Below are 57,671 nucleotides of genomic sequence, written 5' to 3'. Positions count from 1 at the left end.
CGATCAAGTCGGTACCCACACCAACAGTGGTCCAAGTTCCCGTGGGGCCCGCGGCTTCCAGTAACACGCGTACGGTGGCATCCGAGCCATGGTCCTCATCTAAGATGCGGACCTTAAAGTCAATGAGTTTTAGCTTTTGCACCGTGGGGTAGAACTGGGCTAGTGCCCCCGAAAAAGCATGATCAAGCGCGTTTACCGGGCCATTTCCGGCGCAACTACGAATCACCTGCGCGCCACCAGCAGTCAATGAGACTTCCGCTTTAGCGCGCGTTCTGCCTCCCGGGGTAGCGGTATTGGGAGCAAGTGCCAGCACCTGCGCATGCCAAGATTCGACCTCGAAATAGTGGGGGAGGTTTCCCTGCAAATACCGCACGAGAAGTGCAAAGGAGGCGTCGGCGGCATCGTAGGTGTATCCGCGGGCTTCACGTTCCTTGACAGCGTTCGTAACTTTTCTGAGCAAGGTCGGGTCCGTAGCAGGGATTCCCAGTTCGGCAGCCTTCATCTCGACTAGTGCCCGTCCAGACATTTCAGAGACCAGCATCCTTCTACTATTACCGACCTGTTCCGGATTAACGTGCTGGTAGAGGGCGGGATCAACCTTCATTGCCGAAGCGTGTAGACCACCCTTGTGAGCGAACGCTGAAGCCCCCACGTAGGGGTCGCGCGCGAAAGGAGAAATATTGGTGATCTCCGAAATGCGATGCGAGAGATGAGTCAGGTCCGCGAGCCTTGTAGGGTCAGCAAGGGTCTTGCATCCCATCTTCAACTCTAGGTTCGCAATGGTGGTGAATAAGTTTGAATTTCCCGTTCGTTCGCCATACCCATTGGCGGTTACCTGCACCTGCCTTGCTCCGGCCTCGACAGCCACCACCGCGTTCGCATTTGCGCAGCCAGAATCGTTATGAGCATGAATTCCAACCGCATCGCCGAAGCGTTCCACTAGCGCCTTGGTGTGGGCGAAGATTTGCCCCGGCAGGGTACCTCCATTGGTGTCGCACGCAATGACTGTGTGAGCGCCATTTCTAAGAGCAGTATCGGCAACCCTGAGGGCGTAGTCGCTACGGTGCAGGGAATCAAAACAATGCTCCAGGTCAACCATTACCTGTTTGCCTTGACTGCAAAGAAAGGCAACCGTGTCAGCCACCATCCGCAAATTTTCGGAAAGATCTGTGTGAAGAGCTTTTTGCACATGTGTCTCGTCAGCCTTCGCCACCAACGTCACCTGGGGAGCGCAGCACCCGGCAAGCGCCGCTACCTGCGGATCGCTAGCAGCCGGAACGTGCGGTTTGGCGGTAGCGCCAAAAGCGCAAAGCTGGGCGTTTACGAGTGATAATTCACCCGCTTTGGTAAAAAACTCGCTATCCTTGGGGCCCATTCCGGGCCATCCGCCCTCGACATAAGCGATCCCAATCTTGTCGAGTGCCTTCACAATGCGAAGCTTATCTGCGACAGAAAGGGAGATACCTTCCTGTTGGGCACCATCGCGAAGGGTGGTGTCGTATATAGCTATCCGTGTGCGCTCCATGTACCTAAATGTATACGCAATAGTCTAAAAGGCATCATTAATACGCCGCGAGAGGCATATTTCCAAAGGAATAATTTGCGATATTCCTTCCAAAATAGCCGAAGTGTTCACTAACTGGCCTAAAAATGCCCTTTCATTTGAAGCTCCCTAAACTAGTTGAAAAATAACGGAAAAGGAGAGGACATGGCATACCCACTTCGTTCGCGAACTTCCACGCACGGTCGGAATATGGCAGGAGCTCGTTCGCTATGGCGAGCAACAGGCATGACGGACGAAGATTTTGGAAAACCGATTATTGCCATCGCAAATTCCTTTACGCAGTTTGTTCCCGGACACGTTCATCTAAAAGATATGGGCCAGTTGGTAGCAAAATCCGTGGCAGCCGCTGGGGGAGTAGCAAAGGAATTTAATACGATCGCGATCGACGATGGTATTGCCATGGGTCATACCGGAATGCTGTACTCGCTCCCGTCGCGCGAATTGATCGCTGATTCTGTCGAATTCATGGTTAATGCGCACTGTGCAGATGCCCTAGTTTGTATCTCGAATTGCGACAAAATAACGCCGGGAATGCTGCTAGCTGCGATGCGACTGAACATTCCCACAATCTTTGTCTCTGGTGGGCCAATGGAAGCGGGGAAGAACATTCCTCCCGAAGCGATTGTAGGGACAACCCACACCGGTAAAGGCAGCTTGATCACTGTAATGGCTGCTACCGCAGACGACGTGCTTGACGATGACACCCTGCTGCGGGTTGAAAAGCTTGCCTGTCCTACCTGCGGGTCATGTTCCGGAATGTTTACTGCCAATTCCATGAACTGTCTGACGGAGGCACTGGGGCTGTCTCTGCCTGGAAATGGCTCCACACTAGCTACCCACGCCTTTAGGAAAACTCTGTTTGAAAAGGCCGGAAACCTCATTGTGGAATTGGCAAACCGCTACTACGAGGGCGAGGACGAATCCGTGTTGCCGCGTTCTATCGCCTCCAGAGATGCGTTCTTCAACGCGATGAGCTTGGACATGGCTATGGGCGGTTCTTCGAACACTGTCTTGCACCTGTTGGCTGTAGCCCGAGAGGCGGGCACAGACTTCGACCTCGAGGACATTGCAACGCTGGGTAGGACAGTACCGTGTCTGGCAAAGGTGGCTCCGAACCACGTTGACTACCACATGGAGGACGTGCACCGGGCAGGAGGCGTCCCGGCAATCTTGGGAGAACTAGACCGGGCGGGGCTACTGCGCCATACCGTTCACACTGTCCATTCCGACAGCTTGGATTCATGGCTGCGGAAGTGGGATGTGCGCGGCGCAGACGCCAGCGAGGAAGCAAAAGAACTATTCAGTGCCGCTCCCGGCGGAGTGCGCACCACCGTTCCTTTCTCGACCACCAATCAGTGGAAACAGTTGGACACCGATTCTGAAAATGGATGCATCAGAGCAGTCACAAACGCCTACACGAAGAATGGTGGGCTGACAGTGCTCCGAGGCAACCTCGCGCCAGAAGGGGCGATCGTGAAGGCTGCCGGCATTGATCCGGAACTCTTCCATTTCGAAGGGGAAGCCATCGTAATGGAGTCTCAAGAGGAAGCCATCCAAAAGATCCTAGACAAAACAGTACATGCCGGCCACGTCGTAGTAATACGCTACGAAGGCCCCTCAGGAGGCCCCGGAATGCAAGAAATGTTGTATCCGACCTCGTTCCTGAAAGGACGCGGGCTGGGCAAGAAGTGCGCGCTGATCACTGACGGGCGCTTCTCGGGCGGAACCTCAGGGATTTCCATCGGGCACATCTCGCCGGAAGCAGCCGATGGCGGACTTATTGGCCTGATCGAGGACGGCGACCGCATCGTGATCGACGTGAACACGGAAGAGCTAACCCTGAAAGTAGACGAAGAAGAGCTGGAACGCAGACGGCAAAAAATGGAGCAGCGAGAAAAACCATGGACGCCGCTAGCCCGCGACCGGAAAATATCGGCCGCACTTCAGCTATACGCTGCAACCGCCAGCTCAGCATCACAGGGGGCGAGCCGCGACATCTCGAGGGTGCTATAAAACTTTAGGGGGTGGGAAAATCCACCCCCTAATCACTAGTCTCGCTTGCCGAAGACTGCTGTGCCGACGCGCACCCGTGTGGCTCCGTGTGCCACGGCAATTTCAAGATCCTGCGTCATTCCCATAGACAGATCTTTTGCTTGCGCGGTGCCTTCTTCACCGGAGGCGAGGACGGTGTCGCGAATTTCGCGCAAAGCCTCGAAGGACGCAACAATCTTCGCTTCCTCGCTTGTATGAGCCCCGATCGTCATGAAGCCGCGCAGGTTTAGCCCTTCAGCAGCTGCGGCAGCGTACGCCAGCTCGACGGCCTCTTCAGGCTTACACCCGGACTTGGTTTCCTCGCCGGAGGTATTTACCTGTACCCACACGTCGAATCCCTCGGGGAACCTATCAGCAAAGCGTCCGCCTGGTCGGACCCGTTCGGAAATCTTATTGATTAGTTTGCCCCGATCGATGGTTTCGATACCGGTGACGCAACCCAGGGCGTTATTCAACTTGTTCGATTGCAGGTTGCCAATCATGTTCACCTTTGATTCGACCATCGTGGCGCTAATGGCATCAAAAGTAGCCTGTGCCTCTTGCACCTTATTTTGCCCGAGCAATACGGGCAGTGACAGTTCGTGCAGGGCTACTGCGGCTGCTGCGCAAGTTGCCGGAGTCTGCGTTTTTATGGCTAGTTCTAGATCTACCTCGGAGCCGTTTCGGCCCGCCTTTTCAGCAGCGTCATCAATCCGCCGCCTGATCGTCGAAATAGACTTCTTTAGATCTTCCACAGTTAGCTTTGTCTCAGACATACTTCAATCATACTGATTTCAGTCGGCGCTCACGGAAATAGTGTGCACCACGGCCCGCCGCTTACCGGCTAATGCGGCCTCATCAGAGGCATCGAGATCAGCAAGGGCCCAAATCCGCCACGGTAGGTCGCCCTCGGGATCCAAAATGGTTTGCCGCGCCAGCCAGATGCGTCCTTCCAATGCCCGTCCTGCTAGAGGGGAGTCCAGATCTATCCCAATTGTTGCTAGGTCAGCCTCGGTGGGGGCGGAGATGACTTTGAATAGTCCAGCCGAACGAGCATCCTGATCGGTGCCAATCCAGTCGTACTCGTTGTAGTAACGATCTAAAACGTTATTCCACCGGTCTTCATCCCACCCTGGATCCTGCAAATCCAGGAGGCCGTCGACGTCCTCTCGTGCCATCAACTCAACGCGTCTGAAGAGCTCTTTGCGAATCGCGGTGGTGAAGGCATGTTTGTTGGCAGAAAAAGCAACATTGCCGTTCTCGTCTGCCCCGAAAGCAACTTCGGTACCTACTGTTTCGGGCTGGGCAGACACGGCCTGGTTGCCCATCATCTCCCATTCAGCCAGCAACGAGGAATCGACCGCTCTAACCAGGTCTCCTAGCCAGGTGACAATAGCGTCGAACTCTTCGTTTCGGGCATCCTGCGGAACGATCTGGTGCAGCGAGCGATAGGCGTCGGACAGATATCGCAGGATCACGCCCTCGGAACGAGCCAGATCGTAGCGAGAGATGAGTGAGGAGAAAGTGTCAGCGTTTTCGACCATTTCGCGGACTACAGATTTGGGAGACGGTTCATTTCCTGCCACCCAGGGGTTGGTTTGGCGGAAGGTCGAGAAAGCGCCATGTAGCTCTTCTGCAAGCGGGGTGGGCCAGGATATTTCATCGAGGGCGTCCATCCGCTGATCGTAGTCCAGGCCCTCTGCTTTCATCGCTGCCATGGCCTGATCGCGTGCAAGTCGCCTTTGGGCGAAGAGGAGGGGGCGCGGATCTTCCAGAATCGATTCGACGACCGAAACAACGTCGAGGGCGTAGGTCGGCGAATCCGGATCTAGCAGTTCTACTGCGGCTAGGGCAAAAGGTGACAGTGCCTGGTTTAGTGCGAAGGATTCTGGCAGTTCGCGCTGTAGCACGAGCTTTCCTTCTTCCCACGCCACGACTTCGGCGGTGCGAAGTGAGGAATAGATTTGCCCGAGAGTGCGCAGATGACGGTTGCGCTCGCGGGGTTTGTCGTGGTTGTTGCGAGCCAGACACACTAGGTGAGAGGCCGCATCGCGGTTGCCCGACAGCACGTTTAGCACCATGGAGTGAGTCATTGTGAACTGCGAGGAGAGGGCTTCCGGCTGTGCCTGAGTTAGTCGCTCGAAGGTAGCCTCGGTCCAGGAGACGAAGCCTTCTGGGGCCTGCTTCAACTTGGCTCGTCCGCCCGTCTTTTTGCCATTTACTACCGCCTGCGCGCGCGCTTTGATTTTGGCGTTTTCAATTTCGTGTTCGGGGGCTTGCACTTCTACAAAGCCAATGGTGTCGAATCCGGCTCTGCCTGCCCTGCCAGCGATCTGGTGGAATTCGCGGGCCGAAAGGTGGCGGGAGCGTCTGCCGTCGAACTTGGTTAGGGAGGCTAGTACTACGGTGCGGATGGGAACGTTGATGCCGACTCCTAGTGTGTCTGTACCGCATATAGCAACTAGAAGTCCCTCTTGGGTGAGCCGCTCTACTAGGCGGCGGTATCGGGGCAACATCCCGGCGTGATGGACGCCGATCCCGGCGCGAAGTAGCGTTTTCAGGGTCTTGCCGAACCCGCCGCCGAAGGAAAAGCCTTTGATAGCTTCGGCAACCTTGTCCCTTTGGCTGCGCGAGACTTTCGAGGTCGCCGCTAGAGCACTCGCTCTCTCGATGGCGTCGCGCTGGGCAAAATGTACCAGGTAGATTGGCCAGCGGCCCTGTTTCATCAGCCTTTCGATCAACTCTGAGGTTTCTTCGTACGTGTAGTTGAATTCCAGGGGGACAGGGCGTTTGGCATTGTCGATTACTGAGACGGTGCGAGAGGTGCGGTTGTATAGGTCTTCTTTGAAGAAGTCGATGTTGCCTAGCGTGGCTGACATCAGCACCATCTGGGTTTTTGTCATTTCGAGTAGCGGCACTTGCCAGGCCCACCCGCGCTGGTGATCGCCGTAGAAGTGGAATTCATCCATAATGGCTATGCCGCAGTCGGTCTCGGCACCGTCTGCCAGGGCCTGGTTGGCAAGGATTTCGGCGGTGCAGCAGATTATGGGCGCATCCGCGTTTAGGGACACGTCACCGGTTACCATTCCCACGTTCTCGGTACCGAAAAGTCCGGCCAGATCGAAGAATTTTTCGGAGACTAACGCTTTCAGGGGAGCGGTGTAGTAGCTGCGTTCGCCTCTGGACAGTGCCACCATGTGTGCTGCTAGGGCGATCATGGACTTGCCCGAGCCAGTAGGCGTTGCGGCAATTACGTGCTCCCCAGCTGCGATGGCGAGGGCGGCGTCGAGCTGGTGCGGGTAAAGTTCGCGTCCGCCCTCCTTCGCCCAGGCGGCAAAGGCTTCAATGACGGCGGTGGGATCTGCGATCTTGCCGCTGTCTTCTAGATCGTCGAGCAGTAGGTTTAGCGCGGGTTTCATAGCCATGTTGGTGCCTCTTCTTAGCGGTATTCGTGTGCCAGAACCTGCTCGATTAGTTCCTTCTCTTCTGGGATGAGGGTGGTAAGTAGCAGTTCGAAGAAGCCTCTGGTATTGACGTTGGTGCAGATATGTCCGTTTTGCGGCAGGGACGGGAAGCGCTTCTTTCGGGCGACTTGTGAGCGCCCTCGGCAGATGCCATCCAGCGCGATCTCGATGCTGGCACTTTCGGTTTCTACGAGGGAATCGTCAATGAGTTTGGCGATTGCTAGGACATCGCATAGTTCGGCGCCTAGCGCCTTTTGCGTATCCCAATAGAAATCAGCGTATTGCTGGGTAATTTGATAAAGGAATTGGGCGTTCTTGGAATCTGAAAGGCGGCGAAGTAACTCGCGCGTGCCCGCTGTTATGAAGGCTTGTTCGGTTGCGTCCAGCCCGACCAGGGTGATTTTCTTGAAGCCGGCGTTCATAACCGCAGCTGCGGCCTCTGGATCGAACCAGAAGTTGAATTCTGCAGACGGAGTGACGTTGCCGGGGCCCTCTGCGCCGCCCATAAGCAGTACTTCTGGTACCCGCTCTGGCAAGGTCGGGTCTATCTCTAGAGCCTTGGCAATGTTAGTTAGGGGGCCGATGGGAACGAGCGTTATTTCGCCAGGGTGGGCCTTTGTGTGATCCACGATGAATTGTGGGGCGTCGGTTCCGGCAATTTTTCTGTCTGCCGGGTCTAGGTGCACCTGTCCGGTACCGGATTCGCCGTGAGTGTCGTCAGCGTACTGCTCTGCAGCTCCTGCTAGCGGATGAGCCGCACCTTGATAAACAGGAATGTCGCCTGCCTTTGCGAAATTCAGTATTCCGAGGGCGTTGGCCGTCGTCTTTTCCAGGGGAACGTTGCCGCCCACGGTGGTTAGCGCATCGATGCATACTTCCGGATGTGTAGAAGCAAGAAGAATGGCAATAGAATCGTCAATGCCGGGGTCGGTGTCAATAATTACGTGGCGCATGTGCATTCCTTTCGACTCCCCACAAGTGTACGTAGTAGCAGGCTAATTATTCTGGTGTAGTGGTCGAGATGTGGCCGATTCGGAAGCGGTGGGGAAAATCTGCCAGTATAAATACCAGTGTATGTTTTCGCCCCGGAGGTTTTTATGGGCTCTCTAGCTGACGGCATTTTGGCAGTTGCTGACTGGGTTACGTTGCACATCACGATGTGGGTGTTGCTGGGCGTGGGGATATTCCTAACGATCATTTCCAGGGGCATGCAGTTCCGCCATCTGGGGGCCATGTTCAAGGCGGTGTTGTCCTCTCGTACCGATGCGAAGGGGGGAATTTCTTCCTTCCAGGCCTTCACGATCTCTCTTGCGGCTCGCGTTGGTGTTGGCAACGTTTTCGGCGTTGCAGCAGCCCTGTTGATGGGAGGGCCGGGAGCCGTCTTCTGGATGTGGGTAGTGGCTCTTGTCGGCATGGCTACTTCCTTTTTTGAATCGACGTTGGCGCAGATTTATAAGGTGCGCCAGGCAGATGGAACGTTCCGTGGGGGGCCGGCCTACTACATGTGGAAGGGCGTTGGCTCTAGAGCCTATGGGGCTGTTTTTGCGATCATCGCGATTGTCACCTGCGGTGTAGTAATCACTTCCGTGCAGTCGAACGCGATTGCCTCCACAATCATGTGGACGATTCCGGGCGCTAACAAGTGGATTATTGCCGCTTTGATCTTCGCGTTCGCAGGGCCGATAATCCTGGGGGGAATTCGTTCCGTGGCCCGGGTTACCGAGTGGATGGCGCCGATCATGGCAACGGTTTACGTAGTTATCGCCTTCATTATCTGCTTGATTAACCTGCCGCAGATCCCTGCCTTGATTGGCCAGATTGTAGAGTCTGCTTTCAATGGGGCGGCACTGGGTGGCGGTGTCGGCGGCGGCATCATGGCTGCAATTATCAACGGTACAAAGAGGGGCTTGTTCTCGAATGAGGCAGGGCAGGGTACCGCGCCGAATGCGGCTGCTACAGCTACTGTGTCTCATCCGGTAAAGCAGGGATTCATTCAGGCTCTCGGTGTGTTTGTTGACACCGTGATTGTGTGTTCCGCTACCGCTTTCATTATTCTTTTGGCCGGCCCGAAGGTGTGGAGCAAAGAGGGCGTCGATCCGTCTAATCTGACGGCGTACGCGGTGGCAGATCAGATCGGCCAGTGGGCGATGGTGCCGATGGCGTTGATGATTTTCGTCCTGGCCTTTAGCTCTGTAATTGCAGCTTATGTTTACTCAGAAGTGAATATGTCTTTTGTCACCGACGCGAAGTGGGCTAGGAATCTGGTTCGCGTGGTGTGTGTGGCCTCTGCCTGTCTGGGAGCGGTGGTTTCGTTGCCCGTCCTGTGGAACTCGGTAGATATCGCCATGGCTGTTATGACGGTGACGAACCTAGTGGCGATTGCGCTGCTGTGGAAGTGGGTCGCCGGCGCACTGCGGGATTATGAAGCACAGACACGCGCAGATAAGGATCCGGTATTTGTTGCTACCGACAACAAGTTCTTGCCGGATGTTCTCAAGGGAGATGTGTGGGTGCGTAGAGAGGATTAGTTAGCTTTCTAATCTGATTCTCATAGGTGCAGTTGACAGCCAAAAGGTAAAGATTTCTTCTCTATTTTGTAAAAGTAAATTTCACTCTGGCCTATTCTTGGAGTTACCTTTAACCAGTATTGACACGACTAATAGTTAAGTAACACCGAGAGGACTTAGCGTGGACGATTCCGCCAAACCCGGCAGCTTCTATGACAGCTTCACAAAGATCAACGAGTCGATCTCAGGATTTTTGGACAACGTCTACGGACACTCCATTGTCTGGGTCCTGATCGTGTTACTGCTGGGGGCGGGTGTTATCTTCACTATCCGCTCCCGCTTCATGCAGATTCGCATGTTCCCGCACATGGTCAAGGTGATCTTGGGCTCTCGAGACGGAGCTAAGGGAGGCATCTCTTCCTTCCAAGCTTTCGCAATCGGGCTTGCCGACAGGGTAGGGACCGGATCCATTGCGGGGGTGGCCCTTGCAGTAGTGGCTGGTGGCCCGGGAGCGGTGTTCTGGATGTGGGTAGTTGCCGCTGTTGGTATGGTGACTGCTTTCATCGAAGCAACGCTCGCGCAGCTTTACAAGGTACGCAATGGGGACGGGACGTTCCGAGGCGGACCGGCTTACTACATTCAGCGTGGCTTGGGAAGTCGTGGTTGGGGGATCGTCTTCGCAATACTGCTGATATTCGCATATGGCTTCAGTTTCGAGATGATTCAATCCAATTCGATTAGCCAGCTCGCGCACACTTCCTTTGGTATTCCGCCGTGGGCCAGCGCGTTGGTGCTAATTTTGATGACCTTGCCGCTGGTACTTGGCGGAGTCAAGCCGATCGCACGCTTTTCCGAATTGTTGGCACCCGCAATGGCCCTGCTGTACGTGCTGATGGGCATCATGGTGATGGCGTTGAATTACCAGCGTATTCCGTCCGTGTTCAGCGAGATCTTTGCCGGTGCATTTGGACAGGGCACCTACGTTCCTCCAGCAGTTGCTGGCGCCACCGGTGCTTTTGTTGCCGCAATTACTACCGGTATTAAGCGTGGCCTGTTCACTAACGAGGCAGGCATGGGGTCTGCGCCAAACGCTGCAGCTACCGCGACTGTGTCGCACCCCGTTACCCAGGGCATGGTGCAGTCTCTAGGCGTTTTTGTGGACACCATGCTGGTGTGTACCTCGACCGGATTCATAATCCTCATGTCTGAACCTTTCTGGAATCCCGATCGCAGCGCAGACCTAGACGGAACGGCGCTAACATCGACTTCTCTAGTTACCTCCTTGGGAGGAGCAGGCCACGTTGAAGGAATCGTGGCAATCCTGGTCATGGCAATGATGATTTGTTTCGGGTATTCCACAATCTTGGGTAACTACACCTACGCAGAGACGAACTACAGGTTCATTGTCGGCCTAAAGAGGTCGACGCTACCTCTGAAAATTCTGGTTATTTTTGCCACTGCGCTTGGCGCCGTGCTTCCGCTAGTTGCGGTCTGGTCCATCGCGGACTGGGCAACAGCGCTAATGACCATCGTGAACTTGGTCGCAATCCTCCTTCTGGGCAAGTGGGCCTTGGGGGCACTGCGCGACTACCAGGCGCAGCTAAAGGAGGGGAAGATCCCTGAGTTCCAATCTCTAGACAACCCGCATATGCCTGGTGAACTTCCAACTTCTGTGTGGCATGTTAAAGGTGGCCACGAGGAATCGTGGGCCGAGATGGAAGCAGAGAGCCACGACTTGAATGAGGCAAAATGAAGGTTGCACGTTTTTCTACCGGAGATTCCCCGATGTTCGGAGTTTTCGAGGACGACGCTAAGCAGATAGTGGCACTTAAGAACGACCCGCTCTTTTCCAAGGTGGAACCGTCCGGGCTCCTAGTGCCTTTTGAAGAGGCAAGGTTTCTTTCGCCGGTAATCCCACGGTCAAAGGTAGTAGGGGTCATCGGAAACTATCCGTTAAGTGGAGCCGAAGAGGCCGGGCAGCCTGCAGAACAGCCGCCGCTGTTCTTGAAGCCGAACACCTCGGTGATCGGCCCGGATGATCCGATCGTGCTGCCAAAATTCTCTGCAGAAGTAGAGCAAGAGGCGCAGCTCGCTGTCGTGATCAAGACTTTGGCGAAAGATATCCCTGTCGAGCAGGTCGACCAGGTAATTATGGGCTACACCATTGCTAACGATGCAACTGCCCGAGACACGCAGCGGCAGGATGGGCAGCTTACCCGGGCAAAAGGATGGGATACCTCCTGCCCGGTAGGTCCTTGGATTGTTGTAGATCCGAAGCTGGACCCGGATAACTTGCATATTGAATGCAGGGTAAATGGCTCGGTGCGGCAGTCGGCCAGCACAGCCGACATGAAACACTCGGTGCGGGAGCTGGTCTCCTATGTCTCTAGCGTTTTCACACTACTGCCAGGGGATATAGTCCTGACTGGCACGCCAGCGGGCGCCGGCCCAATGGATGCTGGGGACACTGTCGAGTGCGAGATAGAAAATATCGGCACGTTGAGAAATCAGGTGCTTCGCCGATAACTCCGATGCAGGGGAGCAGAACGGTAAGTCCCCTAAAGCGTTAGCTGTCAATGGAAAAGGGGGATGGGCTCGGCCAAGGCCGGGCCCATCCCCCTAAAACTATTCTTGGTCCCCTAGTTAGCGAAGGCTGCGAGTATACGAGAGACCATATCTTCCAATACCGGCGTGGGTGAGGCCAGATTTAGTCTGAAGAAGCGCGAGTAATCTTCTCCCAGCTCGTGGCCGGCATTTACCGCCACCGCCGCTTTGGAAGCGATGAGTTCAGCGGGATTGTTGACCTCGTAAGCGCTCGCATCCCACCACGTCAGATAGGTTGCCTGTGGGCTGGTGCAGCGGAGCCGGGAGCCGGAATCCGCAAGTAGCTCCTGTACGCGCACAGAATTCTTCACTATGTAGGCATTGAAGTCATCCAGCCAGTCACGCCCATCCCGGTAGGCGACGCATGCTCCTAGAGCTCCGAGTGGGCTAGCCCCACTAGCTAACAACTCCGATCCGCGGGCAAAACGCTCTTTAAGAGTGCTGCCAGCGATGTACCACTGCGCACAATTGAGCCCCGGAATGTTCCACCCCTTTGATGCCGCGGTTGCAGTTACCGTCCGAGAAGCCGTCTGCTCACTTAGAGAAGCAAAAGGAATATGGGTACGGTCTGCATGTACCAGAGGGGAGTGGATCTCGTCGCTGAAAACAATTGCCTGCGGGTGTTTGTGCACCACGCTAGCTAGCTCAACCAATTCTTCGCGAGTGAAAGTCTGGCCGGTCGGATTCCAGGGATTGCACAGGATCAACAACTGTGCGCCCTCGGAAAAAGCACGGTCGATCCGCTCCAGGTCGAGCTTGTAACGGCCATTTGCATCAACGTGTGACGGAACTTGAATAGTGGCCCGGAAATGGGAGCCGGGAATGGTCAGGAAGGGCATATATGCAGGAGTAGGAACAATAACCGGGGTGCCTTTGTCGGTTAATTGTTCAATTACTTGATGCAGTACAGAAAGGACGTCGGGGGCAATGCCATAACAGTCCTCGGCTAGCGTTACGCCAAAACGGTCTGCTTGGAACTGCCTACATTCATAGAGCGTGCGCTCGACTAGCCAGGTAGGCATGTAGCCCAGAAAGTTGTTCGAGATCGCCTCGTGGAGTGCGGCCTCCACCTGCGGGGCAGTACCAAAGTCTGCTTCGGCGATCCACGCCCCGTCCAACAGGGATTCGCCCATACGCATGGACCACTTCCTTGTTGCCCTACCACGTAACTGCTCAATAGAAAGCGAATCCGCTTTTCGCGAGAAATCTGCGAGCGACACTTGCCCCTCCAGCGACTAGTTCTTCATTTTTCCCTATTATGAACTACTCGCGAATATTCCATGTTGGTTAGAGGCCGCGGTTCGAAGATCTGGCCGGCACGCGGTACGCTATAGGCATTATGAGCACTGAAAAAACGCCAGCGACAGGCAGTGATGTTCGCGTTCGTTTTTGTCCGTCTCCGACCGGCACCCCTCACGTAGGGATGGTACGCACATGCCTGTTCAACTGGGCATATGCGCGCCACACGGGCGGCACTTTCATATTCCGTATCGAAGACACGGATGCGGCCCGCGACAGCCAGGAATCATTCGACCAGATCATTGAGTCTTTGAAGTGGATGGGTCTGGACTGGGACGAAGGGATCGGTGTGGGAGGTCCCCACGAGCCCTACCGGCAGTCCGAAAGAATGGACATCTACAAAGATGTAGCCAAGAAGCTTATTGATGCGGGTTATGCCTACGAATCCTATTCGACTCCGCAGGAAATCGAGGAGCGACACAAGGCCGCTGGTCGTCCTCCGAAGCTGGGCTACGACGGTTATGACCGCAACCTGACTGCTGAACAGATCGCGGCTTTCAAAGCCGAGGGGCGCAAGCCTGTTTACCGTATGCGCATGCCAGATGAAGACGTTACTTTCACTGACCTGGTGCGCGGCGAGATCACATTCAAGGCAGGAACTGTACCGGATTACGTGATTCTGCGGGCGAATGGGGATCCACTTTATCCTCTGGTAAATCCCATCGACGATGCTCTTATGGACGTGACGCACATTCTGCGCGGGGAAGACATTCTGTCTTCTACTCCCCGCCAGATTGTCATGTACCGGGCGCTAATGGAGCTCGGTATCGCAAAGCGAATCCCCGAATTTGGGCACTTGCCGTATGTCATGGGAGAGGGGAATAAGAAGCTATCTAAACGAGATCCGAAGTCCAACCTTCTGCTCCATCGCGAAAACGGGATGCTCCCAGAAGGGCTACTGAACTACTTGGCATTGCTCGGTTGGTCTATCGCGCCAGACCGGGACATCTTCGACAAAGAAGAGATGATCAAGGCCTTCGATATTCACGACGTGAACCCCAATCCGGCTCGCTTTGACCAGAAGAAGTGCGTCGCGATAAATGCGGAGCATATCCGCAGGCTAGACGTTGAAGATTTCCGTGCCCGCCTAGTCCCGTACCTGCATGAAGGCAAGGTCGTCTCCGCTCCTTCCTGGGATGACCTGACTGAACAGGAACAGTACTTGCTTGGCGAAGCTGCCCCTCTTGCGCAAACTCGTATCCAGCTGCTGGGCGAGGCTGTCGATCTACTGCGGTTCCTCTTCATTGATGGCGAGGAACTCACGTATAACGAGAAGGCAGTTCGAAAACTGAAGGACTCTGCTCCGCAGGTTCTTGCCCAGGCAGCTAAGACTGTTGAGGCCCTGCCTGAAAGCCAGTACACGGTGGATGGTATTCATGAAGCTCTAACAGAGTCCATAATCGAGGGCCTGGAATTGAAGCCTAGGGTTGCGTTTGGGCCACTATTCGTGGCAATGACCGGGACCAATGCTTCGATCCCTGTTTTCAATTCGATGGTTATCTTGGGCCGTGAAGAGACACTGAAGCGGCTGAATGCTGCTGCACAGATGTTGCAGAAATAGCCGATAAACAAATAGCTGGGGAGCAGGCATCGCCTGCTCCCCAGCTTTTTGGGCCCAAATTCCCTTACCAGCTTTTCTGAATGTGCCCAAGAGGGGGCAAATCGGCATAAATAACGCAGTTCGTAGGTGCGCGGGGGGTTCTGGTTTTTCGTAACACTTAAGTCCTTTTAATGTTTCCCCACCTTCTACCGCATAATCCTTCTACCTGGGCAAACAGGGGTAAATGATGAGGTGAAGCGCGGTTGGGGTAGCTTGCAGTGTAAGACTTACGGCCTAACGGCCATGCAACAGGATGGTTCTAATTTGGTAGCGACTGCAACGTATACCGCCCCGGACGCCCCGGTTATTGGTTCACTCTTCCTATCTGCAATAGTGGGACTCATTCCCTTGGCGGTATTTTTCATCCTCCTAGGAGCTTTCAAGGTCAAGACGCATTGGTGCGCACTTATTTCCTTGGTGGCTTCACTACTGGTAGCTTGGCTGAGTTTCAAGATGCCGCTTTCCCTTGCTCTGCTATCTGCTAGCCAGGGGTTGGCCTTTGGATTCATGCCAATTTTGTACATTATTATTGCCGCGGTCTGGCTGTACAACCTGACCGTGGAATCGGGTCGCGGAGACGACGTACGTGCGACCTTCAACCTTGTCGGACGTGGCGATCGCCGTGTCCAAGCACTTATCATTTCGTTTAGTTTCTGCGGGCTGCTAGAAGGGCTGGCTGGTTTTGGCGCCCCCGTGGCAATTGTTGCTGCGATGCTAGTGGCAATTGGAATTAAGCCGATTAAGGCGGCTCTTGTCACCATTGCTGGTAACGCGATCAGTGTTGGCTACGGCGCTATGGCAATTCCGGTGACTACCGCCGGGCGACTGGGGGGAGTAAAGGCTACTGAGGTAGCCAGCCAGATGAGTCACCTCACTCCAATAATTGCGTGCTTCATCCCGGTCCTGCTGCTGTTTATGCTAGACGGGATACGCGGTCTGAAGCAGCTGTGGCCAGCGGCGCTCGTAGCTGGAGCGGTCACTGCGCTGGGACACTTCTGGTGCGCTGGATTCTTCTCTTATGAGCTCACTTCTGTGCTTGCTTCACTGCTTGGCTTTGGCGCAGTTACTGCACTTATGCAGGTGTGGCATCCGCATACCCCGGAAGAGGAATGTACTGAGGGGACGTCCGAGCTGACCGCTTCTAGGGCAGCACTGGCTCTAATGCCGTACTGGTTGGTCGTACTGGTCTTTGCCGTGGCTAAGCTGTGGACGGTCGGTGTTGACATCCCAGGTCTACTTGCTTCCACGGATATCAAATTCGGGTGGCCCGGGCTAGATGGAAACCTGGTCAACAAGGCCGGAGAACCGCTCGCAGGAACTACGTTCAACCTGCAGTGGCTATCCTCTCCTGGCACCCTAATCGCGATCACCGCTTTAGTAGTAGCGGCGGTCTACAGTGCCACCTCTTCGGAGGGCGCTTTCCCGCTTACCTTCAAACAGGGAATTGCCACGCTCTTCAAGACGATCTATTCGTTGCGGATCTCGATCCTGACCATCGCCACGGTAATGGCTTTGGCCTATGTGATGAACTTCTCTGGCCAGACAGCGGTTATCGGTGCGTGGATGGCGGGTACAGGTGCGGCGTTCGCGTTCATCTCGCCGGTCCTTGGTTGGCTGGGCACTGCCGTGACCGGTTCGGCTACTTCTGCCAACGCCCTGTTCGCAGACCTGCAGTCAACCGCGGCGCACTCTGTTGGCGCAGATCCGTCATTGTTGCTCGGTGCCAACACTGTGGGTGGCGGACTCGGCAAGATCATCTCGCCGCAGAACTTGACTATCGCAGCCGGAGCTGTGGGGCAGCCCAACTCCGAGCCGCAGCTCCTCCGCAAAGCGCTGCCGATCTCACTCGTACTGCTGGTAGCCCTGGCGCTACTCGTAGGTTTTAGCTCGTTGTTGGGCTAGCACAGTAAAGAAAGGAAAACTGGTGAAAATAGCACTATTTGCCACGTGCATTTCGGATGTTATGTTTCCGCAAGCATCGCAGGCCACAGTGCATTTGCTTCAGCGTCTAGGGCACGAGGTCATTTTCCCCGAGTCACAGGGGTGCTGCGGCCAGATGCATATCAATACTGGCTACTACAACGAAGCGATGCCTCTAATCAGAAACCACGTAAAGACCTTCCAGCCCGTCCTGGACGGGGAATGGGATGCAATCGTGGTTCCGTCGGGGTCCTGCACGGGTTCTCTTAGGCACCAACAGCAGACGGTTGCGTCCTCGCTAGACGATTCCGCCCTCGCTAAGAAGGCGCAGCAGATTGCGTCGCACACCTACGAACTGTCTGAACTGTTAGTAGACGTTCTAGGACTCGAGGACGTGGGTGCCTACTTCCCGCACAAGGTTACCTACCACCCGACTTGCCACTCCCTGCGCATTGCGAAGGTGGGGGATAAACCTTACAAGCTTCTGCAAAATGTAGAAGGCCTTGAATTCGTTCGTCTGCCAGACGAAAAATCTTGCTGCGGTTTCGGTGGTACCTTCTCGCTCAAGAATCCCGACGTCTCGGCAGCGATGCTCTCGAAGAAGATGGCAAACGCAATGGCTACTGGAGCAGAGGTGCTCGTAGCCGGTGACTACTCCTGTCTGATGCATATTGGCGGTGGTCTCTCGCGCAACCAGTCGGGACTGCGCGTGATGCACCTAGCTGAAGTGCTAGCCCCAACCGCTGACGACCCGTGGACCCCGCCCTCGACTACCAATAAGGTTGGTGCGTAATGCTACAAGAGATGCTGAAAAAGAAGAAGCAAGAAGAAGCCAAGCCCCAACACAACTGGAGCCCGGGTGCAGAGATCCCAGAAGATGCGCTTCGGTGGGGAAACTACTTCGAGGATTCTGCGAAGAAGCAGCTTGCTAACTCTCAGCTGCGTCGCAATATTCGGCACGCGACTACTGCTATCCGCAACAAGCGGCAGACTCGCGTTGACGAGATGCCTGACTGGGAACAACTACGTCTAGCGGCTTCTGCAGTAAAGCAGAACACGCAGGAGAATTTGCCGGAGCTGCTCGAGGAATTCGAAAAGAATTTCACCGCCCGGGGCGGAATCGTGCACTGGGCCCGCGATGGCAAAGAAGCATGTGAAATCGTAAAGGAACTCATTGAGCAGAAGGGACTTGACGACATAGTCAAGGTCAAGTCCATGGCCACTCAAGAGATCAACCTGAATGAATACCTGGAAGCCAATGGCATTACCGCATGGGAGACCGACCTCGCTGAAATGATCGTTCAGCTAGGCGAAGATATGCCTTCCCACGTGGTGGTTCCTGCGTTGCACAGGAACCGTTCGGAAGTGCGCGAAATCTTCAAAGAGAAGATGGACAATATCCCGGCCGATATTTCTACCGAGCCTCGCGAACTTACCATGGCCGCTCGCGCCCACCTGCGCGAAAAATTCCTCTCTTCCACCCTTGCCGTGTCCGGATCGAACATGGCAATTGCCGAGACGGGAACCTTGTCGGTCTATGAATCCGAAGGTAACGGCAGGATGTGCCTTACCCTTCCCGACACTCTGATTTCGATCGTAGGCATCGAAAAGATCGTGCCTACGTTCCAAGATGCTGAAATATTTAGCCAGCTACTTCCCAGGTCGGCCACTGGGGAGCGCATGAACCCCTACACCTCAATGTGGACCGGGGTCAGCCCCGACGATGGTCCGCAGGAAGTGCACGTCATCCTTATGGACAACGGCCGTACCAAGGTGCTAGCCGACGAGGTCGCTCACGAAGCACTGTCCTGCATCCGCTGCGGTGCCTGTCTAAATATTTGTCCCGTGTACGAACAGGTTGGCGGTCACGCCTACAACTCGGTCTATCCGGGCCCAATTGGTATCTGTCTCACTCCGCAGCTCAAGAGTGCATTCAACCACTCGGATCCCGATTCGACCCTGCCCTTCGCCTGTTCGCTATGTAACGCCTGCGCAGAAGCATGTCCGGTACACATTGATCTGCCTGGCATCATTGTCGAAAATAGGCGGAAATATCAGGATGCGCACCGGAAGTCCATCCCGAATGGCTGGGACCTGTCGATGAAAGCTATGTCGAAGGTGATGTCCTCTGGAAAGAACATGGAGATGGCTGGCAAGTTGGCTACCATGGGACGTTTCCTTGGCGGTAAATCCGGCAAAATTGGGGCCGTCCCGCTTCCGGTAGCAGCCTCGTGGACGCGTATCCACGATGTGCCCGCACCGCCTAAGCAGACATTTAGAGGCTGGTGGAAAGAAACCCAGGAAGGTGAGGAGTAGCAGTGAATCGCGTAGAGAAAGATAAGGCTGCAAAAGCCGAGATCATGCGCCGCATCCGCGCAGCGCTGCAGACTAGCCAGATCCAGCCGATCGAGGTGCCCAGAGACTACCGGCGTACCGGTGAAGACGAGCCCGGCTCGCAGCCGGTAATTGAAACCTTCGTCGAAGCTTTGGAAGACTACAATGCGATCGTCGATGTAGTTACCGAGGACGAGGTTTCTGCCGCAATTGGAAAGGCCCTAGAGGGCGATGCCACAGTGGTTGTTCCCGAGGGACTAGATTCGTCTTGGCTATCGGCGGTTAGCGGCGAGGTAAAGGTAGACAAGCCGGGCGCGCAGCTGAGCCACAGGGAACTTAGTAACGTCGCTGCGGTACTTACATCCTCGCGTTGCGCTGTTTCCCATACCGGAACCATTTTGCTCGATGGGGACAAAGACCAGGGAAGGCGCGCAATCACCCTAGTGCCAGACAAGCACGTAGTATTGGTTGCAGCGAAGAATGTGTTTCCGACGGTACCTCAAGCAGTAGACCTGTTGGGGGAGCATCCCCAGCGTCCAATAACTTGGATCGCTGGTCCATCTGCTACCTCTGACATTGAGCTCGTTAGAGTGGATGGAGTCCACGGTCCGCGTACTTTGCACGTAATAATCGTGAAGTAGAAAAAGAGGCGCTCCCTTTGGAGCGCCTCTTTTTCTTAGTTATCTGCTGGTCTAGTTGTCTGTTGGCCAGTCGTCCTGCTCGTCTACATCGGAAAAGTCAGCTGGCTTAGAGACGTGTTCATCCCCGCCTCCCAATACTTCTGTCAGAGGATCGACTTGGTCGTCTCCGGTAGGAGCGTCCTTCGCGATGGAGCGAAGCTTTTCCTGTAGCTTGTTCAGCTGGGTAACCGAATCTTCTAGTTCAGTGTTTTCTACTCCCACAGTGGTCTCCTTGTTGTAGTAATGGCCACATCCAACATAGTGGAAAGGTGGCGGCTGGCACTAGCGGAGCGAAGAAAAAATTGCCGTTACCGCAAAATACCCCTGATAACTGCTGTTTACCTGCGGAAATAAATTCGTGATTAGCTGCACACTGTTTTGGTTTGGATTTCTTGGGTCTGTTGTGTAAAGTTTTGGGAGTGCCGCGGGAAACCGTTGGAAACACCGTATTGGGGTATGGTGTAATTGGCAACACAGGTGATTCTGGTTCATCCGTTCTAGGTTCGAGTCCTGGTACCCCAGCGAAGCGACCACTTAGTGGTCGTCTTAGGCCCCCGTCGTCTAGCGGCCTAGGACACCGCCCTCTCACGGCGGTAACACGGGTTCAAATCCCGTCGGGGGTACCAATAATGCTCACCACGCGGTGAGCATTTTTTATGCCGTCGGACAGGGCGGGTAGGTTTTCTTTTCGCCATTACTAGTAAACTCCTATGCGGAGTATTTGTTTTTCACGGAGGAGTATATGGCTAACATTTCCCCGGACTTGTCTTCGCGGCGTGACACGATCGCCAACTATGTGATTATGCACGGAGATATATCGGTTGAGGAGCTGGCCGATACTTGCGGGGTGTCAGTGATGACTATCTACCGTGACATATCAGTGCTAGAGAAAGCGGGGATTGTCCACCGCGAACATGGCCGGATAAGGGCTACGGCTTCCGGCTTGCACGAAGCCACCGCGCAATACCGCATGGCACAGGGGGTAGAAGAGAAGAAGCAGATGGGTAAGGCTGCAGCCGCGCTCATCCCGGCTTCAGCCTCGGTGATTATTGACGATTCCACCTCGGCTATTTGGGCTATTAGGCAGCTCGAACAAACAAGTGGCCTGTCTGTGGTCACTAACTCCCTGCTGGTGGCTCAGGAGCTGCGTGAGCGTCCGAAGAACTCCCTGTTCTTCCTTGGTGGCGAATATCAGAGCTGGGCAGAGGCTACGTTAGGGCCGCATACCATCTCCGCCCTTGAAAAGGTAGATGCGGATCTATGTCTAATTTCGGCCTCTGGTATTCGCGGAGACCAACTGTTCCACCCCTATGCGGACGTAGCGGCCGTGAAGGCGAAGATGATGCAGGCCGCGGCAAAAACGATACTTTTGCTGGATCACTCCAAGTTTGCTCGGCGGGCCCTACATAGATTTGGCTCCATAAGTGAAGTAGACACTGTGGTAGTGGATGCTGACGCTCCCGCTCAGAAGGTCGCGCAGCTCCGGGAAAATGGGGCGAAAGTGGTAGTGGCGGAACGTTAGTCCCGTCCCTTGATGTGCCTGGTGAAGTCCCTTTTCAAAAAATCACACTAAATCTGGTGTTTTTCTCAGGGGATTTGATACAGTTCCGTTGTAGTGCTTATCGCCACATCCAAAGGAGGATTCAATGGGACTACGCATCGTTGTCGCTGCCGATAGCGCCGGAGTGGACTACAAGGACGTACTAAAGAAGGATCTGGAAGCAGACGATCGAGTAGACGAAGTAATCGACGTAGGTGTAAACGGCGACGAGGACGTAGATTACCCTCACGTCGCGGTAAAAGGGGCGCGCCTAATCGCCGCGGGCAAGGCAGATCGTGGCCTATTCGTGTGTGGTACCGGTATGGGGGTTGCGATGGCTGCAAATAAGGTTCGCGGCATTCGTGCTTCCGTTGCTCATGATTCGTTCTCGGTAGAGCGGCTAATCATGTCCAACAACGCCCAGGTGCTGACGTTTGGCGAACGAGTAATTGGTCTAGAGCTCGCTCGCAGGCTAGCCAAGGAATGGTTGGGATACGAATTCGATCCGTCCTCGCACTCTGCCCCGAAGGTCGCTGCAATTGACGAGTACGACAATCAGAAAGATGCAGGCGAAGATACTGTTGCAGGATGTTAAAACGGCACCTGAAACACGCTAATATCGAATAGCGCTAGCTTGGCATGCTGAGGCATCGATGCTGATGCCTCAGCATGCCAGCTGAAATAAGGCGCACACAATAAATCTCGATCGGTCCGCCAACGAGGACGGGCCCCTAAGTTAGGTAACCAAATGACTCCAGACTTAGCTGCACAATTTGTAGAAAATATAACCATTTTTGGTGCAATTGCAGCAATCGCCGGCGGTTTTTTCGGAGCCGCAATCGGAGGTAACAACGCTTTCGGATTCACCGGAGTGTTGATCTTTTTCGCTTTCCCCATTGCTCTTGCGACTGGTTCTGCCATTGGCTTCGAATACATGGCATTCGGGCCGCTCTTCGGCCCACACGTAGCGTTTGCCGGAGGTGTGGCTGCCTCTGCCTACGCCTCGAAGAAGGGGCTACTAGATAAGACCGGATACGGCAAGGACGTAAACCAGCCACTCGCAGGACTCGGCAGGACGGACGTGCTGCTGGTCGGTGCTGCGTTCGGTTTGGGCGGTTACATCTTCCAGAAGCTGGTTGCAATGATCCCGTGGTTCGGTACTCACACTGACTCGGTTGCTTTCACCGTCTTCTGCTCGGGTATTTTGGCGCGGCTCCTATTTTCCAAGAAGTCTCCATTTGAATGGGTATCGAACCTAGGCGAGAATCGCCGCTGGCTGGAATGGCAGGAAAAGCCCAGCCAATACCTACCGCTCGGAGCCTTCTCCGGTCTACTCGGAGCCGGTGCGGTACTGGCAATGATTCACTACGTTTACGATGCCAAGCCGGAAGTAATAGACGTGATCATGGCTAATGCGCAAGGGCTTCCCTTCGCAATCTCGGCGCTATGCATTTTCCTCGTAGCCATGGGGATCAAGATGCCGGTAACTCACCACATGACGATCGTCGGGGCTCTTGCAGCAGTGAAGTTCCTGCCCGTGGTCGGATACAACCCATTCATTTGCCTGCTGGTAGGTGTCGTCTTCGGTGTACTCGCCGCATTTGTTGCTGAGGTAATGGCTCGGCTCTCTTACGACGCTGGCGACACGCACATTGACCCCCCAGCAGCTGCTATTTGGCCTTGCACCACCCTGGTTCTTGGCCTGAGCTCGTTACTTGCATAGCTGACGAGCGTACTACCCGAATATTCGAACAGGAGACACATGAGCGAGCACGAGGGCGCACCCCTTTCCTTCCCGACGGAGTTCTACGATGCCTACATCTTCGATATGGACGGCACAATCTACCTTGGTGATGAGTTACTTCCAGGTGTAGAGCGCATGATTAATGAACTGCGCCGGAGGAATATTCCGGTTCGCTTTTTGTCAAACAATCCCACCAAGGATCCTCACCAGTACGTGGAAAAGCTTGAGCGGCTTGGACTACCTACAGATATCTCAGATATAGCCAACACCGTAGTGACTATGACCAAGTGGCTGAAGAACCATCACCCTGATGCGGTGGTGTTCCCAATAGCTGAAGAACCATTGATCAAGGCTTTCAAAAAGGCCGGGATCAAGATTAGTGAGGATCCAGCCGAGATTGACTTCGTCATAGCCTCCTATGACCGCACATTCGAATATCGGAAACTGCAAATCGCATTTGACGCAATCTGGTTCCATAAGCGAGCGAAACTAATCGCCACTAACCCTGACCGTTACTGCCCATTCCCAGGTGGCCGGGGGGAACCAGATTGCGCCGCGATCATTGCGGCAATCGAAGCTTGCACCCAAACAAAATGCGAGATGGTGATCGGCAAGCCAAACCCAGAGATGCTAGTAGAGGCCATTGCGGGATTAGACGTAGATCCCAAACACTGCATCATGGTAGGCGACCGGCTAGGAACTGACATCCAGATGGCAGTGCGCACGGGCATGGTCTCTGCCATGCCTTTAACCGGGGACTCTACCTGGCAAGAAGCGCTCGCCCTCGACAAGAAAGATCAGCCGACATTCCTGATTGATCGCGCAGACCGGCTAATTCCCCAGACTACGTGGGATGATCTGGGCTGGACTGAAGACAACTGGAAATAACAAAAGTAGCTAAGGAAGGTAACAACGTGGTTGCTCCGGGTTATGAAGGCCCATACCTATTGGGAATTGATTTCGGCACTGAATCGTGCCGTGCCGCAATATTTGATTTGCGTGGTAACCCGCTAGGGTTCGCAGGCACTCCGTACAAGACTAATTTCCCCTCTCCGGGCAGGGCAGAGCAATCGCCCACCGACTGGTGGGAGGCTCTCCAAGCATCCGTGCACAGGGTCTTCGACAAGACAGGTATTCCCGCACGGCATATTGCCGGCATCTCCTATGACGCCACCACCATGACAGTCGTAGCCATGGACAAAGATGGCAACGCGTTGCGCGATGCGATCATGTGGATGGACGTGCGGGCAACAAAGCAGGCAGCCCGTGCAGACGAGATAGACCATTGGGCAAAGCTTTATAACGGCGGTGGCACTATGCCAGCAACCGCAGAATGGTATCCATTCAAAGCCGCCTGGCTCAAAGAAAACGAGCCGGACAATTACAACAGTGCCTACCGGCTAGTTGATGCGCCGGACTGGCTGACCTTCAGACTTACCGGAGAATGGACGGTAAACCAAAACACCGCCTCCATCCGTTCGTACTACAACTCCGACAAGGGCGGCTGGCCTGTCGACTTTTACGAAAAGCTAGGGGTAGGCGACGTTTTTGAGAAATTACCAGAGCGCGTTGCCGCCCTCGGCGATCCAATCGGGGGACTGTCGGTATCTGCAGCGTCTGACCTTGGACTTACCCCGGGAATTCCCGTGGTACAGGGTGGTGGCGATGCCTGGCATGGGCAGATCGGATTGGGCGCAGTAGAACCCGGTTCGCTTGCCATTATTACCGGTTCCTCTCAGGTAATGACGGGGCAGAGCGCAAAACCACTCTATGGCAAGGGATTCATGGGCGCCTACACCGATGCCGTCGTCGAAGGGCAGTACACAGTGGAAGGCTCTTCGGTATCTTCCGGCTCGGTACTGAAGTGGTTCAAGGACGGCTTTGCTCGCGACGTCGTAAATGCTACGGAGAGAATTGGTCTCAACGCGTATGAGGTACTGGACCGAGCTTGCGCCGATATTCCGCCAGGATCAGACGGAGTTATCGTCAATGAGTACTTCCAGGGCAACCGCACCCCGTACACAGACTCACGCGCTCGTGGCATGATCTGGGGGCTTTCGCTGTCTCACACGCCGGAGCACCTGTACCACGCGATCTTGGAGTCGGTGGCTTACGATACCGCGCACAACCTAAAGGTTATGGAAGAGGGCGGATTCAAGCCCGACAAGCTCGTTTATTGCGGTGGGGCAACCAAATCCAAGGTGTGGATGCAAATGTATGCCGACGTGACCGGTATTCCCGCAACTCTGACACAGGTAGGCGATGCGGTGGTGCTCGGTTCGTGCATGCTTGCCGCGGTTGGCGCCGGACTGTATCAGTCATTGCCGGACGCAGCACGCAACATGGTTCACGAGGCCGAAGTCATTGAACCGAACAAAGACAAGCACGAGCAGTACCAGTTCTACTTGCAGCAGTACATGGACGCATGGCCGCAAATGGCAGAACTAACCCACAAGACTGTTGACCACATCAGTTAGGAGAGATGGTGTCAGAACTAATAGAGACCGCCCTTAAGACGGCAACTGAGACTAGGGATATCGCCTTCGGAGAAGACGTAAACCAAAAGACCGGCGAGCTATTTGCCAAGAATTTCCCGGGCAAGAAAGTGTTCGTTGTTGCTGACCAGAATACCTACGGCGCCTGTGGTGACCAGGTGGTGCAATCCCTTCGTGAAGCAGGGGTGCCCTTTGCGGCAGAGCCGTATATCTTCCCCGGCAAGCCGACTCTGTACGCAGGCTATGAAAACGTCGAAAAGCTACGCGAGATTATTCGACCTCTGGGCGAGGAGACGGTAGTTTGTTCCATCGCCTCCGGCACGTTGAACGACCTGGCAAAGCTCTCCTCCGGAGAACTGAAGCGCGAGTACATGAACGTCTGCACGGCGCCGTCTGTAGACGGATATGCCGCCTTTGGCGCTTCCATTGCCAAGGATGGATTCAAGTCGACGCACTCATGCCCAGCTCCGGCCGCACTCGTAGCCGATCTGCAGACCATGGCGGATTCGCCGAAACGTCTTATTGCTACTGGATACGGCGATCTAATAGAGAAGATTCCCGCTGGAGCGGACTGGATTGTTGCCGACGCCCTAGGTATCGAACCAATTGACGAATACGTGTGGTCGCTAGCGCAGTCGACTTTGCGCGATGCTCTGGCAGACCCTGAGGCGGTTGCCCAGGGGGAGCTGGAATCGATTGCCAAGCTAGCAGAGGCCAACATCATTTCCGGTCTGGCGATGCAAGCGGCGCAGTCTTCTCGGCCAGCATCTGGAGCGGGCCACCAGTTCTCGCACGTATGGGAGATGGAAGGACACGGAACCGACTGGGATCCGCCACTATCTCACGGCATGAAGGTGGGCATCGGCACCGTTGCTTCCTGCGCTATCTGGGAAGAATTGCTGAATGTTGACATCGAAAATCTTGATGTTGACGAAATCGTCCAGAACGCTCCGAGCGCGGAGCAGGTAGAAGAGCGTGTTCGTTCGATGCACACAGACCGCATCGTTGAGGACGCCGTGAAGCACACGCTTGCAAAGCATCTGGAAGGCGATGAATTGCGCGAGCGCGTAATAAAGATCAAGGAAGTTTGGCCAGAGGTATCTAAGAAGGCGAAGGAACAGTTGTATTCGCCCTCCAAGGTGTGGCAGATGCTGAAGAAGGCGGGAGCGCCGTACCACCCAGAGATGATCAAGATCGACTGGGACCGGTTCGTCGAAACCCACTACAAGGCACAGAACATCAGGCCGCGATACACGGTACTAGACGTCATTGCTGATCTGGGGCTTACCGACCAGATTGTGCAGAAGCTGTTCAGTGAGGACGGTTTCTGGGGTAGGCACCGGCATCCAGACGCTGATTAGTTAGTAGGGAGGGCGCAGCTCATGGGGGCTGCGCCCTTTCTTTGCAGTGACTGCGATGCGTTATCCCGGATCGGCTGCGGCGGCGCGGATGCAACGATATGATTCTTGCGGTCCCTATCCTGGAGGTTGTCTGTGCTAGCCCTACTGATCGGTTTTCTTGTAGGGATAGTCGTGGGAGCCCTAGGCGCGGGTGGGGGCATCCTTTCGGTGCCGGTGCTGGTCTATTTGCTGGCGCAACCTCCGCATGCGGCAACTGCTGAATCCCTGGTCATTGTAGGGGTGACGGCTGGAGTATCACTCGTATTTCGAGCCCGGAAAAAGCAGGTGAACTACAAGGGCGGACTAATCTTCGGATGCTGCTCTTTGGCAGGAACTTTTGTTGGCACCTACGCCAACGCCTTAGTACCAGCAAAAGCACTGATGATTGCCTTTGCAATCTTGCTCTTCATTGTTGCTGCGGTAATGTTCCGCAGGGCAAAATCTGAGGGCGAGCAAGCTCAGAGGAGCCCGGCTGCCCCCCGACTTAATCCTTACGTAGCAGTAGTGGGACTGGGCAGCTTAGTTGGACTCTTGACAGGCTTCTTTGGCGTTGGAGGCGGATTCGCAATAGTACCGGCGCTCATGCTGGGTTTGGGTTACCCCATCCATAAGGCTTCTGGGACATCGCTGCTCATCATGGTGATCGCTTCCCTTGGGGGACTAATCCCGCGGTTGGTCACCGGGGTGAGCGTCGATTGGGCTGTCGTAGTGGCATTCACGGTGTCCTCCGCCCTAGGCGGACTGGTGGGCGGGCCACTGTCTCAAAAAGTCCGTCCGGCCACCCTTACCTTGCTATTTGCAGGGCTGCTTTCGGCAGTGGCAGTGGCTACTCTGGCCGGTGAGCTGATCTTTTAGAAATTGCCGTCTAACGCATCGGTTAGTCGGCTTACCAGTTGCGGCCAAGCCCAATTCTCGGCATACTCGCGACCTTTCCATCCCATCTGGCGACGGGCGTCGTCGTTCTCGAGTAACTGGCATATACGCATTGCTAGATCTACCACTGCGGTGCCTTTTACTACGTAACCAGTCTGTCCATGCAGCACGGTTTCTGGAGCGCCACCGCTGTCTCCGGCTATCACAGGCACAGCTGCGGCGCCGGCTTCTAGGTAGACGATGCCCAGACCTTCCACATCTAGTCCTCCCCACCGCGTGCGAGCGGGCATAGCAAAGATATCTGCCATCGCGTGATGGGCGGCTAACTCGGCGGCAGGAATGGCTCCCGTGAACGTGATGTTAGCGCTAGCGGGCGAGGCCTTCGCCATTGCCTTCAGGTGGTTTTCGTAAGGGCCAGATCCTGTGATAACCAGGTGCGCCTCGGGGTGACGTTTGGTAATGCCCTCCATAGCCCTGATTAACATGTCTTGGCCCTTGCGGGGGACAAGCCGCGAAAGACACAGAATTACTGGCCTATCACCGAGCTGATACCGTTGGCGCAGCTGGGCCCTCGCCTGTGGGTTAGGGCGGAACTCTGCTGTATCAATCCCCCCGGGAAGATGCACTACAGGAGTGTTGCCGATAGCCGGCTTCAGATTGTGCAGGGTGTAGTCAGAGATATATGTAACTGCATCAGTGTCAGCAAATATCTTCTTCACCAGCTGGCGGGCACCAGGAATTAGTGTCCATCCGATTTCGTGGCCGTGGGTGGTCACAACAACGTTGCTAGCGCCGGCGGCCTTCGCGGTTTGCGCAAGCAGCCCCAAAGGCGCAGCGGCACCGAACCAGACAGTAGAAATGGCCTCGTCGCGAATTATTTTGGCCATCTTCCGTGCTACCCGCGGCGTTGGTAGCAGCATGCTGGTCTTATCCCTGTAGGTCTTCCACCCAACCGTGGCGTCGTAGCTGGCGCACTCGCCGCCGCGGTCGTTGCGCTTGTATGAGGACGCGTAAACCACCAGGTCTTCAGCAGGAAGTCGACTAGCGTAGTTCTGCAAGAAGGTCTGGATGCCCCCAAGACGAGGCGGGAAATCGTTAGTTACAAGTAGGGTGCGACGCATAAAGCCCACTTTACCTAGATCCGCCCCCGCCTGCCTGCGATCTATCGCCCCGACGACTCGCGCATATGCTGGGAGTGCAGTTCCTCGGCGCGGCGCAAGAACTCTGAAAGCCTATTTCCGGCAGCGACGAGGGCGGGGCCGTGCATCCGTCCTGGCTGGCGTCCCATTCTCTCGATTGGTCCCGAAATGGAGACCGCTGCAATTACCCTTCCCGAAGGGCCCCGGACAGGAGCTGAGACCGAAGCTACTCCCGCTTCGCGTTCGCCGACTGATTGTGCCCAGCCGCGCCTGCGTACTTGACTCAGCTGGGTCGCAGTGAAAGATGCCCCGTGAAGTCCTCGGTGCAGCCTGTCTGGCTCTTCCCATGCCAAAAGTATCTGAGCCGCTGAGCCGGCTTTCATGGACAAAGTAGCTCCTGCCGGGATGGAGTCGCGCAGGCCTACCGGGCGTTCTGCGGCTGCAACGCAAATTCGTTGGTCGCCCTGCCTGCGGTAAAGCTGGGCGGATTCCTTAGTGTGATCGCGCAGAGCATTAAGAATGGGAGCTGCCGACGCCAGGAGTCTGTCCTCGCCAGCGGCTGAGGAGAGTTCTGCTAATCGGGGTCCCAAGATGAATCGCCCTTGGATATCGCGTGCCACGAAGCGGTGATATTCCAATGCCACTGCGAGTCTGTGCGCTGTGGGGCGAGCTAGATGTGTTGCCGACACCAACTGGGCAAGGGTAGCCGGTCCTGATTCAAGGGCACTAAGTACCAGCGCGGCTTTGTCGAGTACACCGACGCCGCTGGTATTTTTCGCTTTGTCCATAGACTGATATTGCCATCTCAGTGAGCAAGATTGCAAGTATCGTGGTCAGAAATCCCCTGGTGAAGGACCGGAAATCAGCAAAGGAGTGAGGCAAATGGGTAAAACCTTGGCAGAAAAAGTTTGGCAAGACCACGTGGTTTACCATGGCGAAAATGGGGCCCCCGACCTCCTTTACATTGATCTGCACCTGTGCCACGAAGTGACTTCGCCGCAAGCATTTGACGGTTTGAGGCAAGCTGGCAGAACGGTGCGCCGCCCAGATCTCACGATTGCCACGGAGGACCACAACACTCCGACGCTGAACATAGACCTACCCATTTCGGATCCGACTTCGCGGCTGCAGCTGCAGACACTGCGCGATAACGCCGAGGAATTTGGCATTAGGCTGCACCAGTTAGGAGATGCTGACCAAGGAATCGTCCACGTGGTTGGGCCCCAATTAGGACTTACTCAACCGGGCATGACGGTAGTCTGCGGCGATTCGCACACCTCAACTCACGGTGCGTTTGGAGCCTTGGCGTTTGGCATCGGTACCTCGCAAGTGGAACATGTCCTGGCTACGCAGACGCTGCCAATGCAACCGTTCAAGACAATGGCCGTAACAATTAATGGCCACCTCCCGGCTGGGACCGGAGCAAAAGACATCATCTTGGCAGTCATTGCCAAGATCGGTACCGGTGGCGGAGCCGGTTACGTCATCGAATATCGGGGGAGCGCGATCGAAGAGCTGTCCATGGAAGGGCGCATGACAGTTTGCAACATGTCTATTGAAGCGGGCGCTCGTGCCGGCATGATCGCGCCAGACGAGGTTACCTTCGAGTATCTGAAGGGACGTCCGCATGCTCCGGAAGGTAAACAGTGGGATGAGGCCGTTGAGTACTGGAGGGGGCTGCACTCTGATCCGGATGCCATTTTCGACGCCGAGATAGTCCTGGAAGGGGAAGAATTGGAACCTTTCGTCACCTGGGGCACTAACCCTGGACAAGGGGCTCCTCTGAGTGGGTATGTGCCGGATCCAGAAACATTCTGCGATGAAACTACCCGTGCCAGCGCCCGCAGAGCGGTGCAGTACATGGGACTCACCCCAGGCACGGCGCTGCGTGACATAAAAATTGACACGGTGTTTCTTGGTTCGTGCACCAACGGTCGTATCGAAGATCTACGGGCTGCCGCCGAAATTGTGCGAGGGCGCCACAAAGCTAGCGGTGTGCGCATGCTAGTCGTCCCCGGATCGGCTCGGGTGCGACTGCAGGCAGAAGCGGAGGGGCTGGACAAGATCTTCAAAGATTTCGGGGCCGAATGGCGCAACGCAGGGTGCTCTATGTGTCTCGGCATGAACCCGGACAAACTGCGTGAAGGAGAAAGGTCGGCCTCGACCTCAAATCGCAACTTCGAAGGAAGACAGGGCAAGGGTGGGCGTACTCACCTAGTGTCCCCGCTGGTAGCAGCCGCTACTGCCGTGCGCGGCACCCTGTCATCGCCAGCAGACCTGTAAGGAGAGGGAAATGGAAAAGCTGATAAAGCACACCGGAATCGGAGTGCCCCTGCGGCGCTCCAACGTGGATACCGATCAGATCATCCCCGCAGTTTTCCTAAAGAGAGTAACGAAGACTGGTTTTGCTGATGGCCTTTTTGCTTCCTGGCGGAATCGGCCTGACTTTGTTTTGAACAATCCCGCCTATGCCCAGGGCAGCGTGCTGGTAGCAGGGCCTGATTTTGGAACCGGGTCCTCGCGCGAACATGCGGTGTGGGCGCTCAAAGACTACGGCTTTCGAGTGGTGTTATCGCCAAAGTTTGCAGACATATTTCGCGGTAATGCCGGAAAACAGGGGCTGGTAGCCGGAGTGATTTCGCCCTCGGATCTGGAAGAGGTCTGGCAGCGCCTGGAGGCGCATCCCGGTATGGAAATCAGCGTGGACCTCACTGACAGGTCAGTGCGCGCCGGCGACTATTCTTGTCATTTTGAACTGGATGATTACACGTGTTGGCGCATCATGGAAGGGATGGACGACATCTCGATCACGCTTGCACATGTGGGCGAAATTGATGCCTTCGAAGCTGCCCGTCCAGGCTTCAAACCAGTGACCTTACCCGCTAAACATTTGCCATCAGCGAAGGTGGAAGCAGCTAGACCAAACGTAGAATAAACTCGTATAGTCTTTGCCGCATCTAATTGGAGGAAGTATGGGTGGAATTTTGCGTGTCAACGGCGGGAAACCCCTCAAGGGGCGTATCCGAGTCCGTGGCGCTAAGAACTTTGTTCCCAAAGCCATGGTTGCGGCTCTACTAGGCGATGGGCCCTCGGTACTCCGTTCTGTTCCCCTGATTCGCGACGTGGACGTGGTCAGTGGCCTGCTGCAGTTGCACGGGGTCAAGATTGACTATGACCAGGCTGGTGGTGTCCTCAAGATGGATCCCACAAATGTCGATTCTGCTCACGTGGCCGACATTGATGCTCACGCCGGCTCGTCCAGAATTCCAATTCTGTTTTGTGGACCGCTGTTGCACAGGTTGGGGGAGGCCTTTATCCCAGACTTAGGTGGTTGCAACATTGGTGGCAGGCCGATCGATTTTCACCTGAATATTCTTCGCGGCTTCGGAGCGATCGTCGACAAGATGGAGGCGGGTATCCATCTGCGTGCTCCGAATGGGCTGAAAGGCACGGTAATTGAGCTGCCCTACCCCTCGGTTGGAGCCACAGAGCAGACGCTACTCACCGCTGTACGTGCGGAAGGTATCACCGAGCTGCGCGGTGCAGCCGTTGAACCCGAGATCATTGACTTGATCAACGTCCTCCAGAAGATGGGCGCCATTATTTCGGTAGATACCGACCGCGCCATCAGGATTGAGGGCGTGAAGCGCCTTACCGGATACAGTCACACTTCTTTGCCTGATCGCATCGAGACCGCTTCCTGGGCGTCTGCCGCTCTGGCTACAAAGGGAGACATCTTTGTCGAGGGCGCTCACCAGGGGGACATGACGACGTTCCTGAACGTGTTCCGCAAGGTAGGCGGCGCTTTCGAGGTGGACGAGGACGGCATCCGCTTCTACCATCCGGGCGGCGCGCTAAAGTCGATTGCCCTAGAGACGAACGTGCATCCGGGCTTCATGACCGATTGGCAACAGCCGCTTGTCGTTGCGCTTACTCAGGCTGAGGGGTTGTCAATTGTTCACGAGACGGTCTACGAGAACCGTTTTGGTTTCACTTCTGCATTGCGTGAAATGGGCGCAACAATCCAGGTTTACCGCGAATGTCTAGGCGGTCTGGAGTGTCGCTTTGGGCAGCGGAACTTCTTCCATTCGGCGGTAATCTCGGGTCCCACCCCGCTCCACGGGGCCGATATTGAAATACCTGATCTGCGCGGTGGCTTTTCGCATCTGATTGCTGCTCTTGCAGCTGAGGGCACTTCCAATGTGCGGGGTATCAATATGATTTCGCGTGGTTACGAGCATTTCATCTCTAAGTTGGAGGCTCTGGACGCTGACGTGGAACTGGTGCAGTGAGTCTGTCTTTTGCTGTTTTGGCCTCTACCCGTTCGGGTAGGGGCCACTCTGCTAGATGCCTCCGGCAGGTAGTCAAAGAACTGTCGAGGCGCGGTAACGTCTTACTGGCTCAGCAAGTCTCGTGGGCTAAGGAAGTCAGCCAGGTAGTGGAGCATGCCTGCGCGCTGGACATAGACGTGGTTGTAGCTATTGGCGGAGACGGGTTTGTGGCTGCCTGTGCCCCGACGGTTGCGGCATGGCAGAAGATATTGCTGCCTATTCCTGCGGGCAGCGGCAACGACTTTGTCCGCTCGGTGGGGCTGCCTTTGGATGTGGGGGAAGTGTTTGCCGGGTTTGAAGGATACTGTTCCCGGCAGGTAGATATGCTGCGGGTCACAGGACAAAGTGGCCAAGTTAAGTACTGTTTAGGGGCGGTTTCTACAGGTATAGATGCGGCGATTAACGCCGCGGCTAACGCTTCTAGAATTCCGGGTGCACTGGGGTATCGGTCGGCTCTTCTTCAAGCCGCGCTCCGATACAAGCCCTTCCCGTATCTAATTGAGTTTCGCGATGAAACTGGGCAGCGGCGGAGGTATCGCCATCACGCGTATTTAGCTACCTGCGCTAATACTTCTGTCATTGGCGGTGGCATCAAGATTGCTTCGGGGAGCCTCGGCGATGGAATGTTTGAACTGGTCACGTTCCGCAAGCCGCCGTCCGTAAGGAAGATCCTCCAGGCTGTTTCCATGGCGAACGCCGGTAAGATACAGGAAAACGAATTCTACGAGGTGACCCGGCTGGCGTGGGCGAAAATTACCCCGTTGGTCCCCATTGTTGCGTATGCCGACGGCGATGCGCTTTGGCAAGGGAGCGTTGAGGTGGCCACTGCGTCGCAAAGATTGAAAGTGCTAGCGCCTGTAGAATAGGGCCCATGCGAGAGTTCGGATCTTTCTACAAATTCTGTTTCAATGTTGCCAAGACTGCGGTGGCGGCTATTACTAAGAAGGATTGGGCTGGCCAAGAGCATCTGCCGGAAGGTGGCTTCATTGCCGTGTCTAACCATGCCACTAATTTCGATGCGCTGACTTTCATGTATTTTCTAGGTGAGGCCGGAATCCCGCCTAGGATGCTTGCAAAGGCTGAGTTATTCGACATTCCGGTGTTGGGAGCCATCATGCGGAAGTGCAAGCAGGTGCCCGTATACCGAGGTTCCGACAGGGCCGGTGATGCCCTGGCAGGGGCTGAGAAGGCTTTGCTGGCTGGCGAATGTGTCGGTATTTTCCCTGAGGGGACACTTACCGAGGATCCGAATTTCTGGCCTATGAGGGGAAAAACCGGGGCAGCAAGGCTCGCCCTGCGCACGCATGTTCCCGTTATCCCTATCGCACAGTGGGGCGCCCTAGAAGTGCTCCCGCAGCGGTCGTCGAAGTGGAAGCTGTATCCCCCGACGAAGATCACGATGAGGGCGATGGAACCGGTATACCTAGAGGATCTGTACGAGCGAGGCGTCGAAGATCACGAGGCTGTCAAAGAGGCGACTGCACGAATCATGAAAGCCCTAACGCAGGGGGTTGCTCAGATTCGCGGGGAAGTACCTCCGGCCCAGCCGTTCGAACCAACTAAGAAATCTCGTTCCAAGCGTCCGTACAAGAAGCGGTCTATTTGGCAGCGGTTGCGTAAGCCTTTTGACTAGCGTGGCTGAGGCAATAACGGGCAGGTGATAACGTGGCGGGCGTGGGAACAAGCAAAGAAGCTGCGATTATTGGGGCCGGCGCTTGGGGCAAAGTATTTGCATCGCTGATGGTGCAAGCGGGTACGAAAGTCAGCGTTTGGGCGCGTAATTCCCGATCTTTTCAGGGACTCGATTCAAGCTGTTTTGCCTCCACTGATTTGCACCGGGTGCTCACAGGCCAATCCGTCCTAGTGATGGCTTTGCCATCGGCTGCGGTACGTCAGGTAGCTAGCAGACTGGCACTGCCAAAAGACGTTACTGTGGTGTCCTTGTCTAAGGGGCTAGAAGCAGAAACGAACCTCTTTATGGCAGACGTGTTAGCCGATGCTTTGCGGATTGATCGCAGTCAGGTCGTGGTGGTCTCTGGACCAAATCTTTCTGCCGAGATCGCAGAAGGGCAGCCGGCTGGCGCGGTAGCAGCATGTTCGGATTTGGCGCGGGCGCAGCAGGTATGCCCGCTCTTTTCTACGCCGCTGTTTCGGCCTTATCTTTCGACGGATGTGATTGGCGCCGAAGTCGGCGGAGTAGTCAAAAATGTCATTGCGGTGGCGGTAGGGGCTGCTGCTGGAATGGGGTATCAGACAAATACTCGCTCCATGCTGATCACCCGTGGGCTTGCAGAGATGGCTCGCTTTGGAAAAGCACTGGGGGCAGATGAGGCAACGTTCCTCGGGCTGGCTGGTGTCGGAGATCTAGTAGCTACCTGTTCGTCAGCAAAGTCTAGAAATTTTACTTTTGGGTTCAACATGGGATCCGGAATGGCCCGGGAGCAAGCCTTCAAAGTCTCGGCGGGTGTGGTTGAAGGGGCCCGTTCTGCAAAGGCGGTGATCACTATTGCGCGGGCTCGCGGAATAGAGATGCCTATCACTGAAGCAGTAGCGAAAGTAGTATTTGAAGGCGGTTCCATAGCTGATATGGGTGAATATCTGATGGGTAGATCACGCAAGATGGACGGTGTAGACATCAAACTTGTTTAGCAAGGCAAGTTGTACGGGAAGAAGGGGAAAACTGCGGTACCGTAAAACGGTGAACTCTTCCCAAATGAAACCGCGTGTGCTGATTGTATTTGGCGGTCGCTCTGGTGAGCACTCAATCTCATGCTCTACCGCAGCGGGTGTCCTCGAGAACATCGACCGTTCTAAGTTTGACGTCCTTACGGTCGGAATTACTCCGGAGGGAAAGTGGGTAAATGTGCCCGACGACCCGACGTTGTACCGGCTTGAGGGCGACAGCGGGGCAACTATCGCCGGAGACAAGTCGCGGATGGACATCGTTCCAGGCGAGGGGCGCGCCCTCGAAATCATTTTGGAAGAGGGCGAGATCGTAGAAGCTGCAGATCTGGGAAATGTCGATGTGGTTTTTCCTCTTCTGCACGGACCGTATGGCGAAGACGGCACCATTCAGGGCATGCTCGAGATGGCGGGGCTGCCGTACGTAGGCTGTGGAGTGCTCGCCTCTGCTGCTTGCATGGACAAGCCGACTACCAAAACTATCCTTACCGAGCAGGGAATTCCGGCCGGCCGCTGGCAGCTGGTAACTGACTATCAGTGGCGCAGTGATCAGGATGGAGTCCTCTATCGGCTGGGGGCCTTAGGGCTGCCGGTATACGTAAAGCCGGCTCGCGCTGGCTCATCGCTAGGGATCACAAAGGTTACGGCCGTAGAAGATCTTCCCGCAGCGATCGAGGAGGCACGCAGGCACGATCCGCGTGTCATCGTCGAAGCGTTGACTAAGGGGATCGAAGTGGAATGCGCGGTGTTGGGCGCTCCTGCCGGAGAACAGCCGAAAGCATCGGTTTTGGGGCAAATTGAGGTCAAGAACGAGCAGAAGTTCTATGACTACAAGACCAAGTACGTCGATCACGATGCTGTTTCTCTGGTCATCCCGGCGCCGCTGCCGGATGAGCTCATGAAGAAGGCTCAGGACATTGCGGTGGCGGCCTTTGATGCCATGGGGTGCGAGGGACTAGCCCGAGTGGATTGTTTCGCTGATCTTGAGACAGGGCAGATCACTGTAAACGAGATCAACACTATGCCCGGTTTCACGCCGTTTTCTATGTATCCGCTGCTATGGCAAGAGGCAGGTATGAGTTACTCTGACCTTATTACCAAACTAATCGAACTAGCTTTACAGCGCCCTCAGGGCCTGCGTTAAGGGGTATAGAAATAATGAGCAAACCGCGGCTAAATTTGGTGACATGTACCGAATTTCCAAACTTGCAAAGCGATGACGAGGGGCTCCTTGATGCTCTCTCGGATCGCGGCTTGGACCCTTATGTAGTGTGCTGGGACGACAAGTCGGTGGACTGGTCGGATTCTGCTGCGCAGGTTACTCGTTCGGTACGCGATTATCCGCGCAGGCGGAAGGAATATCTACAGTGGGCGCATTCCGTACCCAGGTTGCTAAATCACCCCGATATTCAGGAATGGAATTCGGACAAGCACTACTTGCAGCAGCTGGAAAAGCTGGGGCTTCGCATAATTCCTACTACGTGGCTTGAACCCAGCATGGGGCTTACTAAGCACCAGGTGCATTCTCGTTTCCCTGCCAGCGGCGATTTCGTGATCAAACCGGCGGTTTCCTCAGGCGGTCGGGACATGGGCCGTTACACTGCCAATACTGTTTCGCACAGGCAGAAGGCGCTTGCACAGGCTATGGATCTTCTGTCCAGTGGCGAGACCGTGATGGTGCAGCGCTACATTGATGAGGTAGACGAGCATGGCGAAATGTCTCTGGTTTACATCAACGGGATCATTTCTCACGCCGTGAAGAAGAGGGCGATGCTGCATCCTGCCGAGACTCGCGACGACGAGATCTATGACGAGGTGATTGTGTCCCAGACCGGTACCGAACGAGAGTGGCATTGGGGCGAAGAGATCCGTACCGCGCTGCACGCGCATGTGAGGGCTCGCCTAGGACGCGACGAGCAGTTCTTGTTTAACCGCATCGACCTAGTCGAGGACGGCAAGGGCGGCTACTACGTGATGGAAGTTTCGCTAGTGGATGCGCTCCTTTATTTGAAGGACACGGAGGGCGCGCTCGACACCTTTGCCGACGGTATTGCAATGCGTGCTTTCTGGTAAAGATCTCGGGGCCTCGCCCGTATTTTACGTAAAAAGGTGCTCCGCCACAGTAACTGTGGCGGAGCACCTTTGTGTGTAGGGCCTATTCGATACCTGCTGCTGTTAGGTAGAGCAGAGCAAGGTTCAGGCAGACAATCAGCGCGGTGATGATGAATCCGATTACCTTGATTGCGGTGGAATCAACGTATTCGCCCATGATCTCTTTCTTCGCGGTGTAACGCATTAGAGGGATGATGGCGAAGGGAATGCCCACGCTCAGTAGCGCTTGGCTCCATACGAGAGCGAGGGTTGGGTCCATGCCGGCCCCCACGATAATTAGTGCGGGAATTAGGGTTACTAGTCTGCGCACTACCAAGGGGACCTTGACGTGCAGCAGTCCCAACATAATTTCCGACCCTGCGTATGCACCCACGGAAGTTGACGCTAGCCCCGAGGCTAGAAGACCAATGCCAAAGATGATTCCCATTCCACTGCCAAGGTGGGAAACGATGGCTCCGTGTGCGCCCTCGATAGTGTCAGTGCCTTTTACGCCAAATAGGGAAGAGGCCGCAAGTAGCAGAAGACCAATATTTACTAATCCGGCAAGAATTAGTGCCCAAGTAACGTCAAACTTGCTGGCCCGCAGCAGTCGCTTCAAGCTGTGTGAGCGATCTGCAAAACGGTGGTTTACCAGCGAGGAGTGAAGGTAGATGGCGTGAGGCATTACTGTTGCGCCCAGCATGGAGGCGGCAAGCAGAACTGTCTCGGTGCCCTTTAGGCGCGGAACTAGGCCGCCTAGGGTACCGCTTGCAGAGGGCGGATCTAGCACGAGGCCAGCCATGAATCCGAAGGTGATAACTAGGAGCAATCCGAGCACCACACGTTCAAAAATGTGTTGGCGATCTTCTCCTTGTACCAGCAGCAACAGAATCGATACGAAGCCGGTGATGATTGCGCCTGTCAGGAGCGAAACATTGAAGAGCAAGTTCAGGGCGATAGCCCCGCCAATAACTTCAGCAAGGTCGGTAGCGGCAGCTACGATCTCGGCTTGTAGCCAGAAGGCAATGCGCGACCGTTTGGCCATGCGGTCCCCGAGTAGCTGGGGGAGGGACTTTCCTGTTACTAGGCCGAGCTTTGCGCTCTGATACTGAACTAGAACCGCCATCGCATTGGCTAGCACCAGTACCCATACCAGGAGGTAGCCGTACTTTGCGCCGGCAGTGATGTTTGCTGCGACGTTGCCGGGGTCGACGTACGCAACAGCGGCAACGAATGCAGGGCCAAGGAGCGCAATCATTCGCGCTTTTGCCCCGGTTGCTTCCGGGGCAGATTTTTCAAGTGTAGCTGTAGACATTATTTAGCATACCCGTGTTAGATTGTTCGACTACACGAACTTTAGTTCCAAACGTTTCTCTTAGGCAAGTTTGTCCAGTTCAGCGTGATTGTTGTAAGGGGCAGTAGGGGGCGGGCCTTGCTGAGCAGTTAAACAAAAAGGCGGCTAGCTTACGCTAGCCGCCAGACTGGGGTGGCTGACGGGACTCGAACCCGCGACGTCCTGGACCACAACCAGGTGCTCTACCAGCTGAACTACAGCCACCATTGTCACCAACAGGCAACGGATTAGATGTTACACAATGTTGGTGCCAAGAAGCAAAAAACTGAGGGCGTGTTTCACCTCACCATAGGGATCAGCGAACCTCGGGGTCTCCGAGCGCCTCGGTTTCTTGCTTGGTGTGCTCTACTGCTTCCTTCGCTACCTGCTTGCACTCCTCGCTGGTCGGCCCATCGTCGTGTGGCCACAGTAGCTCTTTGTAATAGCGCAGTTCCTGAAGTGATTCGATGATGTCGGCAAGTGCTCGGTGCCCACCGTGCTTCTCGGGAGCGTGGAAGAAGCTGCGTGGGTACCACCTGCGGGCAAGCTCTTTCACGGACGATACGTCAATTACTCGGTAGTGCAAGTAGTCGATTACTTCGGGCATTTCCTTGGCTAGGAAAGTCTTGTCAGTGCCAATGGAATTGCCTGCCAGGAGTGCCTTACCTGCGGTAGGGACGAAACGCTTGATGTAGTCAAGCACTGCCTGTTGCGCAGTGGCAACGTCGACTCCACCATCCAGCTCTTCCAGAAGACCGGAAGTGGTGTGCATGTTGCGCACGAAGTCATTCATGTTGTCGAGCGCGCTCTGTGGTGGCTTGATCAAGATGTCGAAGCCAGCATCGAGCATCTTTAGATTTGCATCGGTAACAATTACCGCCACCTCAATTAGGCAGTCCTTGTCCAAATCGAGGCCGGTCATCTCGCAATCTATCCACACCAGGGGAGTGCCCTGGACAGTTTTTTCACTACTCATACATCTAACACTAGATCTTTTCGGTTACGTTTTGCTCACTGGTTGTAACTGCGGGACCGGGTGGAAGGGCGGTAGTGCCCCAAATAACATCCCTATCCCGCCGGGTAGGGGTAGTCAGAGTAGTAATTTCTGTGGCAAAGCCGCTAAAGTGGGGGCGTTGCCTCCGTAGCTCAATGGATAGAGCAAGGGCCTTCTAATCCCGAGGTTGCAGGTTCGAGTCCTGTCGGGGGCGCCACTTATCCAGGCCGGAAGTCGCATCCCAAGGTTGCGTGTTTGCGCCGTGGTTTGCCGGGAAAGTCTATCCACAGAGGGCGCAGTCGTGGTTGTTTCAGGCCGCTTGTTATTAGTGCGCGAATAGAATAATGGGTAATCTCCATGATGGTTGCGTAAGTAAAATCACAACATCTTGGAGGATGCGATGACGCGACCATACGACATTACTTTGGCAGGTTATGTAGGGGCCGACCCGGCGGTAGGGCAAGATCCTAATCAGACTGATTACGCCCGGTTCCGACTAGCATGTACGCCTACTAAACGGACAGAAAATGGCTGGGAGGAACTGGAGACTATCTGGTACTCAGTGAAGGCCTGGGGGCGACTTGGGCGTGCGGTGAAGGCAAATGTTAGGCGCGGCATGGGGCTGGTAATTACCGGGCAGCCTCGCCTGGAGCGGTGGACCGATGCGCAGGGCCAGGAGCATCAAGACTTTTGCATCTATCTGAGCAGAGTGGCTATTGATCTGACGGCTGGAAACTACATTTGGTTTAGGGCCTGTGACGATAAGGGCAACTACATTGTCCATTCCATTTCCGGTGCAGAAAAAACTGACAGAGATCTTACGAAGTCAGCCGGATCCGAAACAGTGCCTGACCCGTGGCAGGTGGATAGGCCAGAAATGGCCACTTTGCAACAATCGGACCCAGTCAAAGCGCTGGCAGATGCCGCTGCTGGGAAGGGCGAATACGCCCTTAGTGAGGAAAACCAATCTGACATGGGCGCATTGGGGTAGGGAAGGGGCGCAATTGCCGGTATGGTGAAGGCGTTGATGAAAAATCTGGAACTTTGAAACGGAGAGCCAGTGGCTGAATACATTTACTCCATGGTGCGCGCTCGGAAAAAGATTGGCGACAAGCTAATCCTTGACGATGTGACCATGGCCTTCCTGCCGGGCGCAAAGATTGGCATGGTTGGCCCTAACGGTGCAGGTAAGTCTTCTATTTTGAAGATCATGGCTGGAATCGATGAGCCTTCCAACGGCGAGGCCCGTCTGACTCCTGGGTACACTGTTGGAATTCTGATGCAGGAACCGGTGTTGGATGACGATGCCACGGTTCTGGAAAATGTGCAGCAGGGCGTTGGCGACATGATGTCCAAAATTGCCCGGTTCAATGAGATCAGTGCCGAGATGGCCAATCCGGATGCAGACTTCGATGCCTTGATGGAAGAGATGGGCACCCTGCAAAACGAGATCGATGCTGCCAACGCTTGGGATCTGGACTCTCAGTTGGAGCAGGCGATTGACGCTCTTCGGTGTCCGCCTCCCGACACTCCCGTGAAGGTTCTTTCTGGCGGTGAGCGGCGCCGTGTCGCCCTCTGCAAGCTGCTGCTCGAGGCTCCAGACTTGCTGTTGCTAGACGAACCTACTAACCACTTGGATGCCGAGAGTGTGCTCTGGCTAGAAAAGCACCTGCATTCTTACCCCGGTGCGGTAATTGCCATCACCCACGACCGCTACTTCTTGGATCACGTAGCCGAGTGGATTGCCGAGGTTGATCGCGGCCACCTCTATCCGTATGAGGGCAACTACTCCACCTACCTCGAGAAGAAGAAAGATCGCCTAGAGGTCCAGGGGCGCAAGGATGCCAAACTCGCCAAGAGGCTGAAAGATGAACTTGCCTGGGTCCGGAGCAATGCTAAGGGCCGGCAGGCGAAATCTAAGGCCCGTCTGGAACGTTACGAGGAAATGGCTGCGGAAGCCGAGAAGACTCGCAAACTTGATTTCGAAGAGATCCAAATCCCGCCTGGGCCACGTCTTGGCAATTTGGTTATCGAGGCCAAGGACCTGAAGAAGGGCTTCGGAGATCGAGTGCTTATTGACGGGCTGTCGTTCTCGCTGCCCAGGAACGGCATAGTGGGTATCATCGGGCCGAACGGCGTGGGTAAGACTACGCTATTCAAGACCATCGTTGGGCTTGAGCCCCTGGACGGCGGTTCGCTCCGCATTGGCGAGACCGTAAAGATGTCGTATGTAGATCAGAACCGCGCGGGCATCGACCCGAATAAGACGGTGTGGGAAGTAGTTTCGGATGGGCTGGACTACATCGAAGTCGGCAAGGTAGAGATGCCCTCTAGGGCGTACGTGTCAGCGTTTGGTTTCAAGGGAGCAGATCAGCAAAAGCCGGCAGGTGTGCTCTCCGGTGGCGAACGTAACCGGTTGAACCTTGCTCTCACGCTTCGGCAAGGCGGAAACGTCCTGCTGCTCGACGAGCCTACCAACGACCTCGATGTGGAAACTCTGGCAAGCCTAGAAAATGCGCTTCTGGAATTCCCCGGCTGTGCGGTGGTCATCACCCACGACCGTTGGTTCCTGGATCGCGTTGCCACTCACATCCTTGCCTATGAAGGCACCGAAGAGAACCAGGCGAACTGGTACTGGTTCGAGGGCAACTTCGAAGGGTATGAAAAGAACAAGATTGATCGCCTAGGCGAAGAAGCAGCGCGCCCGCATCGGGTGACGCACCGCAAGCTCACTCGCGGCTAAGTAAGCGAGCATAAGGGGGCCGGGATGGTACGAATCCCGGCCCCCTTCTTTGTACTCCGCCTAGTGCAGCGGTGGCTCTGGAAGGACCCAGTCTCCGGTGGGAACGTTAGAACGGATCATTCCTTCCTGGGCAGCGACTGCTACCAACCGCCCGGTGGAGTTGAATACCTTTGTTATTCCAAGTCCTCTAGACCCCCACGTAGTGGGCGACTCCTGGACGAACAGGTGCCAATCGTTGATGTCTACGCTGCGGTAGAACCACATGGCATGGTCGAGGCTAGCTACTGCCATCCCTGGGGTACGCCAGGTAAGACCATTGGAACGGATTACCGGTTCGAGCATGAACTGGTCCGAAACGTAAGCAAGTAGGGCCCGGTGCACCGATTGGGGCGTCCACGATGGCAGTTTTGCTCCGCGAGGGCGAATCCAGGTTGCCCCCTTCGCAAGCGGCTCTGTCCTTTCTGAGAAGTAGAGGCTGCCCGCGACGTGGCGCATCTCGAAAGCCGCCGTCTTGCCAAGATACTTAGATACGGGGTTGCCCTGGTCGCGGAACATCTCTAGGGAATTCGGCACGTCCTCGGGTTCGGGCACATCAGGCATCTGGATTTGGGTGGACAGATCAGGCTGAACTTTTTGGAACGATGAGGTCATGGTCAAGATGACCTTTTCGCGCTGAATCACATCTACGCGGCGAGTCGAGAAAGAATGCCCGTCCCGCAGCCTATCCACGTCGATGCTAACCGGGATTGTGTTGTCTCCGACCCGCATGAAGTACGCATGGAAGGAATTGGGTAACCGTGGATCTGATGGCGAATCTTCGATTGTCGCGCTGGCGGCTAGTAGGGCTTGGGCAAGAACTTGGCCGCCGTAAATGCGGTTTGCCGTTTGGGGTAGGGAGTCAGCCTCAAAGCTGTCCGTGCCGAGCGGGCGCAATTGCATTGCGCGAAGCACGGATGAGACTGGTTCTTCATGAACGGCTGGTATCTGAATTGGATCAGTCATGCCTCTATCAAACCAGTATGCGGAAGAAGATGCGAAAACTGGGCACAGTAGTGCCGATTAGTAATATGTGTCACTTCAGCTATGATTAGTAGGGCTAAGTACAAAGGGGGACATATGCAAATGCCGGATCCGCATGCAATTATGCAGGCCCTGGGCGGGCGCGACAATATTGTTAGCATAGTCGGGTGCATTACGCGTGTACGGGTTGAGGTAGCCGATCCCTCGGCAGTTAGTGATTCGGGACTTAGATGCGATGGCGTCGTCGGTGTCGTGCGCTCGGGAAAAGTAGTGCAAGTGGTAATTGGGCCTAGTGCTGATGAACTGGCCGAACAACTCAACGATCTTGAAAAGGACAAGTAATGGGGCTTTCCGACGTAGGCTCTTTGCGCTCACTGGCTCATAAATGCGGTATTGCAACCGAATACTGGGGTTATTCCGGCAATCACGTGCAAGTGTCCGTGCAGACGCTACTGGCAGTTCTTTCTTCTTTGGGATACTCAATTAACTCTGATGAAGAACTCTATGCTGCCCACTTGCGGGTGGATCAAGCACCTTGGAAAAAGGTTCTTCCCTCCTGTCGGGTGCATCGGCAAGGGCGCATTGACTTTGTTGCCGTTCATGTCCCTAATGGCACTTCCGTATGGGTTGAGGTTGCACTTGAAGAGGGTGGATCTCGCACTCTTCAACAGATTGACAGATGGGTTCCCCCACGCGACATTGAAGGAAAAATGGTTGGGGAGGCGTCGTTCGAACTTCCTGCCGACCTGCCGCTCGGATGGCACCGCCTTGTGGCGCATCTAGAAGAGGGCGTTTTTACCGCCCCGCTCGCCGTGGCGCCCTCTGCTTTGCCCACTTTGTCCAAGAGGTCGTGGGGGCTTACAGCACAGCTCTATTCGGTTACGGGGAAGCACTCGTGGGCCTTTGGGGACGCGAATGACCTTACTAACCTTGCGGCGATTGGAGCCCAGCAGGGTGCTGATTTCTTCTTGATCAATCCGGTACATGCTTCTTCTCCGGCAGCTCCGATTGCTCCCAGCCCGTACTTGCCCGTGTCGAGGCAGTTTGTTTCGCCTTTGTACATAAACGTAGAGACGATCCCCGAATATGCTTGGCTTACGGATGCGGAGCGGGCACAGATAGAAGCTCTGAAGAAACAGGCTGGTTATGATCCTGACGGCTTGATCGACCGCGATCGAGTCTGGGAGGCCAAGCGTAAGGCGCTGGCTATTGTGTTCCGGGCTCACCGGGAGCCGAGTCGGCAGATTGCTTATGAAAGGTTTGTGCAACGCTCGGGCTCGGCGTTGGATTCCTTTGCTCAGTGGTGCGTCCTTGTAGAAAAATATGGTCTGCTAAAGCTAGCGCCACGCTCGAGCGACACCATTGCTGAGCAGCTGAGCGGTTTGGAGGAGCGGATCGAATTCCACCGGTGGCTGCAGTGGATTGTGTTCGATCAGCTGCAGCAAGCCCAGAATCGAGCGAAAGATGCTGGGATGGAAATCGGCATCATGCACGATTTGGCTGTTGGCGTGCACCCCTTTGCGGCAGATCGCTGGTTCGATCCAGAGGTATTTGCGGAGCACATGTGTGTGGGGGCCCCTGCGGACATGTACAACCAGCTGGGCCAGAATTGGTCGCAGCCACCTTGGCGTCCCGACAAACTGGAGGAGCGCGCCTACGAACCGTTGCGGAAGATGATAGCCGGCGTCTGCTCGCTTGGGGGAGCAGTGCGAATCGACCACATAATGGGGCTATTCCGCCTGTGGTGGATCCCGGATTCAGCTGCTAGCCCAGCCGAGGGCACCTATGTGCGCTACGACCACGACGCCATGGTGGGGATTTTGCTTCTGGAAGCATACAGGGCAGGTGCAGTAGTGGTCGGCGAAGACTTGGGCACGGTAGAACCGTGGGTGAGGGATTACCTGGCAGAGTGCGGCATCCTTGGCACTTCGGTGCTGTGGTTTGACGTAGATGATGCCGGCGTTCCCTTCCCGCCCTCTGGGAAGAGGGCGAATCAGCTTGCTTCCGTGCACACGCACGACATGGCCCCGACTGCCGGGTACCTGAATGAGGTGCAGGTGGACTTGGCCGAATCCTTAGGTTTGCTAGAGGTAACCCCGCAGGAGGCGCGCGAAGATGCAAAGATGAAGCGCGAAGCGATGCTGCGGACCTTGCAGGAGCAGGGCTATCTAGATCCGGCAGAGCGCACCGATGAGCAGCGCGTCATCGAGGCGATGAACTGTTATATCTGTTCCGGTAGCGCTCAGCTGGTATGCGTGTCCTTGGCTGACGCGCTGGGCGAGCGGAGACTACAAAATCAGCCCGGTACTGATCAGGAATACCCCAACTGGAGAATCCCTCTAGGCGATGGAAGCGGTAAACCGGTGAGCGTGGAACAGATCTGGGACAGTGCCCGCTTCCGCTCTTTGGCGAACGCCGTCGAGCACTCAATCAACCAGTAGGGCAAGCGCCTGGCCTGCCTGGGCCTCGGTGTCTGAAACGTCCTCGAACTGTCCACCCATGGCAACGATGGGGGACACTGCTGAGGTGCCTACCTGCGCGAGCATGTCGGGCACCATTCGACATACCGTCTGCCCTGCAGATACCTGCTGGCCCTGCTGAAGAACTGGCATAAAAACCCCTTCGGGGGCTTTGACCGTGTCTATGCCTAGGTGAACCATTATTCCCGTCTGCTTGCCGAGGCTTACCACGAAGGCATGAGGCATGACGCGAGTGAGCGTACCCGCAACCGGACTTACTACATCCACAAATTCTGAGGACGGAGTGGGCACGAGGGCGAATGCCGGACCCACCAGGCCCTGGCTAAAAACGGGATCTGGGATCTGTGACTGCAACAAAATACGCCCCGCGAACGGGGCGTAAACCTGTGTCCGCACTACTTGTTACGTAGTTCGGCAATTTGGTCGGCTACCTGATCTGCGGTAGGACCAACAACAACCTGAATAGCGCTACCTACGGCAACTACACCAAAGGCGCCAGATTCGGTAAGAGCATCCTGGTCCACTTTGGTCGGGTCAGCAACCTCGACGCGGAGGCGGGTAATGCAAGACTCCATGTCAACAATGTTGGAATCTCCACCGAGAGCCTCAAGAATCTTCTTCGCCTGCTCCATTTTCAGTCCCTCCATGACGATCATCGTCATTACACAAATCCAACTAATAAAGAGCCTATCATTAGGTTCGCAAAAGTGAACCTAGATCGACTCTGCAAAATACCGGATTACCTGAAGCGATACTCAGTCGCGTCCGGGAAGTAAAAAGCGATAAGGATATACTTGTGAAAAGCTGGCAGAGGAACGCCGGTAGGAGCAATGAATGGATAGGAAAAAGCGAGGCGCAGCACTGCGAGGTAAGTTATTCTCGCTTGCCCAGCGTCTAGGGCGTTCCTTGATGCTACCCATTGCGGTTCTGCCGGTAGCAGCGATATTTGTCCGCTTTGGGCAGGCCGATATGCTGGGCGAACGGGGAGTGGGAGCCTCTATCTCCGCCCTCATCCCGGTGGCAGAAGTTCTGCTAGCTGCGGGAAACGCAGTGATCGAAAACTTGCCTTTGCTATTCGCGGTAGGCGTGGCAATAGGCTTTGCAAAAAAATCTGATGGATCCACGGCACTGGCCGCAATAATCGGATACTTCACATTTGCAGGCGTCTTGCGCACCCTATCTCCGCATATCCTTGGGGAACCTGGGGCGCTGACCGAAAAACAGGTGGCTTGCTTGCGAACAGCGTCGAAATATATTCCAATCGACTATCAGGCGAAAGATGCCATAGGCCTGTGCGGAATAGGCGGCCAAGAACTTATTAATTATGGCGTTTTCGGGGGGATACTGGTCGGCCTTGTAACTGCCTATCTGTGGGCGCGGTTCTATAAGACAAGGCTGCCCTCGGCACTCGCGTTCTTCTCAGGAAGAAGGTTCGTCCCCCTAGTTGTTACCAGCGCTTGCCTCCTGCTGGGGGTTGCTATGGCCCTCATCTATCCGATTTTCCGGACAGTGTTTGCCGAAGGGCTCGGGGTAGTAATGACCCAAAGTAATAGCGCTGTCGCTTCGGCGGGTCTTTTTGGGCTTGTGCAGCGCCTACTACTGCCGTTCGGACTCCACCACATCGCGAACGCGGTTCCCTTCTTTACACTAGGCACGTGCACCTCTCCTAGCGGGGAGATCATGCACGGGGACTTCTCGTGCTTTTTCTCGGGCCAACTAGGCACCTTCGAACCCGCCGGATATGTGCCGGGCGCATATATGACGGGCATGTTCCCAATCATGATGGGTGGGCTGCCAGGGGCGGCACTGGCCATGTATAGGTGTGCCGGCGCGAAACAGCGCAAACGGGTGGGAGCGCTGATGCTCTCTGGGGCAGTCGCTTCCTTCCTAACTGGGATTACCGAGCCCATCGAGTTTGCTTTTGCGTACGCTGCCGTACCGCTCTATTTAATTCATGCCTTTTTGGTGTCATCATCAATGATGATCTGTGCAGCGCTCGGAATTCGTAGCGGTTATTCCTTCAGCGCTGGGGGAGTGGACTATCTGCTGAACTTTACCCGGTCGGCGGAACTGTCCAGCTCGGGTGCTACCGGCACTCTGCTGGTGCTTCTACTAGCTGTGGCCTACTTCCTGATCTATTACGTGCTCTTCACGGGTGCGATTAGGTATTTCGATATTCCTACCCCCGGCCGCTCCTCTAAGAAGAAGGCAAAGAAAAGTCAGTAGCCTCCGCTGCGGATCTGAAGGCGCCCTCAAGCATAAAAGTGGAGGGGCGCTTAGCGCCCCTCCACAGTTACTAACAAATGCTACTTGTCAGCAGCCTGAGCCTTGCTGGCACGCTTTGCGAAGTCCAAGCACTCGATGATGCAACGACGCAGCGCCGGAGTAGCCTGCTCGTTCTCCTGTAGCCACTTCTCTGCCTGGGCAACTACATCTTCGCCGGGAAGACCAACTAGCTGATCCGGGAACAAATCGTTGATGATGTCCTCGGCCATGTGGAAGGTGAAAGAGTCCCACACAGAATTGATCTGCTCGAAGTAGTGGTCGATATGGGCAGTGTCGCCAGGGTTGCGCCATCCGGTAGAAGAGTATGCCGAGAGCATCTCGGATAGCGTACCGTTCGGGATCGAGGTGTCAGAGAGCATGCGCTCGTGCGCCCCCTGCCTGTTAGAGGGTAGGGATGCCTTCGAGGCTGCGGCCTCTTCGCGGCCCGACAAGGTGTCGTCAGCTGCCAACTCCTCATCGATGAATGCTTCATCGATGGCACCCGCAGCAGCCAGTTCGCGAATTAGGGTCCAGCGAACTTCAGACTTAATTTCGATCCCCGTCATGGTCTCTGAACCATCTAGCAGCGCCTTGAGCCAATCCAGCTCTGCACCGACAGCCACATGGGCGGCGGCAAGCAGCAGCTGCTTTTGGGCGTCGGAACCAGACGGCTGGGCTACTGCCATCAGGTGTAGCCTTCGGGACAGGTCTGCTACAGTCTGATCGCGGGTAGCCGGGTTGGAATACACGGTTGCGGCCGCGATCATGTGCGAAGCAACCAGGGCCCGCTGTGCTGAATCGGTTTCCGCTGCCACCGAAGGAAGAGAAGCGTCGATGTAGGCGCGAGCGCTGATCTGTCCGTCGCGGCACTGATCCCACAGGCTCTGCATAACGACAGAGCGGGGGAGAGGATCCTCGAAATCGCCAATGTGATCGAGGGCAAACTTGAAGGAGTCCTCATCTAGCCTGATCTTTGCGTAGCCCAGATCCTCGTCGTTTAAGACGATGACGTCAGGACGCTTGGTTCCCACTGCCTCGCTTACAGGAGTGCGGGCTCCATCCACATCCAGCTCCCACCGGGCTGTGCGCACGAGCTTGCCGTCCTGCAGGTTGTACGCGCCCACCGTGAGGCGGTGAGGACGAAGAGAAGTGCCCTCCATGGGTAGTTCCTGCACGATCGACAGGTCGCGGATGGTTCCGTCCTCGTCAGTCGACACGCTGGTACGTAGCAGGGTAATGCCTGCTTCCTGCAGCCATACCTTGGCCCACTCGTCTAGATCGCGACCGGAAGCTTCGGACAGCTTCGAGAGTAGGTCTGCTAGCTCGGTGTTGCCCCAGGCATGCTCGTCGAAGTATGCGTGCAGGCCATTCTCGAAGTTCTCGCGGCCCACGTATGCCACCAACTGACGCAGCACAGCAGCGCCCTTTGCATAGGTGATCCCGTCGAAGTTGACCTCGATGTCGTTCAGGTCATTGATCTCGGCAGCAATTGGGTGCGTAGAAGGCAATTGATCCTGGGTGGTACCCCAAGCCTTCCTAGAACCGAAAGCGGTCCAAGCATCCTCATACTCAGTGGCTTCTGCGGAGCACTGGTGAGACATGAACTCGGCGAAAGATTCATTCAGCCACAGATCGTTCCACCACTTCATGGTGACCAGGTCGCCAAACCACATGTGTGCCAGTTCGTGCAAGATGGTGTTGGCACGGGTACCGAGCTGGGCGCGAGTCGGGGGAGTGCGGAACAGGTACTGATCACGGAAGGTAATGCAGCCTGCGTTCTCCATTGCGCCGGCGTTGTACTCGGGTACGAAGATCTGGTCATACTTCGTGAATGGGTACGGCCGGTTGTACATCTTCTCGTAGAAACCAAAGCCCTGCTTGGTCACGTCGATGATGCGATCGGCGTCAAGGTGCTCTTCTAGAGAGGCACGGCAGTAGACACCAAGCGGAATGGTGCGGCCGTCGGAGGAAGTCAGCTGATCTGTCACTCCCTTGTACGGTCCCGCAACGATGGCGGTGATGTAAGAGGAGATCTTTTCGGAGGGCTCAAAGTCGTAAGTCCAAGCATCCTGGTCCTTCTGCGGGGCAGGAGTAATGGAGTTCGAGAACACTACCCAGCCGGCCGGAACAGTGACCTTGAACTTGAAGGTAGCCTTCAGATCAGGCTGTTCAAAAACAGCAAAGACGCGCCGCGAATCGGGCACCTCAAACTGGGTGTATACGTAGGCCTGCCCGTCTGCCGGATCAACGAAACGGTGCATACCTTCGCCGGTGTGCATGTAAGCACAGTCCGCTGCGACCTCGAGCGTGTTTGAATCCTGAAGATCAGAAAGGGCAATGCGGGAATCCTGGTGTAGTCCAGTCTCGAGTTCCTTGCCGTTCAGAACGATCCGGTGCACGAAGGGGGAAATCAGGTCAATGAAGGTGCTTTCACCTTCGGTAGCAGAGAAAGTGACTACCGTGTGGGACCTGAACGTTTCCTCGCCCTGCGTAAGATCAAGGGCAACATCGTAGGAATGTACGTCTACGACGTTTTTCCTTGATACTGCCTCAGCGCGGGTTAAATTTTGCCCGGGCATTGAGCCTCCCTCTAGTTTTCTTTACAAATGGGTTGATTATATTGTTGCACTTTTTGGGCCTTTAGTGTTAAGACCAAATCCTGATACGATCTGCAGGATCACGCCACATTCCATCTCCGGGCTGAACATGGAAGCAATCTGCGAACTCATCAAGATTCTGCAGAACGCCATTGCACCTAAATTCATCCGGGGAATGCGGATCGGTCGCTAAAAGTTGAATAGCTAGCTCATTATGTTTCTTCGACCGCCAAATACGAGCCCAAGAATAGAAAAAGCGTTCCAATGCGGAAAGCCCATCAATAGTTGGGGCATCCTGCAAAGTCAGGGACTCCTTTTCCAAGTGCTTTTTGTACGCCCTAAGAGCTATTCCAAGGCCACCTAGATCGCCAATATTTTCGCCAATTGTAAGGCGCCCATCCACTTTGAATTTGTCGTCGAGCGCGGCAGGGCTGTATTGCGAATACTGGTCAATCAGCGATGAGGTGCGGGCATTAAAAGCCGCCTCGTCCTGCTTACTCCACCAATTATGCAAAGCCCCGTGCCCGTCGTACCTGGCGCCCTGATCATCGAAGCCGTGCCCTATCTCGTGACCAATAACAGCACCAATCGCACCATAATTAACAGCCGCATCGACGTCAGGAGCAAAGAAAGGTGCCTGCAAAATTGCTGCCGGGAAAGCAATCTCGTTAGAAGAAGGACTGTAGTAAGCATTCACAGTCTGCGGAGTCATGTACCACTCAGAGTGGTCTACCGGTTTGCCAATCTTTCCGACCTCGCGGTTGAAATAGAACTCCGCCACCTTCTGCGATAGCTGCGGAAGTGAATCGGTCTCGGACAGCTCCAACTTAGAATAGTCGCGCCACTTATCCGGGTAGGCAATCTTCGGGGTAAACAACGACAGTTTCTCGAGCGCGCGCTCGCGGGTTAGCGGGCCCATCCAGTCGAGAGTCGAGATCGCTTCCTTGTACGCGGCCAGCAGGTCTTCAACTAGCTCGTCGATCAGCTTCTTGGACTCTGGCGGGAAGTGCTTCGCCACGTAGAGCTTGCCCAGGGCAAAACCCACCGCGGAATCGACGAAACTTACTGCTGACTTCCACCGTGGTGGCATCTCTTCTTGCCCGGACAGCTTGCGCCCATAGAAATCAAAGCGGGCTTTCCTGAAAGCCTCCGGAAGCTGGGAGGCCTGCGCAGAGATCACATGGAAGCGCAGCCAATCGCGGATTTGCTCATCCGTAGCCTGCGCCCACACCTTGCCTGCGCCCTCAATGAAGGATGGCTGGTATACGTGCAGAGTAGTGGGGGCTATCCCAGAGGCTTCCCACCATTGATCCCAATCGAAATCAGGAGCAAGCTCCTTCAGCTGGGAGGCAGGCAAAAGATTGTGTGTCTTTGCCACGTCTCTGCACTCGGCGATTGGCCAGTGGGCCTTCGCAAGGGCGCGCTCAAAATTGAATACGGACTGAGCCCTGTCTGCCTCCTCGGAAAAACCTGCCAAGGTGAAAATTTGGGCAATATAGTCGCGGTACTGTCCGCGCACCTCTTCGTAGGACTCGTCCTCGTAGTAGGCCTTCTCGGGGAGGCCGAGGCCGCCCTGGTATACCTTCAACATATTCGTCTCGGGATCATCGGGGCTGGCGTCGACAAACACATCGAGCCAACCACACAGGCCTTCGCGGCCGAGCTTTCCCAGCAAGGTTTCAAAGTCTGCTCGTTGAGTTTGCTCAATCAGGCGTAGATGCTCCTGCAAAGGTTGTGTGCCTGCTTTTTCGATTGCGTCAAGATCGGTGTAGGCGCGGTAGAGGATCGAAATCTTGCGTTCCTCGTCAGAATCTCCGCACGATTCGATCAATTCCCGGCACTGCCTCAACGCGTTCTGCCGAAGCTGGTGAAACTCGCCGTCGGCAGCCTGATCTGAGGGAATTACGTGCTCGTCTATCCAAGCGCCGTTCGCATGCCTGTAGAAGTCATCCTGAGGGCGAACGGACTTATCTTGGGCTTCCGGCTCTATTACTCCAGCAATTAACTTTGCACTCATGCCCTCAGGGTATCCCGAAGGCATAGTGGATGTGTCACAGCTTAGAGATATTCGAGAACGGAGAAGACGCCAGCTCTTTTTCTAGCCGCTTGCGTTCTGCCTGGAATGCGGCTTCCTCTTGTGCCTTGAGTTCTTTGCGCCTAGCAGCTTTGGCGCGTTTCTTCTTCTCTTTATTAGCCTTCTCTGCAGCTTTTTGCCGTTGCTTTTCCTGTTCACTTAGTAGCGAGCGGGCGCGTTCTTCGCCTTTAGCTAAAGCCTCCTTCGCGGCCTTCTCGGCTTTCTTAGCAGCCTTCTGAGCGGCCTGGGCAATTTTGTTCTCTGCCCAGATTTCTTCGGCAAGCACCTGCAAAACCACCAGGTCTCCTAATTCCGAGGGGACCTGCGCGGCAAGACGCAGATAGTGGAACTGATGACGCAAGTTGGCGTCTGTTACCAGGTCTCGGATTTGGGCTACTTGTTCGGGAAGCTCGCCTTCTAAGTCCAGTGCCTTCCGCATCCCTTTAGTGAGGGCGGGGATCACTTCGGGGCGCAATCTGGCAGCCAGGGCACGAGCCTGGCTGGGGCGCAGGTCCGCAGTCTGGGTGAGGGCATTTACTACCGCCACTACTTCACCTTGGGCAGCCAGGGCCTCTTGTGGCATATTGGCCAACTGTGCAGTCGGAGCCAAAGCGCTTAGTGCCGCGGCTATACTTCCGTCTTCATCGGCAAAAACGGCTTCAATCTGGGATTTGTTCAGTGGATGCCCAGCGGCCTCTAGAGCATATATATCGGCGACGGTGACTCGATCCGGGTGGCCAGCCTGGCGCAGCAGGAAGAACGCGCCGGAAAAGGAAGTGGGAGCGAGCTTGCGGCTCAAAATTTGGGTCGCCTTGTCCCATGCGGCAGCGTCGCCGTCGATGATTTCGATCAGGAATTCGTTGAAGTTACCCATTGCAGTCCTAAATGTATAGCGTTGGGTCTATTATCAGGTCTTCGTCGTTTTCTTGTCTTGTCAAAGGGGAGTTTTTTGCAGGAATCCCGATAGCTACAGTGCGCTCGGGCACGGGTTTGGTTACTACGGCATTTGCGCCAATCTTCGAATCCGAGCCCACCTCGATGGGGCCCAGCACCTTTACTCCGGATCCGATCATCACTCGATCCCCAATGGTGGGGTGGCGTTTCCCAGGAGTCATCGAGACTCCTCCTAAAGTTACCTGGTGAAACAGGACGCAATCTTCGCCGACCTGTGCAGTCTCGCCAATTACCGTTCCTACTGCGTGGTCGATGAAAAGGCGCCGCCCAATAGTGGCTCCCGGGTGAATGTCGACCCCGGTGAGCACTCGCGCTAGGGACGAGATCACGCGGGCGGCAAGAGGATGTTTCTTCTTCCACAGGGAATGCGCCATGCGGTAGCCCCACAGCGCGTGGACGCCCGGGTAGGTGAGCGCAACTTCTACTTTCGACCTTGCGGCCGGATCGCGCTTCTGGGCGGTTTCTACATCTTCGCGCAAAAGCGCCAGGAGGGAGCCTTTGGGGTGAGTGTGCATTTTGATATTGTCTCCCTTCCTGGCGCTCTAGGCGCTTTTAGTTCCTATTCTGCGAATTTAGCAAAAAGTGGGGTGGACAGGTACCGCTCGCCAGTGTCGGGCAACAGCGTGACAATGCGCTTGCCCTCGAATTCGGGGCGAGAGGCGACCTGCAGCGCGGCATAGGTGGCAGCGCCAGCAGAAATGCCAACTAGCAGGCCTTCGTCGCGGGCCAGCTTCTGTGCAGTTGCGATTGCCTCGTCTCCGGGCACCGTCAGTACCTCGTCGACCACATCACTGTTGTAGTTCTTGGGAACGAAGTTAGCGCCAATTCCCTGAATCTTGTGCGGGCCCGCCTTGCCTTCGCTGAGGAGCGGAGATTCTGCAGGTTCAACTGCGAAAATCTTGATGTCTGGGTTGTGCTTCTTCAGGGTCTCTGCCACGCCAGAAACTGTGCCGCCAGTGCCGACGCCGGCAACGAATGCGTCAACCTTGCCATCGGTGTCAGCCCAGATCTCTTCGGCAGTAGTCTCGCGATGGATCTTAGGGTTGGCTTCGTTGGTGAACTGGGAAGCCAGCACCGCTCCGCGGCGCTCCTCAACAATCTTCTTTGCTGCATCTACGGTTCCCTGCATGCCCTCAGAAGCGGGAGTCAGCACCAGTTCGGCGCCGAAAGCGCGCATCAAGATGCGACGCTCCTTCGACATGGATTCCGGCATGGTTACAACAACGTTGTAGCCGCGGGCAGCGCCGACCATTGCCAGTGCGACGCCGGTGTTACCCGAAGTGGATTCCACGATGGTGCCGCCTGCGGGCAGTTCTCCGGAAGCCTCGGCGGCATCAATAATTGCTACCGCAATGCGATCCTTGACCGAGGACGCAGGGTTGAAGGCCTCGACCTTTGCGACGACCTCGGCGGGAATGTCTTTCGCGATCTTATTGAGCTTTACTAGCGGAGTCTTGCCTACCAGTTCAGAAACGTTAGCTGCGATGGTCATATAAATATCCTTGTAAAAATAGGTGTGTAAGTGAATTCAGAAAATGGGTAAAAATGGGTGGACCGAAATAGGCAAACCTTATTCGGGCACCCTAGATACACTGGCAGCAGCTGGTGGCGATGGTAGCGACAACGATGACGTTCATAGCCCCTCCTGCTGCTCGTACTTACAAGGTCCAAGATAAACTTAGCGGTTGTAGACAACTGGCGCAAACTATCTTGCTATTAGAAATGCAACTGCTAGGGGGTCAGAAAGGAGCAATTTGGTGAAAACTCTACGAGTCTCTCCCGTCCGCAATGAAATAGAGATCAAGCGATCCCAATTCATTACCACCATGGTGCGAGTTAGGGACGAAGAAGGCGCGCGCAAAGCCATCGAGGGCGTGCGCAAAGAGTATTCCGATGCTCGCCATCACTGCACCGCGTTCATTGTGAGGGCGGACGGCCGCCTCCCCATCGAACGCTCCAGCGACGACGGAGAACCCTCGGGCACCGCCGGTGCTCCAATGCTTGAAGCCCTCCGCGGCCGAGAACTAATAGATGTAGTAGCGATAGTGTCCAGGTATTTCGGTGGAATCAAACTGGGCACCGGTGGGCTGGTGCGGGCGTACACCGACTCCGTAGTCGAAGCAGTGAAACGGGCAAAACTAGTGCGCCTAGAGGAACGCCAAATATGGAACGTGGGAGTAGAACATGCGGTGGCAGGGAAAGTAGAAGCGGCCCTGCGCGGCGCGGGATGGCAAATAAGTGAAGTCACCTACGGTTCAAGACTCGCAACAATGCACCTGCCAATAAGTGAAAATGAAGTCAAAAAACTCGAAGAAGAAGTAGAAGCGCTCACTAGGGGAGCGGGGCAAACAAGCTACCAAGCCACAAAAACTGTTGAAATTCCGCTATGAAACTGCACAAATGTGACCTATTGCAAAGGGCGCGTATTCCGGTTTAGCCGGCACAAATGTTAGGGTATATGAGTTGTCTAAGTGGTGGCCGCAGGCTACCCCTCGAAAGTTAAGTCGTGCCAAAAGTGCACGAGCCCTGGAAGGAGCGGCCAAATGGCAGTACCGAAGCGGAAGATGTCCCGCGCAAATACTCGTACGCGCCGGTCGACTTGGAAGGCTAAGCTGACTGATCTGCAGTCTGTTCGCGCAGGTGGCCGCGACGTTGTAATGCCTCGTCGTCTAGCCAAAGCAGCAAAGCTAGGTCTTTTTGAGCCGGCTAACGAGATCGACGCCTAGTCGGTTTCATAACTGCAATCCCCGCACCTCGGTGCGGGGATTTTTTTATCAGCCTCGCGGGGCAGTCCCGCCCTTCCTCACTCGGCACAAAAAAAGACGAGAACTCCCGCTCTCGCCCTTTTTCGGCCTCGTTCGTCGGGGTATTCGGTCACCACGTTCCCTACGACCCCTTCCTCACTCGGCACAA

Annotated in this window: 49 protein-coding genes and 4 tRNA genes (1 of these 53 running past the window's edge); 34 read left to right on the top strand and 19 right to left on the bottom strand. The window is 55.4% G+C overall.

The features are described from left to right. Positions 1-1,525 carry the 5' portion of a citramalate synthase gene (gene cimA / locus QP400_RS10135; RefSeq protein WP_004804527.1) on the bottom strand. 74 nt of this gene lie to the left of the window's left edge, so 1,525 of the gene's 1,599 nt are visible here — the first part of the coding sequence; its start codon is at positions 1,523-1,525; its stop codon lies off the left edge, out of view. A 183-nt stretch (positions 1,526-1,708) separates the two neighbouring features. On the opposite strand from cimA, the gene ilvD reads away from it, so the two are divergent. After that, the gene (gene ilvD, locus QP400_RS10130; protein ID WP_004804529.1) at positions 1,709-3,577 is read left to right on the top strand and encodes a dihydroxy-acid dehydratase; all 1,869 of its coding nucleotides are present in this window, start codon (positions 1,709-1,711) and stop codon (positions 3,575-3,577) included. Between the two features lie 35 nt (positions 3,578-3,612). Here the strand turns inward: ilvD and QP400_RS10125 are convergent, their stop codons facing one another. The 3 genes from QP400_RS10125 to QP400_RS10115 are packed head-to-tail and all read right to left on the bottom strand — an operon-like array spanning position 3,613 to position 8,012. Continuing rightward, positions 3,613-4,371, bottom strand: coding sequence for a YggS family pyridoxal phosphate-dependent enzyme (locus tag QP400_RS10125; protein ID WP_004804531.1), 759 nt, complete (start codon positions 4,369-4,371; stop codon positions 3,613-3,615). Between the two features lie 18 nt (positions 4,372-4,389). Then, on the bottom strand, positions 4,390-7,014 hold the full coding sequence (locus tag QP400_RS10120) for a DEAD/DEAH box helicase (protein WP_040314692.1): 2,625 nt from the start codon (positions 7,012-7,014) through the stop codon (positions 4,390-4,392). 20 nt (positions 7,015-7,034) lie between these two features. Next, a complete protein-coding gene (locus tag QP400_RS10115; RefSeq protein WP_004804535.1) occupies positions 7,035-8,012 on the bottom strand; it encodes a nucleoside hydrolase in 978 nt (325 codons plus the stop codon). Positions 8,013-8,156: 144 nt separating this feature from the next. On the opposite strand from QP400_RS10115, the gene QP400_RS10110 reads away from it, so the two are divergent. The 3 genes from QP400_RS10110 to QP400_RS10100 all read left to right on the top strand — a co-directional run bounded on the left by QP400_RS10110 (position 8,157) and on the right by QP400_RS10100 (position 12,092). Then, positions 8,157-9,587: an alanine/glycine:cation symporter family protein gene (locus tag QP400_RS10110; RefSeq protein ID WP_004804537.1), complete on the top strand. Its 1,431-nt coding sequence runs from the start codon at positions 8,157-8,159 to the stop codon at positions 9,585-9,587. 160 nt (positions 9,588-9,747) lie between these two features. Next, entirely contained in the window at positions 9,748-11,319 is a 1,572-nt protein-coding gene (locus QP400_RS10105; protein ID WP_004804540.1) for an alanine/glycine:cation symporter family protein, read from the top strand. Next, positions 11,316-12,092: a fumarylacetoacetate hydrolase family protein gene (locus QP400_RS10100; protein ID WP_004804541.1), complete on the top strand. Its 777-nt coding sequence runs from the start codon at positions 11,316-11,318 to the stop codon at positions 12,090-12,092. Before QP400_RS10105 ends, QP400_RS10100 begins: the two co-directional genes overlap by 4 nt. A 113-nt stretch (positions 12,093-12,205) precedes the next feature. On the opposite strand, the gene QP400_RS10095 is transcribed toward QP400_RS10100, so the two are convergent. Further along, a complete protein-coding gene (locus QP400_RS10095) occupies positions 12,206-13,390 on the bottom strand; it encodes a MalY/PatB family protein (protein WP_004804543.1) in 1,185 nt (394 codons plus the stop codon). Positions 13,391-13,509: 119 nt separating this feature from the next. Here QP400_RS10095 and gltX point away from each other — a divergent pair, with 119 nt between their 5' ends. From gltX to QP400_RS10070, 5 genes are all read left to right on the top strand, one after another. After that, positions 13,510-15,030, top strand: a complete 1,521-nt coding sequence (gltX, locus tag QP400_RS10090) for a glutamate--tRNA ligase (protein ID WP_004804545.1) — start codon at positions 13,510-13,512, stop codon at positions 15,028-15,030. Between the two features lie 282 nt (positions 15,031-15,312). Continuing rightward, complete coding sequence (locus QP400_RS10085) at positions 15,313-16,971, top strand: L-lactate permease (protein ID WP_040314693.1); 1,659 nt, start codon at positions 15,313-15,315, stop codon at positions 16,969-16,971. 22 nt (positions 16,972-16,993) lie between these two features. Next, positions 16,994-17,782 carry a (Fe-S)-binding protein gene (locus tag QP400_RS10080; protein ID WP_004804549.1) on the top strand — a complete coding sequence of 263 codons (789 nt, stop codon included), beginning with the start codon at positions 16,994-16,996 and terminating at the stop codon, positions 17,780-17,782. After that, positions 17,782-19,305 (top strand): LutB/LldF family L-lactate oxidation iron-sulfur protein, encoded by a 1,524-nt coding sequence (locus QP400_RS10075; protein WP_053086190.1) that lies wholly within the window; start codon positions 17,782-17,784, stop codon positions 19,303-19,305. The genes QP400_RS10080 and QP400_RS10075 overlap by 1 nt, the downstream gene beginning before the upstream one ends. Positions 19,306-19,307: 2 nt before the next feature. After that, positions 19,308-19,964 (top strand): LutC/YkgG family protein, encoded by a 657-nt coding sequence (locus tag QP400_RS10070; protein WP_004804552.1) that lies wholly within the window; start codon positions 19,308-19,310, stop codon positions 19,962-19,964. A gap of 51 nt (positions 19,965-20,015) precedes the next feature. Here QP400_RS10070 and QP400_RS10065 read toward each other — a convergent pair whose 3' ends face one another. After that, a complete protein-coding gene (locus QP400_RS10065; protein ID WP_004804554.1) occupies positions 20,016-20,225 on the bottom strand; it encodes a hypothetical protein in 210 nt (69 codons plus the stop codon). Positions 20,226-20,453: 228 nt separating this feature from the next. Here QP400_RS10065 and QP400_RS10060 point away from each other — a divergent pair. From QP400_RS10060 to QP400_RS10020, 9 genes are all read left to right on the top strand, one after another. After that, positions 20,454-20,525 (top strand) — tRNA-Gln (locus tag QP400_RS10060). Between the two features lie 28 nt (positions 20,526-20,553). Further along, positions 20,554-20,629, top strand: a tRNA-Glu gene (locus tag QP400_RS10055). Positions 20,630-20,745: 116 nt separating this feature from the next. Then, the gene (locus QP400_RS10050; protein ID WP_004804556.1) at positions 20,746-21,525 is read left to right on the top strand and encodes a DeoR/GlpR family DNA-binding transcription regulator; all 780 of its coding nucleotides are present in this window, start codon (positions 20,746-20,748) and stop codon (positions 21,523-21,525) included. A 124-nt stretch (positions 21,526-21,649) separates the two neighbouring features. Next, complete coding sequence (locus QP400_RS10045; RefSeq protein ID WP_004804558.1) at positions 21,650-22,138, top strand: ribose-5-phosphate isomerase; 489 nt, start codon at positions 21,650-21,652, stop codon at positions 22,136-22,138. A 153-nt stretch (positions 22,139-22,291) separates the two neighbouring features. Then, positions 22,292-23,266 carry a DUF7973 family transport facilitator gene (locus QP400_RS10040; RefSeq protein WP_004804560.1) on the top strand — a complete coding sequence of 325 codons (975 nt, stop codon included), beginning with the start codon at positions 22,292-22,294 and terminating at the stop codon, positions 23,264-23,266. A 39-nt stretch (positions 23,267-23,305) separates the two neighbouring features. Continuing rightward, complete coding sequence (locus tag QP400_RS10035) at positions 23,306-24,175, top strand: HAD-IIA family hydrolase (RefSeq protein ID WP_004804562.1); 870 nt, start codon at positions 23,306-23,308, stop codon at positions 24,173-24,175. Between the two features lie 26 nt (positions 24,176-24,201). Further along, complete coding sequence (locus QP400_RS10030; RefSeq protein WP_004804564.1) at positions 24,202-25,764, top strand: FGGY-family carbohydrate kinase; 1,563 nt, start codon at positions 24,202-24,204, stop codon at positions 25,762-25,764. 5 nt (positions 25,765-25,769) lie between these two features. Next, positions 25,770-27,143 carry a sn-glycerol-1-phosphate dehydrogenase gene (locus tag QP400_RS10025; RefSeq protein ID WP_040314586.1) on the top strand — a complete coding sequence of 458 codons (1,374 nt, stop codon included), beginning with the start codon at positions 25,770-25,772 and terminating at the stop codon, positions 27,141-27,143. Between the two features lie 132 nt (positions 27,144-27,275). Then, positions 27,276-28,037 (top strand): sulfite exporter TauE/SafE family protein, encoded by a 762-nt coding sequence (locus QP400_RS10020; protein ID WP_004804568.1) that lies wholly within the window; start codon positions 27,276-27,278, stop codon positions 28,035-28,037. Here the strand turns inward: QP400_RS10020 and QP400_RS10015 are convergent. Both QP400_RS10015 and QP400_RS10010 read right to left on the bottom strand, forming a co-directional pair. After that, positions 28,034-29,176: a glycosyltransferase family 4 protein gene (locus QP400_RS10015; protein WP_040314591.1), complete on the bottom strand. Its 1,143-nt coding sequence runs from the start codon at positions 29,174-29,176 to the stop codon at positions 28,034-28,036. The two genes, QP400_RS10020 and QP400_RS10015, sit on opposite strands and share 4 nt — an antisense overlap. Positions 29,177-29,217: 41 nt before the next feature. Further along, the gene (locus tag QP400_RS10010) at positions 29,218-29,982 is read right to left on the bottom strand and encodes an IclR family transcriptional regulator (protein ID WP_004804571.1); all 765 of its coding nucleotides are present in this window, start codon (positions 29,980-29,982) and stop codon (positions 29,218-29,220) included. A gap of 94 nt (positions 29,983-30,076) precedes the next feature. Here QP400_RS10010 and leuC point away from each other — a divergent pair, with 94 nt between their 5' ends. The 8 genes from leuC (at position 30,077) to QP400_RS09970 (ending at position 38,280) form a co-directional block, all read left to right on the top strand. After that, positions 30,077-31,477, top strand: a complete 1,401-nt coding sequence (leuC, locus tag QP400_RS10005; protein WP_004804573.1) for a 3-isopropylmalate dehydratase large subunit — start codon at positions 30,077-30,079, stop codon at positions 31,475-31,477. A 10-nt stretch (positions 31,478-31,487) separates the two neighbouring features. Next, positions 31,488-32,129: a 3-isopropylmalate dehydratase small subunit gene (gene leuD / locus QP400_RS10000; RefSeq protein ID WP_004804574.1), complete on the top strand. Its 642-nt coding sequence runs from the start codon at positions 31,488-31,490 to the stop codon at positions 32,127-32,129. 37 nt (positions 32,130-32,166) lie between these two features. After that, positions 32,167-33,486, top strand: a complete 1,320-nt coding sequence (gene murA / locus QP400_RS09995; protein ID WP_004804576.1) for a UDP-N-acetylglucosamine 1-carboxyvinyltransferase — start codon at positions 32,167-32,169, stop codon at positions 33,484-33,486. Next, a complete protein-coding gene (locus tag QP400_RS09990) occupies positions 33,483-34,391 on the top strand; it encodes a diacylglycerol/lipid kinase family protein (RefSeq protein ID WP_004804578.1) in 909 nt (302 codons plus the stop codon). Before murA ends, QP400_RS09990 begins: the two co-directional genes overlap by 4 nt. A 5-nt stretch (positions 34,392-34,396) precedes the next feature. After that, positions 34,397-35,158 (top strand): lysophospholipid acyltransferase family protein, encoded by a 762-nt coding sequence (locus QP400_RS09985; protein ID WP_004804580.1) that lies wholly within the window; start codon positions 34,397-34,399, stop codon positions 35,156-35,158. Between the two features lie 41 nt (positions 35,159-35,199). Further along, on the top strand, positions 35,200-36,174 hold the full coding sequence (locus tag QP400_RS09980; RefSeq protein ID WP_040314697.1) for an NAD(P)H-dependent glycerol-3-phosphate dehydrogenase: 975 nt from the start codon (positions 35,200-35,202) through the stop codon (positions 36,172-36,174). Positions 36,175-36,238: 64 nt separating this feature from the next. Further along, positions 36,239-37,351, top strand: a complete 1,113-nt coding sequence (locus QP400_RS09975) for a D-alanine--D-alanine ligase family protein (protein ID WP_004804584.1) — start codon at positions 36,239-36,241, stop codon at positions 37,349-37,351. A gap of 14 nt (positions 37,352-37,365) precedes the next feature. Further along, complete coding sequence (locus tag QP400_RS09970; RefSeq protein ID WP_004804586.1) at positions 37,366-38,280, top strand: ATP-grasp domain-containing protein; 915 nt, start codon at positions 37,366-37,368, stop codon at positions 38,278-38,280. A gap of 82 nt (positions 38,281-38,362) precedes the next feature. On the opposite strand, the gene QP400_RS09965 is transcribed toward QP400_RS09970, so the two are convergent. The 3 genes from QP400_RS09965 to orn all read right to left on the bottom strand — a co-directional run bounded on the left by QP400_RS09965 (position 38,363) and on the right by orn (position 40,607). Then, the gene (locus QP400_RS09965; protein ID WP_004804588.1) at positions 38,363-39,613 is read right to left on the bottom strand and encodes an Nramp family divalent metal transporter; all 1,251 of its coding nucleotides are present in this window, start codon (positions 39,611-39,613) and stop codon (positions 38,363-38,365) included. Positions 39,614-39,780: 167 nt separating this feature from the next. Further along, a tRNA-His gene (locus QP400_RS09960) sits at positions 39,781-39,856 on the bottom strand. Positions 39,857-39,947: 91 nt separating this feature from the next. Then, a complete protein-coding gene (orn, locus tag QP400_RS09955; protein ID WP_004804589.1) occupies positions 39,948-40,607 on the bottom strand; it encodes an oligoribonuclease in 660 nt (219 codons plus the stop codon). Between the two features lie 159 nt (positions 40,608-40,766). On the opposite strand from orn, the gene QP400_RS09950 reads away from it, so the two are divergent. From QP400_RS09950 to ettA, 3 genes are all read left to right on the top strand, one after another. Next, a tRNA-Arg gene (locus QP400_RS09950) sits at positions 40,767-40,842 on the top strand. A gap of 183 nt (positions 40,843-41,025) precedes the next feature. After that, positions 41,026-41,616, top strand: coding sequence for a single-stranded DNA-binding protein (locus tag QP400_RS09945; RefSeq protein ID WP_048706546.1), 591 nt, complete (start codon positions 41,026-41,028; stop codon positions 41,614-41,616). A gap of 69 nt (positions 41,617-41,685) precedes the next feature. Continuing rightward, entirely contained in the window at positions 41,686-43,368 is a 1,683-nt protein-coding gene (ettA, locus tag QP400_RS09940; protein ID WP_285462665.1) for an energy-dependent translational throttle protein EttA, read from the top strand. Positions 43,369-43,428: 60 nt separating this feature from the next. Here ettA and QP400_RS09935 read toward each other — a convergent pair whose 3' ends face one another. After that, positions 43,429-44,370, bottom strand: coding sequence for an acyl-CoA thioesterase (locus QP400_RS09935; RefSeq protein WP_040314593.1), 942 nt, complete (start codon positions 44,368-44,370; stop codon positions 43,429-43,431). A 114-nt stretch (positions 44,371-44,484) separates the two neighbouring features. Between QP400_RS09935 and QP400_RS09930 the strand changes: the two genes are divergently transcribed. Together QP400_RS09930 and malQ are read left to right on the top strand one after the other, a co-directional pair. Beyond that, positions 44,485-44,730 carry a PTS sugar transporter subunit IIB gene (locus QP400_RS09930; protein ID WP_004804598.1) on the top strand — a complete coding sequence of 82 codons (246 nt, stop codon included), beginning with the start codon at positions 44,485-44,487 and terminating at the stop codon, positions 44,728-44,730. Continuing rightward, positions 44,730-46,829 (top strand): 4-alpha-glucanotransferase, encoded by a 2,100-nt coding sequence (malQ, locus tag QP400_RS09925; protein WP_004804599.1) that lies wholly within the window; start codon positions 44,730-44,732, stop codon positions 46,827-46,829. The genes QP400_RS09930 and malQ overlap by 1 nt, the downstream gene beginning before the upstream one ends. On the opposite strand, the gene QP400_RS09920 is transcribed toward malQ, so the two are convergent. Beyond that, complete coding sequence (locus tag QP400_RS09920; RefSeq protein WP_004804600.1) at positions 46,815-47,264, bottom strand: PTS sugar transporter subunit IIA; 450 nt, start codon at positions 47,262-47,264, stop codon at positions 46,815-46,817. The genes malQ and QP400_RS09920 overlap by 15 nt on opposite strands. Further along, entirely contained in the window at positions 47,264-47,500 is a 237-nt protein-coding gene (locus tag QP400_RS09915; RefSeq protein ID WP_040314702.1) for a PTS sugar transporter subunit IIB, read from the bottom strand. Before QP400_RS09915 ends, QP400_RS09920 begins: the two co-directional genes overlap by 1 nt. A 202-nt stretch (positions 47,501-47,702) precedes the next feature. Here QP400_RS09915 and QP400_RS09910 point away from each other — a divergent pair, with 202 nt between their 5' ends. Then, entirely contained in the window at positions 47,703-49,094 is a 1,392-nt protein-coding gene (locus tag QP400_RS09910; protein WP_004804604.1) for a PTS transporter subunit EIIC, read from the top strand. 80 nt (positions 49,095-49,174) lie between these two features. Here the strand turns inward: QP400_RS09910 and pepN are convergent, their stop codons facing one another. From pepN to cysK, 5 genes are all read right to left on the bottom strand, one after another. Then, on the bottom strand, positions 49,175-51,712 hold the full coding sequence (pepN, locus tag QP400_RS09905) for an aminopeptidase N (RefSeq protein WP_285462663.1): 2,538 nt from the start codon (positions 51,710-51,712) through the stop codon (positions 49,175-49,177). Between the two features lie 67 nt (positions 51,713-51,779). Then, on the bottom strand, positions 51,780-53,747 hold the full coding sequence (locus QP400_RS09900; RefSeq protein WP_004804607.1) for a M13 family metallopeptidase: 1,968 nt from the start codon (positions 53,745-53,747) through the stop codon (positions 51,780-51,782). Between the two features lie 34 nt (positions 53,748-53,781). After that, positions 53,782-54,678: a DUF6308 family protein gene (locus tag QP400_RS09895; protein ID WP_004804608.1), complete on the bottom strand. Its 897-nt coding sequence runs from the start codon at positions 54,676-54,678 to the stop codon at positions 53,782-53,784. Between the two features lie 7 nt (positions 54,679-54,685). Then, complete coding sequence (epsC, locus tag QP400_RS09890; protein WP_004804611.1) at positions 54,686-55,273, bottom strand: serine O-acetyltransferase EpsC; 588 nt, start codon at positions 55,271-55,273, stop codon at positions 54,686-54,688. Between the two features lie 44 nt (positions 55,274-55,317). Next, on the bottom strand, positions 55,318-56,250 hold the full coding sequence (gene cysK / locus QP400_RS09885; RefSeq protein ID WP_004804612.1) for a cysteine synthase A: 933 nt from the start codon (positions 56,248-56,250) through the stop codon (positions 55,318-55,320). A gap of 265 nt (positions 56,251-56,515) precedes the next feature. Here cysK and QP400_RS09880 point away from each other — a divergent pair, with 265 nt between their 5' ends. Together QP400_RS09880 and rpmF are read left to right on the top strand one after the other, a co-directional pair. Then, positions 56,516-57,148 carry a YigZ family protein gene (locus tag QP400_RS09880; RefSeq protein WP_004804614.1) on the top strand — a complete coding sequence of 211 codons (633 nt, stop codon included), beginning with the start codon at positions 56,516-56,518 and terminating at the stop codon, positions 57,146-57,148. Between the two features lie 153 nt (positions 57,149-57,301). Further along, the gene (gene rpmF / locus QP400_RS09875; RefSeq protein ID WP_004804616.1) at positions 57,302-57,484 is read left to right on the top strand and encodes a 50S ribosomal protein L32; all 183 of its coding nucleotides are present in this window, start codon (positions 57,302-57,304) and stop codon (positions 57,482-57,484) included. Positions 57,485-57,671: the final 187 nt, after the last annotated feature.

The sequence above is a fragment of the Winkia sp. UMB3158 genome (assembly GCF_030217145.1).
GTDB classification, from domain to species: Bacteria; Actinomycetota; Actinomycetes; order Actinomycetales; family Actinomycetaceae; genus Winkia; species Winkia anitrata.
The sequence above is the reverse complement of the archived record's forward strand: the minus strand, read 5'-3'. Positions and strand labels throughout refer to the sequence as shown.

What these genes read in the sequence shown, in the direction of transcription:
- ilvD (WP_004804529.1), top strand. Translation starts at nt 1,709, where the DNA reads ATGGCATACCCACTTCGTTCGCGAACTTCCACGCACGGTCGGAATATG.
- QP400_RS10125 (WP_004804531.1), bottom strand. Translation starts at nt 4,371, where the DNA reads ATGTCTGAGACAAAGCTAACTGTGGAAGATCTAAAGAAGTCTATTTCG.
- QP400_RS10120 (WP_040314692.1), bottom strand. Translation starts at nt 7,014, where the DNA reads ATGAAACCCGCGCTAAACCTACTGCTCGACGATCTAGAAGACAGCGGC.
- QP400_RS10115 (WP_004804535.1), bottom strand. Translation starts at nt 8,012, where the DNA reads ATGCGCCACGTAATTATTGACACCGACCCCGGCATTGACGATTCTATT.
- QP400_RS10110 (WP_004804537.1), top strand. Translation starts at nt 8,157, where the DNA reads ATGGGCTCTCTAGCTGACGGCATTTTGGCAGTTGCTGACTGGGTTACG.
- QP400_RS10100 (WP_004804541.1), top strand. Translation starts at nt 11,316, where the DNA reads ATGAAGGTTGCACGTTTTTCTACCGGAGATTCCCCGATGTTCGGAGTT.
- gltX (WP_004804545.1), top strand. Translation starts at nt 13,510, where the DNA reads ATGAGCACTGAAAAAACGCCAGCGACAGGCAGTGATGTTCGCGTTCGT.
- QP400_RS10085 (WP_040314693.1), top strand. Translation starts at nt 15,313, where the DNA reads ATGCAACAGGATGGTTCTAATTTGGTAGCGACTGCAACGTATACCGCC.
- QP400_RS10075 (WP_053086190.1), top strand. Translation starts at nt 17,782, where the DNA reads ATGCTACAAGAGATGCTGAAAAAGAAGAAGCAAGAAGAAGCCAAGCCC.
- QP400_RS10050 (WP_004804556.1), top strand. Translation starts at nt 20,746, where the DNA reads ATGGCTAACATTTCCCCGGACTTGTCTTCGCGGCGTGACACGATCGCC.
- QP400_RS10045 (WP_004804558.1), top strand. Translation starts at nt 21,650, where the DNA reads ATGGGACTACGCATCGTTGTCGCTGCCGATAGCGCCGGAGTGGACTAC.
- QP400_RS10040 (WP_004804560.1), top strand. Translation starts at nt 22,292, where the DNA reads ATGACTCCAGACTTAGCTGCACAATTTGTAGAAAATATAACCATTTTT.
- QP400_RS10035 (WP_004804562.1), top strand. Translation starts at nt 23,306, where the DNA reads ATGAGCGAGCACGAGGGCGCACCCCTTTCCTTCCCGACGGAGTTCTAC.
- QP400_RS10025 (WP_040314586.1), top strand. Translation starts at nt 25,770, where the DNA reads ATGGTGTCAGAACTAATAGAGACCGCCCTTAAGACGGCAACTGAGACT.
- QP400_RS10015 (WP_040314591.1), bottom strand. Translation starts at nt 29,176, where the DNA reads ATGCGTCGCACCCTACTTGTAACTAACGATTTCCCGCCTCGTCTTGGG.
- QP400_RS10010 (WP_004804571.1), bottom strand. Translation starts at nt 29,982, where the DNA reads ATGGACAAAGCGAAAAATACCAGCGGCGTCGGTGTACTCGACAAAGCC.
- leuC (WP_004804573.1), top strand. Translation starts at nt 30,077, where the DNA reads ATGGGTAAAACCTTGGCAGAAAAAGTTTGGCAAGACCACGTGGTTTAC.
- leuD (WP_004804574.1), top strand. Translation starts at nt 31,488, where the DNA reads ATGGAAAAGCTGATAAAGCACACCGGAATCGGAGTGCCCCTGCGGCGC.
- murA (WP_004804576.1), top strand. Translation starts at nt 32,167, where the DNA reads ATGGGTGGAATTTTGCGTGTCAACGGCGGGAAACCCCTCAAGGGGCGT.
- QP400_RS09985 (WP_004804580.1), top strand. Translation starts at nt 34,397, where the DNA reads ATGCGAGAGTTCGGATCTTTCTACAAATTCTGTTTCAATGTTGCCAAG.
- QP400_RS09975 (WP_004804584.1), top strand. Translation starts at nt 36,239, where the DNA reads ATGAAACCGCGTGTGCTGATTGTATTTGGCGGTCGCTCTGGTGAGCAC.
- QP400_RS09970 (WP_004804586.1), top strand. Translation starts at nt 37,366, where the DNA reads ATGAGCAAACCGCGGCTAAATTTGGTGACATGTACCGAATTTCCAAAC.
- QP400_RS09965 (WP_004804588.1), bottom strand. Translation starts at nt 39,613, where the DNA reads ATGTCTACAGCTACACTTGAAAAATCTGCCCCGGAAGCAACCGGGGCA.
- orn (WP_004804589.1), bottom strand. Translation starts at nt 40,607, where the DNA reads ATGAGTAGTGAAAAAACTGTCCAGGGCACTCCCCTGGTGTGGATAGAT.
- QP400_RS09945 (WP_048706546.1), top strand. Translation starts at nt 41,026, where the DNA reads ATGACGCGACCATACGACATTACTTTGGCAGGTTATGTAGGGGCCGAC.
- QP400_RS09935 (WP_040314593.1), bottom strand. Translation starts at nt 44,370, where the DNA reads ATGACTGATCCAATTCAGATACCAGCCGTTCATGAAGAACCAGTCTCA.
- QP400_RS09930 (WP_004804598.1), top strand. Translation starts at nt 44,485, where the DNA reads ATGCAAATGCCGGATCCGCATGCAATTATGCAGGCCCTGGGCGGGCGC.
- malQ (WP_004804599.1), top strand. Translation starts at nt 44,730, where the DNA reads ATGGGGCTTTCCGACGTAGGCTCTTTGCGCTCACTGGCTCATAAATGC.
- QP400_RS09915 (WP_040314702.1), bottom strand. Translation starts at nt 47,500, where the DNA reads ATGGAGCAGGCGAAGAAGATTCTTGAGGCTCTCGGTGGAGATTCCAAC.
- QP400_RS09910 (WP_004804604.1), top strand. Translation starts at nt 47,703, where the DNA reads ATGGATAGGAAAAAGCGAGGCGCAGCACTGCGAGGTAAGTTATTCTCG.
- pepN (WP_285462663.1), bottom strand. Translation starts at nt 51,712, where the DNA reads ATGCCCGGGCAAAATTTAACCCGCGCTGAGGCAGTATCAAGGAAAAAC.
- QP400_RS09900 (WP_004804607.1), bottom strand. Translation starts at nt 53,747, where the DNA reads ATGAGTGCAAAGTTAATTGCTGGAGTAATAGAGCCGGAAGCCCAAGAT.
- QP400_RS09895 (WP_004804608.1), bottom strand. Translation starts at nt 54,678, where the DNA reads ATGGGTAACTTCAACGAATTCCTGATCGAAATCATCGACGGCGACGCT.
- epsC (WP_004804611.1), bottom strand. Translation starts at nt 55,273, where the DNA reads ATGCACACTCACCCCAAAGGCTCCCTCCTGGCGCTTTTGCGCGAAGAT.
- cysK (WP_004804612.1), bottom strand. Translation starts at nt 56,250, where the DNA reads ATGACCATCGCAGCTAACGTTTCTGAACTGGTAGGCAAGACTCCGCTA.
- rpmF (WP_004804616.1), top strand. Translation starts at nt 57,302, where the DNA reads ATGGCAGTACCGAAGCGGAAGATGTCCCGCGCAAATACTCGTACGCGC.